50 protein-coding genes, 1 pseudogene and 1 riboswitch are annotated in these 56,752 nt (G+C 62.1%); of the genes and pseudogenes, 32 read left to right on the top strand and 19 right to left on the bottom strand.

Features of this window, described 5'->3' with window-relative positions; translation table 11 throughout:
* The first annotated feature begins 102 nt into the window (after positions 1-102).
* The 7 genes from AC1DUY_RS28085 (at position 103) to AC1DUY_RS28055 (ending at position 7,392) form a co-directional block, all read left to right on the top strand.
* Positions 103-330 carry a putative signal transducing protein gene (locus AC1DUY_RS28085; RefSeq protein WP_068733164.1) on the top strand — a complete coding sequence of 76 codons (228 nt, stop codon included), beginning with the start codon at positions 103-105 and terminating at the stop codon, positions 328-330.
* A gap of 4 nt (positions 331-334) precedes the next feature.
* Entirely contained in the window at positions 335-1,111 is a 777-nt protein-coding gene (locus AC1DUY_RS28080) for a tRNA1(Val) (adenine(37)-N6)-methyltransferase (RefSeq protein WP_478118595.1), read from the top strand.
* A gap of 234 nt (positions 1,112-1,345) precedes the next feature.
* Entirely contained in the window at positions 1,346-2,230 is an 885-nt protein-coding gene (locus AC1DUY_RS28075; protein WP_441280928.1) for a S49 family peptidase, read from the top strand.
* 108 nt (positions 2,231-2,338) lie between these two features.
* Complete coding sequence (locus tag AC1DUY_RS28070; RefSeq protein ID WP_089262464.1) at positions 2,339-2,530, top strand: hypothetical protein; 192 nt, start codon at positions 2,339-2,341, stop codon at positions 2,528-2,530.
* A gap of 406 nt (positions 2,531-2,936) precedes the next feature.
* A complete protein-coding gene (locus AC1DUY_RS28065; protein ID WP_089262462.1) occupies positions 2,937-3,869 on the top strand; it encodes a glycine--tRNA ligase subunit alpha in 933 nt (310 codons plus the stop codon).
* Positions 3,869-5,983, top strand: a complete 2,115-nt coding sequence (gene glyS / locus AC1DUY_RS28060; protein ID WP_478118592.1) for a glycine--tRNA ligase subunit beta — start codon at positions 3,869-3,871, stop codon at positions 5,981-5,983. The genes AC1DUY_RS28065 and glyS overlap by 1 nt, the downstream gene beginning before the upstream one ends.
* A 308-nt stretch (positions 5,984-6,291) precedes the next feature.
* On the top strand, positions 6,292-7,392 hold the full coding sequence (locus tag AC1DUY_RS28055; protein WP_478118590.1) for a hypothetical protein: 1,101 nt from the start codon (positions 6,292-6,294) through the stop codon (positions 7,390-7,392).
* A gap of 266 nt (positions 7,393-7,658) precedes the next feature.
* On the opposite strand, the gene AC1DUY_RS28050 is transcribed toward AC1DUY_RS28055, so the two are convergent.
* The gene (locus AC1DUY_RS28050; RefSeq protein ID WP_231078116.1) at positions 7,659-8,024 is read right to left on the bottom strand and encodes a DUF1236 domain-containing protein; all 366 of its coding nucleotides are present in this window, start codon (positions 8,022-8,024) and stop codon (positions 7,659-7,661) included.
* A 247-nt stretch (positions 8,025-8,271) separates the two neighbouring features.
* Between AC1DUY_RS28050 and AC1DUY_RS28045 the strand changes: the two genes are divergently transcribed.
* The 8 genes from AC1DUY_RS28045 (at position 8,272) to AC1DUY_RS28010 (ending at position 17,525) form a co-directional block, all read left to right on the top strand.
* Positions 8,272-8,430: a DUF3096 domain-containing protein gene (locus tag AC1DUY_RS28045; RefSeq protein ID WP_089262456.1), complete on the top strand. Its 159-nt coding sequence runs from the start codon at positions 8,272-8,274 to the stop codon at positions 8,428-8,430.
* Between the two features lie 118 nt (positions 8,431-8,548).
* Entirely contained in the window at positions 8,549-11,521 is a 2,973-nt protein-coding gene (gene ppdK / locus AC1DUY_RS28040; RefSeq protein ID WP_170849757.1) for a pyruvate, phosphate dikinase, read from the top strand.
* A gap of 28 nt (positions 11,522-11,549) precedes the next feature.
* On the top strand, positions 11,550-11,723 hold the full coding sequence (locus AC1DUY_RS28035; RefSeq protein WP_441228605.1) for a hypothetical protein: 174 nt from the start codon (positions 11,550-11,552) through the stop codon (positions 11,721-11,723).
* Between the two features lie 161 nt (positions 11,724-11,884).
* A complete protein-coding gene (locus AC1DUY_RS28030; protein WP_478118586.1) occupies positions 11,885-13,327 on the top strand; it encodes a cell wall hydrolase in 1,443 nt (480 codons plus the stop codon).
* Between the two features lie 266 nt (positions 13,328-13,593).
* Entirely contained in the window at positions 13,594-14,847 is a 1,254-nt protein-coding gene (locus AC1DUY_RS28025) for an MFS transporter (RefSeq protein WP_089262451.1), read from the top strand.
* Between the two features lie 65 nt (positions 14,848-14,912).
* A riboswitch (FMN riboswitch) is annotated at positions 14,913-15,065 on the top strand.
* An 80-nt stretch (positions 15,066-15,145) separates the two neighbouring features.
* Entirely contained in the window at positions 15,146-15,655 is a 510-nt protein-coding gene (locus AC1DUY_RS28020) for a 6,7-dimethyl-8-ribityllumazine synthase (RefSeq protein WP_478118584.1), read from the top strand.
* 139 nt (positions 15,656-15,794) lie between these two features.
* Entirely contained in the window at positions 15,795-16,781 is a 987-nt protein-coding gene (gene acuI, locus AC1DUY_RS28015; protein WP_478118582.1) for an acrylyl-CoA reductase (NADPH), read from the top strand.
* Positions 16,782-16,892: 111 nt separating this feature from the next.
* Complete coding sequence (locus AC1DUY_RS28010; RefSeq protein ID WP_089262445.1) at positions 16,893-17,525, top strand: hypothetical protein; 633 nt, start codon at positions 16,893-16,895, stop codon at positions 17,523-17,525.
* 5 nt (positions 17,526-17,530) lie between these two features.
* Here the strand turns inward: AC1DUY_RS28010 and AC1DUY_RS28005 are convergent, their stop codons facing one another.
* Positions 17,531-18,694 carry a M48 family metallopeptidase gene (locus tag AC1DUY_RS28005; RefSeq protein WP_478118580.1) on the bottom strand — a complete coding sequence of 388 codons (1,164 nt, stop codon included), beginning with the start codon at positions 18,692-18,694 and terminating at the stop codon, positions 17,531-17,533.
* Between the two features lie 140 nt (positions 18,695-18,834).
* On the bottom strand, positions 18,835-19,395 hold the full coding sequence (locus tag AC1DUY_RS28000) for a LemA family protein (protein ID WP_478118578.1): 561 nt from the start codon (positions 19,393-19,395) through the stop codon (positions 18,835-18,837).
* 318 nt (positions 19,396-19,713) lie between these two features.
* Between AC1DUY_RS28000 and AC1DUY_RS27995 the strand changes: the two genes are divergently transcribed.
* The gene (locus AC1DUY_RS27995) at positions 19,714-22,701 is read left to right on the top strand and encodes an autotransporter family protein (protein ID WP_478118576.1); all 2,988 of its coding nucleotides are present in this window, start codon (positions 19,714-19,716) and stop codon (positions 22,699-22,701) included.
* A gap of 277 nt (positions 22,702-22,978) precedes the next feature.
* On the opposite strand, the gene AC1DUY_RS27990 is transcribed toward AC1DUY_RS27995, so the two are convergent.
* Both AC1DUY_RS27990 and AC1DUY_RS27985 read right to left on the bottom strand, forming a co-directional pair.
* Positions 22,979-23,359, bottom strand: coding sequence for a COG4315 family predicted lipoprotein (locus AC1DUY_RS27990; protein WP_093759564.1), 381 nt, complete (start codon positions 23,357-23,359; stop codon positions 22,979-22,981).
* Positions 23,360-23,426: 67 nt separating this feature from the next.
* Positions 23,427-24,416: a small ribosomal subunit Rsm22 family protein gene (locus AC1DUY_RS27985; RefSeq protein WP_478118573.1), complete on the bottom strand. Its 990-nt coding sequence runs from the start codon at positions 24,414-24,416 to the stop codon at positions 23,427-23,429.
* 123 nt (positions 24,417-24,539) lie between these two features.
* On the opposite strand from AC1DUY_RS27985, the gene AC1DUY_RS27980 reads away from it, so the two are divergent.
* The gene (locus tag AC1DUY_RS27980; protein WP_478118571.1) at positions 24,540-25,556 is read left to right on the top strand and encodes a DUF6892 domain-containing protein; all 1,017 of its coding nucleotides are present in this window, start codon (positions 24,540-24,542) and stop codon (positions 25,554-25,556) included.
* 77 nt (positions 25,557-25,633) lie between these two features.
* Here the strand turns inward: AC1DUY_RS27980 and smc are convergent, their stop codons facing one another.
* On the bottom strand, positions 25,634-29,098 hold the full coding sequence (gene smc, locus AC1DUY_RS27975; protein ID WP_478118569.1) for a chromosome segregation protein SMC: 3,465 nt from the start codon (positions 29,096-29,098) through the stop codon (positions 25,634-25,636).
* A 427-nt stretch (positions 29,099-29,525) separates the two neighbouring features.
* Between smc and AC1DUY_RS27970 the strand changes: the two genes are divergently transcribed.
* Positions 29,526-30,701 (top strand): DUF262 domain-containing protein, encoded by a 1,176-nt coding sequence (locus AC1DUY_RS27970; protein ID WP_478118567.1) that lies wholly within the window; start codon positions 29,526-29,528, stop codon positions 30,699-30,701.
* The gene (locus AC1DUY_RS27965; RefSeq protein ID WP_478118565.1) at positions 30,698-31,435 is read left to right on the top strand and encodes an MAE_28990/MAE_18760 family HEPN-like nuclease; all 738 of its coding nucleotides are present in this window, start codon (positions 30,698-30,700) and stop codon (positions 31,433-31,435) included. Before AC1DUY_RS27970 ends, AC1DUY_RS27965 begins: the two co-directional genes overlap by 4 nt.
* On the opposite strand, the gene AC1DUY_RS27960 is transcribed toward AC1DUY_RS27965, so the two are convergent.
* The 5 genes from AC1DUY_RS27960 to AC1DUY_RS27940 form a co-directional block, all read right to left on the bottom strand.
* Positions 31,358-32,443: a DNA cytosine methyltransferase gene (locus AC1DUY_RS27960; RefSeq protein ID WP_478118563.1), complete on the bottom strand. Its 1,086-nt coding sequence runs from the start codon at positions 32,441-32,443 to the stop codon at positions 31,358-31,360. The two genes, AC1DUY_RS27965 and AC1DUY_RS27960, sit on opposite strands and share 78 nt — an antisense overlap.
* A gap of 362 nt (positions 32,444-32,805) precedes the next feature.
* Positions 32,806-33,069: a hypothetical protein gene (locus tag AC1DUY_RS27955; RefSeq protein WP_478118561.1), complete on the bottom strand. Its 264-nt coding sequence runs from the start codon at positions 33,067-33,069 to the stop codon at positions 32,806-32,808.
* Positions 33,070-33,686: 617 nt separating this feature from the next.
* The gene (locus AC1DUY_RS27950) at positions 33,687-34,031 is read right to left on the bottom strand and encodes a DMT family transporter (RefSeq protein WP_068733204.1); all 345 of its coding nucleotides are present in this window, start codon (positions 34,029-34,031) and stop codon (positions 33,687-33,689) included.
* A gap of 62 nt (positions 34,032-34,093) precedes the next feature.
* Entirely contained in the window at positions 34,094-34,750 is a 657-nt protein-coding gene (locus AC1DUY_RS27945; protein ID WP_089262423.1) for a DsbA family protein, read from the bottom strand.
* Positions 34,751-34,855: 105 nt separating this feature from the next.
* Complete coding sequence (locus tag AC1DUY_RS27940) at positions 34,856-35,335, bottom strand: DUF721 domain-containing protein (protein ID WP_068733742.1); 480 nt, start codon at positions 35,333-35,335, stop codon at positions 34,856-34,858.
* A gap of 28 nt (positions 35,336-35,363) precedes the next feature.
* On the opposite strand from AC1DUY_RS27940, the gene mutY reads away from it, so the two are divergent.
* Positions 35,364-36,476 carry an A/G-specific adenine glycosylase gene (mutY, locus tag AC1DUY_RS27935; protein WP_478118558.1) on the top strand — a complete coding sequence of 371 codons (1,113 nt, stop codon included), beginning with the start codon at positions 35,364-35,366 and terminating at the stop codon, positions 36,474-36,476.
* A 45-nt stretch (positions 36,477-36,521) separates the two neighbouring features.
* On the opposite strand, the gene AC1DUY_RS27930 is transcribed toward mutY, so the two are convergent.
* A complete protein-coding gene (locus tag AC1DUY_RS27930; RefSeq protein WP_478118556.1) occupies positions 36,522-37,811 on the bottom strand; it encodes a flavin-dependent oxidoreductase in 1,290 nt (429 codons plus the stop codon).
* A gap of 206 nt (positions 37,812-38,017) precedes the next feature.
* Here AC1DUY_RS27930 and AC1DUY_RS27925 point away from each other — a divergent pair, with 206 nt between their 5' ends.
* Positions 38,018-38,554: a PAS domain-containing protein gene (locus AC1DUY_RS27925; protein ID WP_231078099.1), complete on the top strand. Its 537-nt coding sequence runs from the start codon at positions 38,018-38,020 to the stop codon at positions 38,552-38,554.
* A complete protein-coding gene (locus tag AC1DUY_RS27920) occupies positions 38,517-39,842 on the top strand; it encodes a methyl-accepting chemotaxis protein (RefSeq protein WP_478118554.1) in 1,326 nt (441 codons plus the stop codon). Before AC1DUY_RS27925 ends, AC1DUY_RS27920 begins: the two co-directional genes overlap by 38 nt.
* 78 nt (positions 39,843-39,920) lie before the next feature.
* On the opposite strand, the gene AC1DUY_RS27915 is transcribed toward AC1DUY_RS27920, so the two are convergent.
* Complete coding sequence (locus tag AC1DUY_RS27915) at positions 39,921-40,256, bottom strand: hypothetical protein (protein WP_089262415.1); 336 nt, start codon at positions 40,254-40,256, stop codon at positions 39,921-39,923.
* Positions 40,257-40,412: 156 nt separating this feature from the next.
* A complete protein-coding gene (locus AC1DUY_RS27910; RefSeq protein ID WP_478118552.1) occupies positions 40,413-41,336 on the bottom strand; it encodes a LysR family transcriptional regulator in 924 nt (307 codons plus the stop codon).
* Between the two features lie 91 nt (positions 41,337-41,427).
* On the opposite strand from AC1DUY_RS27910, the gene AC1DUY_RS27905 reads away from it, so the two are divergent.
* On the top strand, positions 41,428-41,856 hold the full coding sequence (locus AC1DUY_RS27905) for a nuclear transport factor 2 family protein (RefSeq protein WP_478118550.1): 429 nt from the start codon (positions 41,428-41,430) through the stop codon (positions 41,854-41,856).
* A gap of 55 nt (positions 41,857-41,911) precedes the next feature.
* Here the strand turns inward: AC1DUY_RS27905 and AC1DUY_RS27900 are convergent, their stop codons facing one another.
* Positions 41,912-42,598 (bottom strand): glutathione S-transferase family protein, encoded by a 687-nt coding sequence (locus AC1DUY_RS27900; RefSeq protein ID WP_478118548.1) that lies wholly within the window; start codon positions 42,596-42,598, stop codon positions 41,912-41,914.
* Positions 42,599-42,746: 148 nt separating this feature from the next.
* A complete protein-coding gene (locus AC1DUY_RS27895; protein ID WP_093759553.1) occupies positions 42,747-43,880 on the bottom strand; it encodes a site-specific DNA-methyltransferase in 1,134 nt (377 codons plus the stop codon).
* Positions 43,881-44,120: 240 nt separating this feature from the next.
* Here AC1DUY_RS27895 and ypfJ point away from each other — a divergent pair, with 240 nt between their 5' ends.
* Positions 44,121-45,062: a KPN_02809 family neutral zinc metallopeptidase gene (gene ypfJ / locus AC1DUY_RS27890; protein WP_089262405.1), complete on the top strand. Its 942-nt coding sequence runs from the start codon at positions 44,121-44,123 to the stop codon at positions 45,060-45,062.
* 5 nt (positions 45,063-45,067) lie between these two features.
* On the top strand, positions 45,068-45,628 hold the full coding sequence (gene moaB / locus AC1DUY_RS27885) for a molybdenum cofactor biosynthesis protein B (protein WP_441231542.1): 561 nt from the start codon (positions 45,068-45,070) through the stop codon (positions 45,626-45,628).
* Here the strand turns inward: moaB and AC1DUY_RS27880 are convergent.
* Positions 45,625-46,098, bottom strand: a pseudogene (locus AC1DUY_RS27880) (GNAT family N-acetyltransferase); the annotation flags it as partial. The gene moaB and the pseudogene AC1DUY_RS27880 overlap by 4 nt on opposite strands.
* 35 nt (positions 46,099-46,133) lie before the next feature.
* Positions 46,134-46,703 carry a glycosyltransferase gene (locus tag AC1DUY_RS27875; protein WP_478118545.1) on the bottom strand — a complete coding sequence of 190 codons (570 nt, stop codon included), beginning with the start codon at positions 46,701-46,703 and terminating at the stop codon, positions 46,134-46,136.
* Between the two features lie 204 nt (positions 46,704-46,907).
* Here AC1DUY_RS27875 and AC1DUY_RS27870 point away from each other — a divergent pair, with 204 nt between their 5' ends.
* The 4 genes from AC1DUY_RS27870 (at position 46,908) to AC1DUY_RS27855 (ending at position 51,042) form a co-directional block, all read left to right on the top strand.
* A complete protein-coding gene (locus AC1DUY_RS27870) occupies positions 46,908-48,071 on the top strand; it encodes a PA0069 family radical SAM protein (RefSeq protein ID WP_175368747.1) in 1,164 nt (387 codons plus the stop codon).
* 117 nt (positions 48,072-48,188) lie between these two features.
* A complete protein-coding gene (locus AC1DUY_RS27865; RefSeq protein WP_478118623.1) occupies positions 48,189-48,641 on the top strand; it encodes a VOC family protein in 453 nt (150 codons plus the stop codon).
* A 75-nt stretch (positions 48,642-48,716) separates the two neighbouring features.
* Positions 48,717-49,451, top strand: a complete 735-nt coding sequence (locus AC1DUY_RS27860; protein WP_478118543.1) for a ribonuclease HII — start codon at positions 48,717-48,719, stop codon at positions 49,449-49,451.
* A gap of 82 nt (positions 49,452-49,533) precedes the next feature.
* Complete coding sequence (locus AC1DUY_RS27855) at positions 49,534-51,042, top strand: glycosyltransferase family 39 protein (protein WP_478118541.1); 1,509 nt, start codon at positions 49,534-49,536, stop codon at positions 51,040-51,042.
* On the opposite strand, the gene AC1DUY_RS27850 is transcribed toward AC1DUY_RS27855, so the two are convergent.
* A complete protein-coding gene (locus AC1DUY_RS27850) occupies positions 51,039-51,872 on the bottom strand; it encodes a uracil-DNA glycosylase (protein ID WP_478118539.1) in 834 nt (277 codons plus the stop codon). The two genes, AC1DUY_RS27855 and AC1DUY_RS27850, sit on opposite strands and share 4 nt — an antisense overlap.
* A gap of 155 nt (positions 51,873-52,027) precedes the next feature.
* On the opposite strand from AC1DUY_RS27850, the gene AC1DUY_RS27845 reads away from it, so the two are divergent.
* The 3 genes from AC1DUY_RS27845 to AC1DUY_RS27835 all read left to right on the top strand — a co-directional run bounded on the left by AC1DUY_RS27845 (position 52,028) and on the right by AC1DUY_RS27835 (position 56,700).
* A complete protein-coding gene (locus AC1DUY_RS27845) occupies positions 52,028-53,686 on the top strand; it encodes an electron transfer flavoprotein-ubiquinone oxidoreductase (protein WP_478118537.1) in 1,659 nt (552 codons plus the stop codon).
* A gap of 310 nt (positions 53,687-53,996) precedes the next feature.
* Positions 53,997-55,784 (top strand): tetratricopeptide repeat protein, encoded by a 1,788-nt coding sequence (locus tag AC1DUY_RS27840; protein WP_231078089.1) that lies wholly within the window; start codon positions 53,997-53,999, stop codon positions 55,782-55,784.
* Between the two features lie 4 nt (positions 55,785-55,788).
* Positions 55,789-56,700 (top strand): 4-(cytidine 5'-diphospho)-2-C-methyl-D-erythritol kinase, encoded by a 912-nt coding sequence (locus AC1DUY_RS27835; RefSeq protein WP_478118535.1) that lies wholly within the window; start codon positions 55,789-55,791, stop codon positions 56,698-56,700.
* Positions 56,701-56,752 lie beyond the last annotated feature (52 nt).

Below are 56,752 nucleotides of genomic sequence, written 5' to 3'. Positions count from 1 at the left end.
TCGGGCCGCACAATAGAAACTGCGCAGCGGCGCGGCAAGGGTATCGGAACCTTGACTTCCCCATAGATACACACCCGGTTACTGGCAGGGAGCGACCTCCAATTGCGCGAAATCATGCGGACGAACGATGTGGTGCTGGTCTCGGCGGTGGGCGCGCTGCTCGACGGCGCGAATATCCACCATCTGGTGCTGGACCAGAATATGAGCGTGATCGAAGGATCGCTGGGCATCATTCCGCGCCGGATCCTGGTGCATGAAGACGATGATCTGCAGGCGCGCCGCGTGCTGACGGATGCCGGACTGGCCCACGAGCTGCGGCCGCAGGATTGATGTGATGGCTGACGCGATCGTGACCACGGAGGACGGCTTCCTGGGTGGCCAGTTGCGGCTGCGGCAGCCGAAATCCGGTCATCGCGCCGGCCATGACGCGATCCTGCTGGCTGCTGCAACCTCCGCGCAAGCCGGTTACAAGGTCGTCGATTTTGGATCAGGCGTCGGGACGGCAGGTCTGGCGCTGGCGCGGCGTGTCCCCGGCCTGTCCCTGACGCTGGTCGAGATCGACCCGCAACTCGCTGAACTGGCGAGGGAAAACGCGACGGCGAACGGTATCGCAGTGGATGTCGTGACGCTCGATATCGCTGCGAGCGCCGATGTTTTCGCTGCCGCAGGCCTGCCGCAAGACAGCGCCGACGCGGTACTGATGAATCCGCCTTTCAACGATCCCGCGCGCCATCGCGCCTCGCCGAACAAATTGCGCGAGATCGCCCATGTCGCGACGGAAGACACGTTGCAGACATGGATTCACGCGGCGCGGCGGCTGCTCAAATCCGGCGGCGTGCTGACATTGATCTGGCGGGCGGACGGATTGGCCGATGTGTTGACTGCGCTGGACCGCGGCTTCGGCAGCGTCGCGATCATGCCGGTACATGGTGACACGACAGCGCCTGCGATCAGGGTGTTGGTGCGTACTGTGAAGGGTGGCCGCGCGCCTGCGGCAATTGAGCCGGGCATCTCGCTGCGGGATGCGGATGGCGCGCCTGATCTCCATATCCAGCGCGTGCTGGCCGGGCAGGCGGTTCTGCCGTGGTCGTCGCTTCGGGCATCGCTCTAGGCGATGCCGCAGTCAGCGTGTTGTTTATTGAGGAGCTGTTTCGGAACGTTTCTGCGGCGCCGACGTGAAGTGGATCGCCGTGAGCAGCGTACCGATGATCAGCATGAGCAGATAGATTTTCATGTCTTCTCCCGCTGCGGCGTAAAGGCCTGTTATGGTTTTCAAACGCTGAAAGCGTCTCTCGGTTCAATGACAGCAGCGTGATAAGAGTTGGTTAATGTCGAGGAAATTTGAATGAGCGAATCCAATTTAAAAGCGGCGATCACAAGGCTGCTGCCTGCGCGTTTCCGTCGCGCAACTGCAGTCGTGCCGGTGGTGCGTCTGTCCGGCACGATCGGCGCCGTCACGCCGCTGCGGCCGGGATTGTCGCTCGCAGGCGTCGCGAGGCTGCTGGACAAGGCATTTGCGATCAAGAATGCCAAGGCTGTTGCGCTGGTGATCAATTCGCCGGGCGGCTCGCCGGTGCAGTCGCGGCAGATCTATCTGCGCATCCGCCAGCTCGCCGCGGAGAAGAAACTACCGGTGTTCGTGTTCGTCGAGGACGTCGCGGCATCCGGCGGTTACATGATCGCCTGCGCGGGCGACGAAATTTTTGTCGATCCGTCGTCGATCGTCGGCTCCATCGGCGTGGTCGGTGGCACCTTCGGTTTTCAGGAACTGATCAAGAAGATCGGTGTCGAGCGGCGACTCTATACGGCGGGTGAGCACAAGGCGATGCTCGATCCGTTCCTGCCGGAAAATGCCGATGATGTGGCGCGGCTGAAATCGCTTCAGCGCGAAATCCACGCCATCTTCATCAATCTCGTGAAGGAGAGCCGCGGTGCCCGGCTGAAGGGCGCCGAGGATGTGCTGTTCTCCGGAGAATACTGGGCCGGTGAAAAATCCATCGCGCTCGGCCTCAGCGATGCCATTGGCGATCTGCGCTCGGTGCTGCGTGCCCGCTATGGCGACAAGGTGCAGATGCCGGTGATCGCGCAGCCATCCGGCATGTTGTCGGGTCTGCTCGGCCGCAAATCCGGCGCGGGCTCGCAGCTTTCGATGGACGGCCTGTCGGGACTGCCGGATCAACTGATCTCGGCGCTGGAGACTCGCGCGCTGTGGTCCAAATACGGCTTTTAGCAGGACGGTATTGCGCGGCATTTGGTGTCGCAAAAGCCAATTGCGGGAAACCGGCACTTGCGCGAGACTATCGGCAGGGGGCTTGAGATGAACGACAGGAATCGACAAATGCCGCCGCTGGTCGCACTTGCAGGCGCGCTTGGGAGCGCAGCCGTTGTCCGCTGGGCCTATAGAACCGCCAAGCGGATCAATCATGAGTTGGAAGAAGCCCGCCAGGCGCGGGTAGCCGAACGCAGTGGGACCACGGAAGTCCCAACCCTGCGCCGCGATCCCGTCACGGGCGCGTATCGGCCGGGCTAGGAGCCGCAAACAGGCCCCCAAAACATTTGCGCCGGCCTGAGGACGGGGCACGTCCTCGAGACCGGCGACAAAGTTGGGCTTTCAGGCTTGGAGGTCCCTCGGCCCTGGACATTTGGACAACTTAAGACTTGGAGGTCTCCGGTCCGTGCAACCGTCGTTGCCGGACCGTTCAATGGGGCAAGTCCCGACGACCGGGTTCGTTCCCACCGATGCGATTCAGGATAGTGCGCGGGACTTAACGACTAACCCTGCTGATCAGGCGATGTGCCGGCGCGGTTACCCGTCGGTTACCGCCAAATCGGGCCGCATTGCCTTGATTCCGCAAGGCCGCGCCGATACGGTCCGCGCGCTTTGATCCGCCTTGATCCTCTTGGCGAATCCCCGGAAAAACGGCCCAGAAACCACCATGGACTCCCTGCCTCCGCACATGCGCCCGGAACGTTCGTTCCAGGGCTTCATTCTCGCTCTGCAGCGGTTTTGGGCCGAGCAGGGCTGCGTGATCCTGCAGCCCTACGACATGGAAATGGGCGCCGGTACGTTCCATCCCGCGACGACCTTGCGCGCGCTGGGGCCGAAGCCCTGGAAGGCCGCCTATGTGCAGCCGTCGCGCCGGCCGAAGGATGGCCGTTACGGTGAGAACCCGAACCGGCTGCAGCATTATTATCAGTTCCAGGTGATCATGAAGCCGTCGCCGGCGAATCTGCAGGACCTCTATCTGCAGTCGCTGAAAGCCATCGGCATCGACACGGCGCTGCATGACGTGCGCTTCGTCGAGGACGACTGGGAAAGCCCGACGCTGGGCGCCTGGGGCCTTGGCTGGGAATGCTGGTGCGACGGCATGGAAGTCAGCCAGTTCACCTACTTCCAGCAGGTCGCGGGCGTCGAATGCGCCCCGGTGGCCGGCGAACTCACTTACGGCCTCGAACGCCTTGCGATGTATGTGCAGGGCGTCGACCGCGTTTACGATCTCAACTTCAATGGTCGCGACGGCGCCGACAAGGTGACCTATGGCGACGTCTTCCTGCAGGCCGAGCAGGAATATTCCCGGCACAATTTCGAACATGCCGATACCGCGATGCTGTTCGAGCAGTTCAAGATGGCCGAGGCCGCCTGCAAGAAGTATCTCGACGCCGGCTGGAAGAGCGACAAGCGCGAGGAACATCTGATGGCGCTGCCGGCCTATGACCAGTGCATCAAGGCCAGCCATGTCTTCAATCTGCTCGATGCGCGCGGCGTGATCTCGGTCACCGAGCGCCAGAGCTACATCATGCGCGTCCGCGAACTCGCCAAGGCCTGCGGCGAAGCGTGGGTGCATACCGAAGCCGGAAGTGCTGCCTGATGCCTGATCTTCTCCTCGAATTGTTCTCTGAAGAAATCCCCGCCCGCATGCAGGCCAAGGCGGCGGAAGACCTGCGCCGCATGGTGACTGATCGTTTGGTTGCCGAAGGTCTCGTCTATGAAGGCGCCAAGGCCTTCGCGACGCCGCGTCGTCTGACGCTGACGGTGCATGGCATTCCGGCGCGCCAGTCGGACCTCAAGCAGGAGCGCAAGGGACCGCGCGTCGGCGGCGCCGAAGCCGCGATCCAGGGCTTTCTGAAAGCCACCGGTCTTGCGTCGCTCGACGAAGCAAAAATTCAGCGCGATCCCAAGGGCGATTTCTACATCGCGTTGACGGAAAAGCCGGGCAAGCCGACGGTCGACGTGCTGGCCGAGATCCTCCCCATTATCATCCGCATCTTCCCGTGGCCGAAGCAGATGCGCTGGGGTGCGGCTTCCGCGAAATCGAGCGCGCTGACCTGGGTGCGCCCGTTGCATTCCATCGTCGCGACCTTCGGAATCGAGACCGAAGAACCGGAAGTGGTGCAGTTCGACCTGAGCGGCGTGAGTGTCGGTCAGACCACCTACGGTCATCGCTTCCTCGCGCCTGATGCGATCCAGGTGCGCCGCTTCGACGACTACGTGGCGAAGCTGCAGGCCGCCAAGGTCGTGCTCGATCCCGAGCGCCGCAAGGAAATCATCCTCGCCGATGCGCGGCAGCTCACATTCGCGCAGGGCTTTGAGCTGGTCGAAGATCCCGCGCTGCTCGACGAAGTGTCGGGTCTGGTCGAATGGCCTGTGGTGCTGATGGGCTCGTTCGACAAGGACTTCCTGTCGATCCCCGATGAGGTGATCCGCGCCACCATTCGCGCCAACCAGAAATGCTTCGTGGTCCGCGATCCCAAGACCCAGAAGCTGACCAACAAGTTCGTCATAACAGCCAATATTGAAGCGAGTGACGGCGGCACCGCGATCATTGCCGGCAACGAGCGCGTCATCCGCGCGCGCCTGTCGGATGCGAAGTTCTTCTACGAGACGGACCTGAAGACGAAGCTCGAATCGCGGCTGCCGAAATTCGAGCAGATCGTGTTTCACGAGAAGCTGGGCACGCAGGCGGAACGGATCAAGCGTATCGAACGGTTGGCTGGTGAGATCGCGCCGTTAGTCGGCGCCGATCCCGCAAAGACGAAGCGCGGGGCTCAACTCGCCAAAGCTGATCTGCTTACCGAAGTGGTTGGCGAATTCCCTGAGCTGCAGGGCTTGATGGGCAAGTATTACGCGCTGGCGCACGACGAGGATGCGGCTGTTGCTGCGGTGAGTGAAGAGCATTGGAAGCCGCAAGGGCCAACAGATGTTGTGCCTTCCAATCCCGTCAGTGTTGCCGTGGCTTTGGCAGATAAGCTCGACACGCTCGCAAGCTTTTGGGCGATGGATGAAAAGCCGACGGGTTCGAAGGATCCCTTCGCGCTGCGCCGTGCCGCGCTCGGTGTGATCCGACTTGTGCTGGAGAACAATCTTCGTCTTTCGATGACGACGATTGCGAAGTCGGGTGTTGACGGATTGCTGGAGACTGGCACGGCGCAAGCTCTCATCGATTCTGATAAGGTTCCTGCCGATCTCCTCGCCTTCTTCGCCGACCGCCTCAAAGGCCAGCTCCGCGATCAGGGCGCCCGTTACGATCTCGTCGATGCGGTGTTTGCGCTCGGCGGTCAGGACGATCTGTTGATGGTGGTCCGCCGCGTCGAAGCGCTCGGCAAGTTTCTCGACAGCGATGACGGCAAGAATCTGCTGGCCGGCACCAAGCGGGCCAACAACATTCTCGCCATCGAGGAGAAGAAGGACAAGCGCAAGTTCGACGGCGCACCTGATGCGGCGCTGTTCAAGCTCGATGAAGAAAAGGCACTGGCCAAGGCGATTGCCGAGGTCGGTCCGGAAGCGAGCGCGGCTGTCGCCAAGGAAGATTTCGCCGGTGCGATGACCGCCATGGCCAAGCTGCGTCCGGCGGTGGATGCGTTCTTCGACAGAGTGAAGGTCAATGACGACGACGCGGCGGTCCGCGAAAATCGTCTGAAGCTGCTGAACGAGATCCGCGCGGCGACGCGTGCGGTGGCGGATTTCTCGAAGATCCAAGATTGACGAGTGGGGCGCCTGCGGGCGCCCACTCGTCATCCCGGGGCGGGCCGTAGCGGCGAAGCCGCGGAGGTCAGAACCCGGGATCCCGAAGTGTTTTCACCATGTCGAGATTCCGGGTTCGCGTGCGCGATGATGCGCCCGCGCCCCGGAATGACGAACTCGGGGCGGATTGCTTCGCTGAGACGCGCAGTCCGCACGATATTTCCAGCAATCTCCCGAAACATTTACCTTACATTAACCATCCCTTGAAATGGTCCGGTTCCGTAACGGTTTCTTAACCGTCGCATTCCTAGCGCGGACAGGACTGCCCCATGACTTCGGTCAATACCGGCCTCAATCCCTATGCCAATTACGGCTCCGCCTATGCGCGCGCCGCAGCCACGGCCCAGCCGTCGCTGGCCAATGCGCTCAACAGCAATGAGAGCGCTTCGTCGTCCTCGTCCGATGCGGCGACTAATCTGACGCTGTCGGATGCGGCGCGGGCGAAGCTCGCGAGCTCCGGCTCCGACAAGGATATTTCGACCATCATCACCGATCTCAGGGGCAAGCTCGCCGGCCTCTATGTCGCTGCCAAGGCGACAGGTCCGCTGGACAAGGACGGCAAGCTGACGATCGATCTCTCTACACTCGATCGCCGCTCGCTCTACGCCATGGCCACCAATAATGGCGGCACCTTCACCGCCGACGAGCAGACGGTTGCCAAGACCGAGCTGGGCAATCGCTTCAATGCGGCGCTCGCGCCTGCGGCGGGCACAGCCAAGCTCACCGGCGATTTCAGTGGCATCTACAAGGCCGCGCTGGATTATCTCGATAGCGCAGGCAGCGAAGAGAAAGCCTCGGCGACCTGGTCCGCGCAGCGCGAGGCCGTGCTGAAGGGCATTCAGGCGACCGAGCAGACACCGACCAAGGCGCCATCAGGCATCGCCAACGATCCGGTCGCAGCCTATCTCGCGCAGCCCGATACAACGACGCCCGTGCAGGACATCGCCACCGTTGCGAAGAGCGTGCGTGCGGCGCTGGATGCGCAGGCCAAGGCGGCGAAAGAGGCGGGCAAGGGCGAACTCGTTTATGACAGCCGCCGCAAGACCGGCCAGCTCGCGGATTTCTCCGCCGTCGACAACCGTTCGCTGTCAGCGATCTCCCTCAATCAGGATGGTCTGTTCTCGAAGGAAGAGAGTTTCGCCGCCAAGCAGGTGCTCGATTCACGTAATCGCACCAGCATTCTCGAGGCGTTGCAGGCAAGCCAGAAGAGCGGCGATCCCAGCCAGTTCAGCCTCGGCATTCTCAATACCTATTCGGCGATGAGCGATGAGGAGCGGACCGCCTCCAACTGGACGCCGAGTTTCCGCGACAATGCAGTGGCGAGCTACAAGTCGACCAATCACATCCTGTCGCTGCTGAAGAGCGGATAAGCGTCGATACAGGAAGGTGCTGCAACACTCCGTCCTCATCCTGAGGAGCGGCATCTTCGCCGCGTCTCGAAGGATGGCTGCAAACGCCGGCGCTCACCCATTCATGGTTCGAGACGCGCGAAGTCGCGCTCCTCACCATGAGGCGGAGCTTGTGGCGTCATGCGCAAACAAAAAAAGCCCCGCCCGGTGGGGGATGACCGGGGCGGGGCTTCTTCGCCCGGTCGCCATTCGCGGCGCCCGAACGAATCTTCTTTCAACGTGACGTGCTAGTCGACGACCTGCACGATGCGGCGTGAGCGCGGCTCCACCAGCACCGTCTGACCATTCACCACCGTGTAGCGATACGGCGTCGTCGCAACCGTCTGCGGCACGTCGTAATAGGTCACGCCGGCTTCAGGCAGCGTGGTGCCGACGACGATGCGATCGGGCACGGTGAAGGTCGGCACGCGTTCGCGCACTACATATTCACGGAATGCCGGACGCTCCTGCACGGTGATGCCATCGGGATCGTTGTTGTCGACGATGACGCGATCGCCCCCGGATACACCGACGGTGACGCCCTGAGCCTGCACCGCCAGCGGTGCGCCGAGCGCGCCGACAAGGGCCGCTGCTGCAATAAGTTTGTTTCGCATGATCGTCTCCTTCGTGAACGATGTCCGGCTTGCCGCGCCGGTCTGTGCCATCCAGCCTGGTTTGGTTTATTCACCGTCGGCCAATGCATGCCGCCAGCGATCGTTCCGGAATTTTCCACGCGCAATTGCTGGTTTTTGATGCACTGCATGCAGGTATGCGGGAACCCATTGATGGGCAGGGCGTCTTTATGCTGCTAAATCCCCGCGGCGCATCGCACCCGAATCGATTCCCTCACGGAGACACCCCATGGTCATCACGGCAGCTCACATCCAGCCGATCGTCGCGCTTATCGCTGGCGTTCTGATTTTGATCATGCCGCGGTTTCTCAATCTGGTGGTGGCGATCTATCTGATCTTCGTCGGACTGGCCGGACTCGGCGTCTTCAGGATGTTGAAGATCGGCTAAATTTCGACACGGCCGTTACCTACAGCGGTACCTCCGGGCTGCTTGCGCCACGTCCCTGAAACGTGGTGTAACGCGGCACATTTCCCTGTCGTTTCCTCTCGCGGATTGATTGAGAACCATGGCCAAAACCGCCTCGAAGTCCAAGAAAGCCCCTGCGAAGTCAAAGTTGTCCAAGGCTGCGCCCAAAGTAGCTTCGGTGGCCCGCAAGGCGCTTAAGAAGTCAGCTGCAAAACCTGCAGCAAAATCCGCGGCGAAGGCCAAAACGGCTGTGAAAGCAAAGGTTGCTCCGAAGCCTGTTGCAAAGGCTCCCGCATCCAAGAAGGCGGTTGTAGCCAAATCTTCTACAGCCAAGACTTCGGCGACCAAGGCCGTCAAGAAGGCCACCAGCAAGCCGGTGACTGACGTCATCAAGGCTGGCAAGTGGGTTTATTCGTTCGGCGGCGGCAAGGCCGAGGGCAAGGCTGGCCTGCGCGACCTGCTCGGCGGCAAGGGCGCGAACCTCGCCGAAATGGCCAATCTGGGCCTGCCGGTGCCTCCCGGCTTCACCATTCCGACCTCGGTCTGCACCTATTTCTACGCGAACGGCAAATCCTATCCGAAGGAATTGCAGTCGCAGGTGGAGAAGGCGCTCGAGGCCGTCGGCAAGATCACCGGCAAGGGCTTTGGCGACGAGAAAAATCCGCTGCTGGTTTCGGTGCGCTCCGGCGCCCGCGCCTCGATGCCGGGCATGATGGATACGGTCCTCAATCTCGGTCTCAACGACACCACGGTGGAAGCGCTGGCCGAACTGTCGGGCGACAAGCGTTTCGCCTATGACAGCTATCGCCGCTTCATCACCATGTATTCTGACGTGGTGCTTGGCTTCGAGCATCATCACTTCGAGGACATTCTCGACACCTACAAGGACAACAAGGGCTACACACTCGACACCGATCTCGATGGTGACGACTGGGTCAAGCTTGTCGGCCAGTACAAGGAAGCCGTCGCGCGCGAAACGGGGAAGGACTTCCCGCAGGATCCGCATGAGCAGCTCTGGGGCGCCGTCGGCGCCGTGTTCTCATCCTGGATGAATACCCGCGCGGTGACCTATCGCCGCCTGCACGATATCCCGGAGTCGTGGGGCACCGCCGTCAGCGTGCAGGCCATGGTGTTCGGCAATATGGGCGAGACCTCGGCCACCGGCGTTGCGTTCACGCGCAACCCGTCGACCGGCGAGAGCAAGCTGTATGGCGAATTCCTGATCAACGCGCAGGGCGAGGACGTGGTGGCGGGCATCCGCACGCCGCAGGACATCACCGAAGACGCGCGGATCGAGAGCGGTTCGGACAAGGCGTCGATGGAAGCGGCGATGCCGGAGGCGTTCAAGGAATTGACGCGCATCTACACCCAGCTCGAGAAGCATTACCGCGACATGCAGGACATGGAGTTCACGGTCGAGCAGGGCCGGCTCTGGATGCTGCAGACCCGCAATGGCAAGCGTACTGCCAAGGCGTCGATCCGCATCGCGGTCGAACTCGCCAATGAAGGCGTGATTTCGCAGAAGGATGCGGTATCGCGCATCGATCCGGCGTCGCTGGATCAGCTCCTGCATCCGACCATCGATCCATCAGCCAATCGCGACGTCATCGCCACCGGCCTTCCGGCATCGCCGGGCGCCGCATCGGGCGAGATCGTGTTCTCGTCGGACGAAGCCGCCAAGCTGCAGGCCGACGGCAAGAAGGTTATTCTTGTTCGCGTCGAAACCTCGCCGGAAGACATTCACGGCATGCACGCTGCCGAAGGCATTCTTACCACCCGCGGCGGCATGACCTCGCATGCGGCGGTGGTCGCGCGCGGCATGGGCAAGCCCTGCGTCTCCGGCTGCGGCACCGTCCGCGTCGACTACGGCCGCGGCACCATGTCGATCGGCGGTCGTGTGTTCAAGGCTGGCGACGTCATCACCATCGACGGTTCGGTTGGCCATGTGCTGTCCGGCCGCATGCCGATGATCGAGCCGGAATTGTCGGGCGAATTCGCAACGCTGATGGGCTGGGCCGACAAGGTCCGCAAGCTCAAGGTCCGCGTCAATGGCGACACGCCGGAAGATGCGCGCACCGCGATCAAGTATGGCGCGGAAGGCATCGGCCTGTGCCGCACCGAGCACATGTTCTTCGAAGAGACCCGCATCCGCACCGTGCGCGAGATGATCCTCGCCGAAGACGAGCAGGCCCGCCGCGCCGCGCTTGCCAAGCTGTTGCCGATGCAGCGCGCCGACTTCGTCGAACTGTTCGAAATCATGAAGGGCCTGCCGGTTACCATCCGTCTGCTCGATCCGCCGCTGCACGAATTCCTGCCGCACACCCAGGGCGAAGTCGAGGAAGTGGCGCGTGTCATGGGCACCGATCCGCGCAAGCTTGCGGACCGTGCGCGTGATCTCGCCGAGTTCAATCCGATGCTCGGCTTCCGCGGCGTACGCATTGCGATCGCCTATCCGGAAATCGCCGAGATGCAGGCGCGCGCGCTGTTCGAAGCCGCGATCGAAGCGGGCAAGCGCACTGGCGAACAGGTCGGCCTCGAAGTCATGGTGCCGCTGATCGTCACCAAGATGGAGTTCGATCTCATCAAGGCGCGCATCGATGCCACTGCGGTGTCGGTGATGAAGGAGACCGGCGGCAAGCTGAACTATTCGGTCGGTACCATGATCGAACTGCCGCGTGCCTGTCTACTGGCCGGCGAGATTGCCGAGACCGCCGAGTTCTTCTCGTTCGGTACCAACGATCTCACGCAGACGACCTTCGGCATCAGCCGTGACGACGCCGCGAGCTTCCTCGGTACTTATATCGCCAAGGGCATTCTGCCCGTCGATCCGTTCATCACGGTCGACCGCAGCGGCGTCGGCGAGCTGGTGAAGATCGGCGTCGCGCGTGGCCGCAAGACTCGACCTGATATCAAGGTTGGTATCTGCGGCGAGCACGGCGGTGATCCGGCATCGGTAGCCTTCTGCCATGAGATCGGCCTCGACTACGTGTCGTGCTCGCCCTATCGCGTGCCGATCGCGCGTCTCGCTGCCGCACAGGCTGCGCTCGGCAAGGAAATTTCCAGCCAGGCGTAAGTGCTTCGCTGATTTCATGATCTGAAAAATGGCTGGGGAGTTCCCCGGCCATTTTTATTGCGTGCCCCATGCCGTGTTTGTTCGTGCGTCGGAATGGAACTCGCAAACATTTTTACGCATCCGCGAATTTCTCTTCATCATCTTTGTCAACGCGATGTTTACTACTTTTGTGGAGCCGCGGTTTACCAAGGCTTTCGAATGATTTTGCGCTGCGCTCGTACAGCTTGCGTGTGGCGTCGTTGCATCGCCGATTAACTCCGCGGCAACTTTGATTCCGTACTAACGAAATAGATCGAAATGTACGGATGTGCAGATTAGTGCCGTGCAGGGCGATGCTGGTGTAAGCGTTGCGTGAGCGTATCGATGTTAGTACTGCGTAACCGGCCGAAGGGCGCGCGTGGCGCGTTCTTCGGCTTCGGTCTCTGCGTTTTCGCATTGGCCCCGACAGAATCTGGCTATCAGGACATCGCCTCGCTGCTGGCTCGCCAGCCGGGCGTGACCGAACGCTGGCAGAAGCGCGTGTTCGCGCCCGCCGTCTCCTCCATCCAGGTTGCGACATTCTCGTTCGGCCGCCCGATGGGCACGGGTTCGCGCAATCCGACTTTGCAACTCGCCAGCCTCGACAATTCCGGCATCGCCGCCAGCGGAGCGCTGACTGACATCACCGGTGCACTGACCCGCAATCCGCTGGCGCAGCCGCCCCGCCGCTATGAAGCTGCAGATTTTCCAAAAGTGGATCGCTCGCTGAAGGGCGATCGCCTCGCCATCCGCACGCCGGAGACCGTGGTGCCTGATGAGCCAGCCAGACAGGATTCATTCGACGACAACAGATCGGTGATGGGCGCGAAGACCGTCGATGCACTGCCATCCGTGCAGCATGCCCCGCTCGATCCCGAACTCGATGAAGCGCTGCGTGCCCCGCCGCTTGCTCAATACGACGCATCGCAGTCCGTGCAGCCCACCGAGGACGCCAAGACCGATGCAGCGGTAATCCCCGTCGAGCCGGCGCCGGCCAAGGACGGCTTCTCTGTGAAAACCGCGAGCCTGTTTTTCGGTAGCTCGTCGCTTGGCGCATCGGTCGAGACAATGGAACGCTGGCAGCCCGGCGAAGAGCCGACCATCGTAATGCCAGGCACAGCCGTACCAGGCATGGCCATGCCGGGCTCAAGCCTCGATCCGGACATGAAGGCTACGGCGGTGGTGCCGAATGCGGCGATCAACCCGACCGACGGCGGCGAAAGCGTTGCCGGCAAGGGCGAGGTCAACAGCGCCAATCAGCGTGCGAAGACGCCGGCCGAACGTATGGGCCTCACCGAGCAGACCCGCGGCAAGCAGGAAAAATGTCTGACGGAAGCCATCTATTTCGAGGCCCGCGGCGAGGCGGTGCGTGGCCAAATGGCAGTGGCGCAGGTGGTGATGAACCGCGTGTTCTCCGGCTTCTATCCGACAACCGTCTGCGGCGTGGTCTATCAGAACAAGCATCGCCGCCTGGCCTGCCAGTTCACCTTCGCCTGCGACGGCATTCCGGATGTCGTGAAAGAGCCGGATATGTGGGAGCGCGCCCGCAAGATCGCGAAGGCGACGCTGGACGGCCGGATCTGGCTGCCGGAAGTCGCGAAGTCCACACATTACCATGCCTATTGGGTGCACCCGTCCTGGGTCCGCGAGATGAAGAAGATGTACAAGACCGGCGTGCATTCCTTCTATCGCCCACGTAACTGGGGCGACGGCAGCGAAGCACCAAGCTGGGGCACGGCGGCGCAGACGGCGGAAATCTCCGCCAAGCTCTCCGAAATCAAGCCGTAGCAGCCACGACTTTACCTCCGAGCCTGCCAAGAGCGATGCCATGCCCGGCATCGCTCTTTCCATTCCGGATTTCGCAGAATGTTATGCCGACCCTGGGCCGGGACGATGTCTGCGTGGCCCTGCATCCCAGCAATGCATCCTCTGAAATCCCCATCAACGCCATTGGGATTTCCATGCGAATGCATTAATCTCCCGTCTAATCCGGACCGGGCCTGCGCTCTTGGGCCGGCTGAATTTTCAATCCGAATTTGATCCGGGGAAACGACATGGCGGCAATCGACGGCGCGACGCGCCCGGCATCTGGTTTTGGCTGGCGTACGCCGCTGGTGATCATCATCTGCGGATCGCTGATCGGCATGCTCACCTTCGGGCCGCGCTCGAGCGTCGGCTTCTTCATGCAGCCCTTCAGCCAGGAGTTCGGCTGGGGTCGTGACGTTTTCGCGCTCGCCTTCGCCGTGCAAAACCTGCTCTGGGGCATCGGCCAGCCTTTCGCCGGCGCCGTTGCCGACAAGTTCGGCAGCGTGCGCGTGATCTGCGTCGGCGCCTTCCTCTATGCGGCTGGTTTGCTGATGATGCGCTATTCCTCGACACCGCTCGAGCTGAATATCAGCGCTGGACTGCTGATCGGTTTTGGCCTGTCGGGTTGCTCGTTCAATCTGGTGCTGTCCGCTTTCGGCAAACTGGTGCCGCCGGAATGGCGCGGCATCGCGCTCGGCGCCGGCACCGCCGCAGGCTCGTTCGGCCAGTTCATCTTTGCGCCTTTCACAGTGGCGATGATCGACAACACCGGCTGGCAGGCGACGCTCACCGTGTTCGCGGTGCTGATGTTGCTGGTGATCCCGTTGTCGCTCGCGTTGGCGACTCCGACCGCGAGTGCCGCGTCCGCCGACGCGCCGGTGGCGCAGAAGCAGTCGTTCAAGAGCGCACTCACGGAAGCCTTCGGCCATCGCTCCTATGTGCTGCTGGTGCTCGGCTTCTTCACGTGCGGCTTCCAGCTCGCTTTCATCACCATGCATCTGCCGGCTTATCTGGTCGATCGCGGCTTGCCGGCGGCTGTGGGCGGCTGGGTGATTGCCATCATCGGCCTGTTCAACATCATCGGCTCGCTGACGGTCGGCTATGTGCAGGGCAAACTGCCGAAGCGCTATATCCTGTCCTTCATCTATTTCACCCGCGCGCTGGCGACGGTGGCCTTCATCATGCTGCCGCTGACCACCACCTCGGCGCTCGTGTTCGGCGCCATCAGCGGGCTTGCCTGGCTCTCCACCGTGCCACCGACATCGAGCCTGGTGTCGCTGATGTTCGGCACGCGCTGGCTGGCAACGCTGTATGGCTTTGCCTTCTTCAGCCATCAGGTCGGTGGCTTCCTCGGTGCCTGGCTGGGCGGTGTCGTGTTCGACAAGTTCGGTTCCTACACGCCGGTGTGGTGGTTGTCGGTGCTGTTCGGCGTGCTGTCGGCACTGATCAATCTGCCGATCGTGGAAGAGCCGGTGAAGCGTCCGATTGCACAACCGGCATGAGCCTGTTGTTGACTCGCTGATCTCCAGCGATAAAAATTGATCTTGGTCGTCCCAGTCGGGGCGGCCTTCGTTCTCAGGGCGGGGTGAAAATCCCCACCGGCGGTAATCGGGCGCAAGCTCGGGAGCCCGCGAGCGCCTGACGGGTCATACCGTCAGGGTCAGCAGATCCGGTGCGATGCCGGAGCCGACGGTCATAGTCCGGATGAAAGAGAACGGGTATGCGCACGGACTCCGCTTCGGTGGATGCTCGGCGTGTGACCGTACGTCCTGATTCTGGTCTCAAACCGCGAGAGCATCCATGAATCAGCCTGTGATGAACTTCAAAACTTCCACTTCCGTAAATCTTGCACCATCGACCGGGCGGATCGCCTTCATCCAGTCGTGCTGGCACAAGGATATCGTCGATCAATGCCGTGTCGGTTTTGTCGCCGAACTTGCACGGCATGGTGTGCCTGACAGTCAAATCGATGTCTTCGAGGTGCCCGGCGCCTTCGAAATTCCGTTGCAGGCCAAATTGCTGGCGCGCACCGGGCGCTATGTCGCGATCGTCGCCACCGGGCTCATCGTGGACGGTGGCATCTATCGCCATGAATTCGTCTCTGAGGCGGTGATCAACGGGTTGATGCGGGTGCAGCTCGACAGCGATGTGCCGGTGATCTCGGCGGTGCTGACGCCGCAGCATTTCCACGAACATGCCGAACACGTCAGGTTCTTCCGCGAGCATTTCGTCGTGAAGGGCACCGAGGCGGCGACGGCCTGTGCAGCGACCATCGCCAATATCGCGGCGACCCGGCAACTGGCCGCCTGATCACCGCAACACCGCGTTATGCCGTTACGGCCGGGCAGGGCTGCAAGGCTCCTGACCGGCTGGTGCGGGTGGCGTTTCCCGCAACGGCGCGGCATAATTCGGCAACGGAAATCACAAGCAAAAACTCGGGAGACGCGTGTTGGGAACGTTCAAGGCTGTCCGCATCGACAAGGCTGACAAAGGCACCACGGTTGCGTTGACGCAGTTCGACGAAGCCGAATTGATGGACGGCGACGTCACCGTGCGGGTTGAATGGTCCACGGTGAATTACAAGGACGGCCTCGCCGTCACCGGCAAGGCGCCGGTGGTGAGGCGTTTTCCCATGATCGCCGGCATCGATTTCGCCGGCACGGTGGAAGCCTCGTCCAATCCGAACTGGAAGCCCGGCGACAAGGTGATCGGCAATGGCTGGGGCATGGGCGAAACCCATCTCGGCGCCTATGCCGAAAAGACCCGCGTGAAAGGCGACTGGCTGGTGCGGCTGCCGGCCGGCATGACCACCCGCGACGCCATGGCGGTCGGCACCGCCGGCTACACGGCAATGCTCAGCGTGCTGGCGCTGGAGAAACATGGACTGAAGCCGGCCGATGGTCCGATCGTCGTGACGGGGGCTGCCGGCGGCGTCGGTTCGGTGGCAATCGCCGTGCTGTCGAAGCTCGGTTACCAGGTCATCGCCTCGACCGGTCGGACCTCGGAGGAGGGCTATCTCAAGGGCCTCGGCGCCAGCGAGATCATCGACCGCAACGAGCTCTCGGGACCGGCCAAGCCGCTGGCCAAGGAGCGTTGGGCGGGCGGCATCGACAGCGTCGGTTCGACCACCCTCGCGAATCTCCTGTCGATGACCAAGTATCGCGGCGCTATAGCCGCCTGCGGTCTCGCGGCCGGCATGGACCTGCCATCTTCGGTTGCACCGTTCATTTTACGCGGCGTGTGTCTTCTCGGCATCGATTCTGTCATGTGCCCGATCGAGCTGCGGCGGCAGGCCTGGGCACGGCTGGCGGCGGATCTGGATCACACAAAACTCGCTGAAATTACTCAGGAAATTCCGCTGGATCAGGTGATCGACGCCGGCGCCAAGGTGCTGGCCGGGCAGGTCCGCGGGCGAATCGTGGTAAAGATCGGCTAACGACGTTCAGACTTTACCAACCAACCTGCTCCATTGTTGCCACGGTTGGTATGGTAAGCAGCGGGTAAAGACATCAGGCGGTCATCCGCGCTCGGTTGTTCGGAGTATCCTATGGTTGCGCGTTATGTGTTGGGAGCGGTGCTTGCCGCCACGGTGGCGACCCCCGCGCTGGCTGGGTCGATGACGGCCGAAGAGGCCCGCAAGTTTGTCGCCGGCAAGGTCTTTGCCTTTACCTGTTTCGACGGCACCCGCGGCGCAGGCCGCGTGTTCGACGATGGCGGTGCGGCGGGCGCTGTCCAGTTTTCGGGCTCGGGCCCTGCGCGCAATATGCGCCTGCCGGGCAATACGCTGCAGGTCCGCGGCGAAGCCATTTGCGCCTCGATCAAGGGCATCCCGTTCGAGCCGTGCTTCAATCTCAACAAGAATGACGAGCGTAGCTTCCGTGGTTCCGTCTCCGGCATGGGCTTCGCTTATTGCGATTTCCGCCATCAGGGCGGCCGCGGCCAGATGCTGATGGCCCGCTCGCTGTCGGCCCCGCGCTCGCTGCGCGCACCGTCGACAACCCGTTCGGCCGATGCTTCCGCTGGCGCCGACAACACCGTGACCCGCGTCTCGACCCCGCGCGTCGAGAGCAGCAAGATCGACGCCGTCGGATCGATCAAGTCCGAGCCGGCCAAGGAAATTGCCAAGACGCCGGAACCGGAAAAGACCGAAGCGCTCGAACTGCGTAAATCCACCAACTAAGCAAGCTAGGCGTGGCGACCCCAAGGTCCTTTGAGCGGGCCCTGTAGCCGCTCCTGCGCGCTGCCTGTAGTCGATTTGCCGTCGCTCCATGGTCCGGAACGCGGCGGCAGCGGCGGTGTGTCGTCGGCCTCTCCGGGCGCATCCGTATCGGATGGCAGTGCCATCCGGCCGGGATCGTGACCGCCGGCGAATTTCACCAGTGCCGCGACCCGCGAATCCACCGATGGATGTGTCGCGAACAAATCGGCAAAACCCTCGCGGGGATTGTCGATGCACATCTCCATGACGGCCGATGTCGCGCCGGGCAGTTCGCCGCGATTCTCGATCTTGCGCAGCGCCGAGATCATGGCGTCGGGATTCTTGGTCAGCTCCACCGACCCCGCATCGGCCAGCAGTTCGCGCGAGCGCGACAGCGCGAAGCGCACCACCAGCGACAGCGCCCAGGCCAGCGCGATCAGTGCCACGGCGATGATGATCACGAACACCGCACCGCCGCCGGAGCCTTTGCTGTCGCTGTCAGACGAGGAAGACGATCGCGACGATCGGCTGCCGCCGAAGCGGAAACCGGAATTGATGAATATCCGGAAGAACAGTTCAGCCGCAAAGCCCACCACGCCGGCGATGATCACGGCCACCACCATCAGCTGCACGTCGCCGTTGCGGATATGCGTCAGCTCGTGGCCGAGCACCGCTTCCATCTCGTCATCGTTGAGCGCGCGCAGAAGGCCCGTCGTGACCGTGACAGAATATTGCCGCGGGTTCAGGCCGGTGGCGAAGGCGTTCAGCGCATCAGAGTCCATCACCTTCAGCTTCGGCATGGGGATGCCGCGCGAGATGCAGAGGTTTTCAAGGAGGTTATAGAGTCGCGGCTGCTCCTGCCGCGTCACGCTTTCGCTGCCGGTGATGCTGTCGATCATCTTTTGATGACCGAAATAGGCGATGACGATCCACAACACCGCGCCGATGGTGGCGAAGGGAAGCGCCTTGATCAGGTCTCGCGTTGCCGCGTTGATATAATACGCAACCGAGCCGTTGCTGTTAACGGCCACCTCGCCGATCAGGGCGCCGGCGAACACCATGACGTAGATCAGCAGGAATAGCCCTGCGAGCAGCAGCATCGAACGCGTCTTGTTCGAGGCAATATGCGTATAGAGACCATAGGCGGCCATGATGCAGTCCTAGGATTCACTATCAGCCGTCATTGCGAGGAGCTCTTGCGACGAAGCAATCCAGTCTTCGCTTGTGGCTTTCTGGATTGCTTCGCTGCGCTCGCAATGACGTGGAGGGGCATGTGTTCTGGGTCTGAGGATCAGAACTTGACCTGCGGCACGGCTTCGACCTCCCTGCGGGTCTCGCCGAGATCGAAGAACTCCTTCGAATGGAAGCCGAAGGTGCCGGCGAACAGCGCCGCGGGCATCTGCTGAATGCCGGTGTTGTATTCGGACACGGCATTGTTGAAGAAGCGGCGCGAAGCCGCGATCTTGTTTTCGATATCCGAGAGCTCGGTTTGCAACTGCTGGAAATTCGCATTGGCCTTGAGGTCCGGATAGGCCTCGGACAGCGCGATCAGCCGGCCGAGCGCGCCGGAGAGCTGGTTTTCCGCGGCGCCGACCTGCGCCGGGCCCTGTGCATTCATCGCCGAATTGCGCGCCTTGATGACGTCGTCGAGGGTGCCGCGCTCATGCGCCGCATAGCCCTTCACGGTCTCGATCAGGTTCGGGATCAGGTCGTGGCGCTGCTTGAGCTGCACGTCGATATCGGCAAAGGACTGGTTGACCCGCTGGCTCAGCGCCACCAGTCGGTTGTAGGCAGCAAATGCCAGGACAATCAGGACAACGATGACGCCAAGAACGATCCAGCCGGTCGACATGTAAGAACCCCCAAAAGAAACCATCAAACCCAAAGCCTAGCCGATCACGCGGCCACAGAGCAGGGGCCGCAGGCATGTCGCGGCAGGGATTGGTCGCCGCGAGGGTGGAATACGTTCAAGGGCAACGCGAAGAGGTGGCTGCAGAACCTGCATGGCATGCGTGCAAGCCGGAAGTGTTGCAACGTTGCATCATTGCATCGGTCTTCGAGACTTTTGCGCTCAATGCCTGCGGGTTAGCGCGCATGCGCCATTCGTCATCCAACCGTCATGCGCAAAACCTAATGAAATCCTAACCTTTGGGCTGGGGAATGAACTGTGATGTTGGAATGGCGTAACGGCGCGAGCCGGCTTGCGATGGGCGTTGTTGTGGCGGCGCTGTTCGCGCCGATGACGGCGGAGGCGCAGACCTTCACCGTTCCTGCGGGTACGACGGACACGGTGCCGAAGACGCTCAACGGAACGCAGACGGGGACCGTTGAGGCGGGTGGGACCCTGCGGTCGACCACCAGCACCGCAACAGTTGACTGGAATGGCGCATCTACCGGGGTAGTCATCACCAACTCCGGCATCATCGAAAACACCAGCACAGGTCGTACTATTGACATCGTCAATACGTCGGGCACCGCAGTGCTGAGTCCTCGCACGTTCACATTCCTGAACAATGTCGGTGCGATCGTGCGAACGACGCGGAACGACGCGTTTCGTTTCAACCTGGCGATGACGTCAGGCACCATTGTGATCGACAACGCCGGGCTGATCCAGGCCGGCGGTACCGGCTATGCTGCGCTCGGGCAGGCGCTCGATTTCCGCGGCATGACAGGCGCGGCATCGATGACCATCATCAACCGTGCGACCGGCGTGATCGAGGCGATGACCGACGATGCGGTCCGGCCCGGCGCCAACGCGGTGATCAATAATTTCGGTATCATCCGCAGCTTCGGCGCGAACACATCCGGCGGAGCCAACGGCACGTCGGATGGCATCGACACCGGTGGCAATCTCGGTGTTGTCGTCAACAATCAGGCCGGTGGTCTGATTTCCGGCGCGCGCCACGGCATCACTGCGGACAATAACGTCACGGTCAACAACGCGGCCGGTGGCACGATCCTCGGCCGCAACGGCTCGGGCGTCGGTTCCGATGGCGACGGCACCGTCAACAATTACGGCCGCATCACAGGTGCCTATGCTGGCGTCGGGAGCATCTTCAACTCGGACGGTGTGGCGCAGATCAACGGCGATGGTGACGGCGTCGATATCGACAATGAGGGTAAGATCCTTAACTACGGCATCATCGAAGGCACCGGCGCCGGCGGTTTCGATAGTGGCGGCCGCGCCAACGCCAGCGAAGGCATTTCCATCGGCGGCGGTACGATCACCAATTACGGCACCATAAGCGGTGCAAATACCGCGATCGTCGTCAATAAGGACACGAATGTGGATCGCAGCGGCGTCGCAGCGACCACGATTATCAACTACGAGAGCGGCACCATTATTGGCCAGAATGGCTACGCGATCCGTCTCGAAAACAAGAGCACGGCGACTCCCGCCATCAATAACGACGTGATCGTCAATCACGGCACGATCATCGGCAACGGTGCGATCCCCGATCCGAACGCGATCGTGTTGATGAATACGGGCGTGGCAGATCCCAATTCCGTCGGCACCCTCAACGGCGTCACCTATACCGGCACCGGCTCCGCCCGCTTCATCCGTGGCGACGGCTCGGCGATCCAGATGGGCGAAGGCAACGACGTGCTGACCAATTACGGCACCATCATCGGCAACACCGGCCGCGCCGTGAACATGGAAGGCGGCAACGACACCGTCAACATCATGAAGGGCTCGCGCATCGTCGGTCTGGTCGATGGCGGTGTCGGCGCTGATACGCTGAACTACAACAAGGCGGGCCTCACCGACGCCAAGCGTGCTGCGCTGCAGGCAGGTCAGACCGTGAATATCGGCGGTACGCTCTATACGTCGTTCGAGGTGATCACCGGAACGTCGTCTTCGTTCGCGTCCTTTGCCAGCGCGGGCTCGCTCGGCGTCGCCTCGCTGTTCGACAATCTGCCGGCCACCGCCACCAGCAGTGCGGTGGTCAATCTGCTCGACAGCGTTGCCAGCTCGGCAGATGTCGGTGCGGCGCTGGCGCAGCTCACGCCCGCGGCCTATCAGGGCCTCGGCCGCATGACCATGAACGACGCGTTCCAGACGACCTCGCTGGTCGGCCAACACCTGACGCAGAACCGCCTCGGCGGCCTCGGCACCGACATGTCCGGTGTCGGCAATGCGCTGGCGATGTTCGACGGCGGCATGTTCGACGAGAATTTCAGTGCGGATCGTGCGCTGGCCGCGGTGACGGGATTCCCTGGCAGCGCAAGTTCCGCGCTGGCCGATGCCGGCTGGGGCGCTAATGCCGCCGATGCGATGGCCTATGCGCCGGTGACCAAGGCACTGCCCGGTCTGCGTCCGGTGGCTCTCGCCGCAGAAGAGGGCCTGTTCATCACGTCGGGCGCCAGCTTCGCCCGCGAAGGCGCACGAACTGACGCGCCGGGCTTCAAGTCGAACACCGTCAACGTGCTCGCCGGCTACGACCGGCGCATCACCGACAGCCTCGTCGCCGGCGTGTTCGGCGGCTACGCGCTGACCCGCGGCGATATCGATAATGTCGGCAGCCACACCAAGATCTCGACCGGTACCATCGGCGGCTATGGCACCTATCAGGCGCCCGGCTGGTTCGCGACCGCCATGGGTCTCTATGGCTTCAGCGATTACGACACCACGCGCGTGGCAGTCGGCACGACGAACACCGCGGCGTTCAGCGGCGATCACTACGCGATCCGCGGCACGGTCGGCACCGACCTGCGCGTCAGCGGCTGGGTCGTCACGCCGGAGATCGGCCTGCAATATACGCGGGTGATGACCGATGGCTTCGCCGAACGCGGCGGTGCGGCGGCGCTCGTGGTCGGCTCGGACAGTTCGGAATCGCTGCGCTCAAGCGTTGGTGCACGCTTCGCCTATGACTACGCGCTGAATGGCGGCGTGCTGACGCCGGAATTGCGGCTCGCCTGGCTGCATGAATTCAGCGACGGCGTGCGCGGCATCAATGCGAGCTTCACCGATACGACACTGCCGGGCTCGTTCATCACCGCGACCGGCAGCGCGCTGCGCGATCGCGGCGTGATCGGCGCCGGTCTGTCCGGCAAGCTGGCACCGCTCACGGTACTGTCGGTGAACTATGATGCGATCGTCGGCAGCAACGATGCCGTCGCGCATCAGGTGATGGGCCGCATCCGGCATTCGTTCTGAGAGCGGGCTATCCGCAGGAAAACGAGATTCGCAAATACCGAATGTAGGTGAGGGCGGTGCCATGCCCCTCACCCGACATCCGCGCTACGCGCGCATGTCGACCTCTCCCCGCGCAGAGCGGGGAGAGGTAAGCACGGCGCCACCTTCTTTAACCTCGCCCCGCTTTTTGCGGGGAGAGGTCGACCGGCGAAGCGCAGCGAAGCCGGTCGGGTGAGGGGCCTTGCAGTGAGCTAGCCGCAATCTCGCGACTAGCGGGTCGTTCCAGCGCAGAAGCCGCTTACGGCTTCGCCATATGCCACGCACCGTTCAGGAAGCCGTCGCCATTGGTGTCGCCGGCGGCGGTGTCCTTCTTGAAGGTGTAGAGCGGCTTGCCTTTATAGGCCCACATCTTCTTGCCGTCGTCGCGCACGACGATGGTCATGTCGGCGCTCGGCTTGGCATCGTCCACCGCGAACAGCGGCGGCCAGTTTTCGGCGCAGGGGCCGTTGCACATCGACTTGCCACCGGCGTCCTTGTCGAAGGTGTAGAGCGTCATGCCCTTGGCATCGACGAAGGTCTTTCCCTTGGCGGTGTCGGCGGTCTTCAGCATCTGCGCCGAGGCGGCGCTTGAGGCGAGCATGAGAGTCAGAGCCGCGAGGGCGGCGAATGATTTGGTCATTGCAGCGTTACTCCTGATGATTGGGCGACGCAGTCGCGTCAGGAGAACAAACGCCAGCTGTAGAGAATTATTCCATGGATGATGTCGGTGCATCGAAAACCGCATCGCCCCAGTCGAGCTTGCGGAACTTTGCATACTTCGCCTTGTCGCGGCGTGGTGCGCTTGCGGCGATCACGCCTGCATTTGTGCAGAGTTTTGCCGTGATTTCGATCTTTGTCGTCACCGGTTGCGCAAGCACGCGCGACGGCCGCTGCGCAACAGGCGCACGCGACAGCGCGACATAAATAAATTTCTCGTCCTCATAGGGAAGTTCTGCGGATTTGAGTTGTTTATGCACACGGGAGCGCTGCAGCCGCTGGCTGAAGTGGCACCAATCGGGCTTTGTCAGCGGACATGCATCGTCATGCGGGCAGGGCGCGATCACATGCGCGCCGTTCTTGATGAGCTGCGCACGTGCATCGAGGATGCGTTGATATCCCGCCGGCGTGCCAGGCTCGACAATGAGCAATGTATCATTGGTCTTCGCCCACATCGCCGCGACGAGTTTCGTCCGCGCGGCGTCGTTGAGCTCATTGATGACATAGCTCGCGATGACGAGATCGGCGGATGGGGCATTGGCGATTGTCGCGGCAGCGTCGCCGAGCGTGTAGTTCATCGCGGGGATGCGGTGGCTGTCCTGCGCCAGACCGAGCGCAAGAGCGCGCAGAGCGGGATTGGCATCGAGCAGCGTGAACGCAGCGAGCGACGCGAAGGCTTCGGCGCAGGCCCATGTCGCCGTTCCCGGCCCGGCGCCACAATCGAGTAGCGTGGCCGGTGCGAAGTCCGGTCGTGTCTCCTGCAGCGCATTGAGGCTGGCGATGACCGCCGCATAGGTCGCGGGCATGCGGGCGAGCGCATAGGCCAGTGCGTCGCTCTCGTTCCGGATGGTCGTCGAGCCGCCGCCAGAGCGATAGGTCTGCGAGATTGCATCGGAGCGCGCAGCCGCGTCGTTGCGCGAGAAGCCGTGCAGGCGGGCGTTGAGGGCCGCGGTAAGTTCGGCGGGGAGATCGGTCGACATCGGTGATCCGTCATTCCGTCGCGGCGCGCCGCGACATTCGTATTGAACCCGGGGCCGCGGCTGCGACACCAAGAGGCCTTCTCACCAGATGGCGTCGGTGACGCCAAGACAGGAATATCGACGATGGATCACCCGGTCAATTTCACCGCACTTGCGGCGCTTCGGCCCGGTGACGCGCGCGAAGATCTCAGCCGCGCGCTTGGTGCGCGCTGGTGCGAACCTGCGCCGCATCAGCAGGGCCGTGTCACTGCCTTGTCGAAGCAGCACGGCTTTGAAGCGCAGATCGATACAGCGGGACGGATCGGCGCTATTCGTTATCGCGAGCCGTTCCCCGCCGCGCCAGGTGTTCTCGGTCTGCGGATCGGTATGCCGGTCGCGGACGCCCTGGCGGCGCTGCCGCAGCTCGCGCTGTCGCATCGCGCGCCGGCCTACGAGGCCATGTATTTCGTCGCCGACGTCGCGCATGAGACGAAGCTTGCGCTGGAGTTTCGCTGGCAGGAGCTTTACGCGATCTCGTTGCGCAATCCGGCGGCCGTCTATCCGGACAAGCGGCCGATGGCGTATCCGGTGGCTGCCGGTGCGCCCGGCGCTCCCTTCGGCGATCCGAACTTCAAACTCGCCGTGATGTCGTCATTGCTGGAGGGCGGCGCGCTCGATCTGGCCGAGCCCGGGGATCTCGCCGCGTTCGTGCTGAAACGCGCGGTCGATCTCGACGAGGACGGTTACGATCTGATCAGCGAGGCCTACGATTATCTGGTGCGCTATCCCCTGACCGATGCGGACCTGGCGAAGGTCGAGACCATCACCTTCGATGGCGGCAACGAGATCTATCCCTATTGCTATTATTTCTGGGACGGCGAGAGCGAGGAATTCGATATTTCCAGCACGGCCGGCATCAGCCTGTGCCAGAACCTGCGGCAGCTCACCTGCATCGCGATGATCGAGCGGCTGGATGCAGCGGATCTCGTCGGCCTCGGCAAGCTCGAAGCGCTCGATCTGCCGTCCGTGTGCGACAATCCCGGGCGTCTGCTCGAGCTCCCTGCGCTGAAGAAGCTGACATTCCCAGAAACCGCCGTCCGCGATCCGGCTTTGATCGCGGCGTTAAAGGCGCGTGGCGTCGCGGTGCGGATCGACGCGTAGGAGAGGCGAGCTTTGTTCGTCTTGTCCTCCCCCACCTGGCGAAGCTTCGCTTCGCGCGGGGGGAGGGCAAGGAAGAGTTACGCCACTTCCTGATCGAGGATCTTCACTGCGTTTTCGAGATCCACCGACACCAGCTGCGACACGCCGCGTTCCGCCATCGTCACGCCGTACAGGCGGTGCATGCGCGCCATGGTGATCGGGTTGTGCGTGATGGTGATGAAGCGCGTTTCGGTCGAGGCGCACATTTCGTGCAGCAGGCTGCAGAAGCGCTCCACGTTGTGGTCGTCGAGCGGCGCGTCGACTTCGTCCAGCACGCAGATCGGCGACGGGTTGGTCAGGAACACCGCGAAGATCAGCGCCAGCGCGGTCAGCGCCTGCTCGCCGCCGGACAGCAGCGACAGGGTCTGCGGCTTCTTGCCGGGCGGCTTGGCGACGATTTCGAGACCGGCTTCCAAGGGATCGTCGCTCTCGATCAGTTTCAGCTCGGCTTCGCCGCCGCCGAACAGTTCGACGAACATGCGCTTGAAGTGGCCGTTGACGATGTCGAACGAGGTCATCAGCCGTTCGCGGGCTTCCTTGTTGAGGCTCTGGATGCCGGTGCGCAGCTTCTTGATGGCTTCGACGAGGTCGTCGCGCTCGGTGGCGAGGCCGTTATGCGTGCCTTCGACTTCGTTGAGCTCTTCCTCGGCGCGCAGGTTGACGGCACCGAGACGCTCGCGGTCGCGGCGCAGCTTTTCCAGATCGGCTTCGATATCGGCCAGCGGAGGCAACGTATCGTCCTGACGGACTTCGGCCAGCGCCGCGACGCCTTCCGGCTCGACTTCCAGCATGTCGCGGATTTCGCGCTCGATGTCCTCTAGGCGGCGCTTGCCGCTTTCCATGCGCTCTTCGGTGCGGGCGCAGGCTTCGCGCGCGGCCGACAGAGCCTCCAGCGAGCCGCGGGCATCGCGGTCGGTCTCGCGCATGGCGTTTTCGGCCGAGGCGAGGGCGTTGGCGGCGAGCTGGCGCGCCTGTTCGGCGCTCTCGACTTCCGAGATCAGCGCGCGGCGCTTCTGCAGATAGAGCGCCGGGGCGTCTTCGAGTTCGGCGCGTTCGCGGGTCACTTCGGCGACGCGGGCGGCGACGGTCTCGATCTGCGAGGCGGCGGAGGTCTTGCGGTTCGCCCAGTCCGTACGCTCGGCGATGATCGCCTGCAGGCGGCGGTCGGCCAGTTCGGCCTCGCGGGCCAGCGCCTGCGCTTCTGCGCGGACTTGAGCTGCGCCGCGACGATGACCTTCGATCTCGCCGCGCACGCTGGCGAGCTGGGCTTCGGCGTCGGAGCTTTCCGGCAGATATTCCAGCGCGGCATGCGCGCTCTCATGCGCCGCTTCCGCCTCCATGCGATCGTTGGAGAGGCGCGACTGCGCTTCGGTCAGCGTCGCGCGACGGGCCGCATGGCGGTTGATCTCGCGCTCGGCATTGGCATGGCGCTCGCGGGCCTGGTCGACGTCGCGGCGGGCATTGCGCAGGGCGTCGCGCGATGCGCCTTCGGCCGAGGCCGCAGCCTTCAGCGCCTGCTCGGCGCTTTCCAAAGCTTCGCGCTTGGCAATGGCGTCGATCTTGGCGTTTTCCAGATCGGCTTCGATATCGGTCAGGCGGGCGCGCTCGGCGAGGCGACGGGCGGCGCCGGTCGGCGCATGCGCACCGGCGACGAAACCGTCCCAGCGCCAGACGTCGCCTTCCAGCGACACCAGCCGCTGGCCGGTCTGCAACTGCGACACCAGGGCCGCGCCCTGATCCTTGGAGACGACACCGATCTGCTTGAGGCGACGCGCGAGTTCGGCCGGCGCATTGACATGCGAGGCAAGGGACTCGACGCCCGCAGGCAGCGCCGGATCGTTGGCGTGATCGCCGGCATTGGTCCACCGCATCGGCGCCGACGGATCGACCGGCGCGTCGAGATCGTCGCCCAGCACGGCGCCGAGCGCCTTTTCATAGCCCTTGGTGACGCTGACGCCATCGATGATCGGCGGCCACAGGTTCTTGGTTTCGCCGTTCAGGATCTTCGAAATCGTGCGGGCTTCGGTCTCGAGCCGCTGCACCTTCCGGTCGGCGTCGTTGAGCGGCGCGCGCGAGGCTTCCAGCGTCTGCCGGGCCGCGATATGGGCGGCCTCGTTGTCGGCCACGTTGCCTTCGGCCTGCAGCAGGATTTCCTGCGACGTCTCCATCAGCGCTGCAAGCTCATCCAGGTCGCCGAAGCCTGACGTTTGCGCCGTCAGTGCCTCGATCTCAGCCTCGACACTGGCGATTTCCTGGCCGAGACGCGCGAGGCGATCGGCCTGGCTGCGCACGTTGGACTGCAGCTGGTTGCGCTTGGCGGTCATGTCCGCATGCGCGGTCGTGAGTTCGGTGAAGGTGCGCTCGGCCGCGGCCAGCACGGCTTCGGCTTCGGAGACGCGGTCATCGACGCCGCCACGCAGCTCGACGCGCTGCATGATCTCTTCCTTGAGCATCGCGTCTTCTTCGTCGAGACGGAGCAGCGCGAATTCAGCGTCTTCCGACTGCTTCATCTCGCGCGCGACGTCGCTCTCGAACTGCGTCAGGCGGCGGTCGAGCTCGGCGGCGCGCTCCTTGGCGCGCTCTTCCTCGCGGTCGAGCATGTCGCGGGCATTGGTCAGGCGCTGCAGCCCGGCCGCGGCGGCAGCTTCCGCCTCGCGCAGCGCAGGCAATTCGCTGGCGCGGATCGCCTGGATGCGCGCGGCTTCGCCCTGTTCGCGGGTACGTTCGGCGAGATCGCGGACATACTGGTCGTGCAGCGTTGCCGCTTCGGCATTGTCCTGATGCGCTTGCAGCCAGCGCAGGTGGAACAGCATGGCCTCGGCCTTGCGCACCTTGCCGGCGACTTCGCGGTAGCGGATCGCCTGGCGGGCCTGCTTCTTCAGGCCTTCCATCTGGCCGGAGAGCTGGCCGATCACGTCCTCGACGCGCGTCAAATTGGTTTCGGCGGCCTTCAGACGCAGCTCGGCCTCGTGGCGGCGCGCATGCAGACCGGCGACGCCGGCGGCGTCTTCCAGCACGCGGCGGCGCTGCTCGGGCTTCGCCTGGATGATTTCGCCGATCTTGCCCTGGTGGACGAGGGCGGGCGAGCGCGCGCCGGTGGCGGCGTCGGCAAACAGGATCTGCACGTCGCGGGCGCGCACGTCGCGGCCGTTGATGCGGTATTGCGACCCGGCTTCGCGCTCGATGCGGCGAGAGATTTCGAGAATTTCGGCGTCATTGACCATGGCCGGCGCGGTGCGATCGGTATTGTCGATCGTCATCACCACTTCGGCGTGGTTGCGCGAGGCGCGGTTGCCGGAGCCGGCGAAGATCACCGCGTCCATGTCGGCGGCGCGCAGCGACTTGTGCGAGGTCTCGCCCATCGCCCAGCGCAGCGCTTCCACCAGATTGGACTTGCCGCAGCCGTTCGGGCCGACGACGCCGGTCAGACCGGGCTCGATCATGAAGTCGGTCGGTTCGACGAACGACTTGAATCCGTGCAGGCGCAGGCGCGTGAGTTTCATGGATACGGTACTCTAGGTTAGCCGAACAGCCCCGAGAATCGCGAATCCCCCAGCACGAACAATAGCATAAATGCAGCTGCCGCGCGGACGGAGACTCGCTGGTCGCGGCTCTCATTGGCCCGGACAATGGCGAGACGAGGGCAGCGGCGCAACCGCGGAACCCCGCTTTTCCCAAGGGTTTTGCGGGGGATAGGTCGAGGAGGGCGTGAAAAAGGGCTTGTTTTAAGGGGGATATAGGGGCGGTGGCGCGGACTTGGCGGGCATGTCCAGATACATCACACGCTGTCGAGGTCAGGTTTAGCTTGGATCGTCTATTTCCAGAATGCACGTCAATTCTACACAGGGTTGCATTGCGGCTGATAGGGCGAGTATTGCGCTTGCGTATTTGCTACGCTTATCTCGTCGACTGGCGCGCAGGATTTAATCAATGAATAATGACGAAGAAAATGATGATGAAAACCTGCAATTGTTCCCAACTAACAAGCCGACTCGCACATCCACTGAAATAGATGCAGCTGAAAAGCAGATAGTCGGGCAACTCAAAGACGTTCGATATATTGTCCGCGAGTATCCGGTCGAAGTGGTTGTCCAAAATTACTTGAAGGGCCGAAGTACCGATCAAAATGAGCTCTATGTTCCTGATTACCAACGTGAATTGATTTGGCCTGAGCGTCACAAGTCTCGCTTCATTGAATCACTTCTCATTGGGTTGCCAATCCCATTTCTTTTCGTTGCGGACGTTGGAAACGAAGAAGATCCCGACAAGGCAGGTCGGCTCGAGATTGTTGACGGAGTTCAACGGATCCGAACGCTGGCTGATTTCATGACTGGCAATCTAGTGTTGGGTAATCTTGATCGTCTCAGCAAGCTCAACGGTTTTCGGTTCTATGATCTTCATCCCTCTAGGCAGCGACGTTTCCGACGTGCCACGTTGAGGTTGATCGAGTTGACTGAAGCGGTGACGGAAGATGTCCGTCGCGAGATGTTCGATCGTATCAATAGCGGCTCTGTTAAATTGGAAGCTGTGGAAGTTCGTCGTGGAATGGAGCCCGGTCCGTTCCTTGAGCTAGTCACAAAGCTTGCCGCTGATCCCGTGCTGCATCAACTTGCACCCATTTCGGATGGTTTGAGGAAGCGCTTCGAGTATGAAGAACTGGTCACGCGGTTCTTTGCATTCTTGAACGATTATGAAGATTACGGAGTAGGTGGCAAGATTGTAGCAAACTTTCTACTTGGCTATGTGAAGCGGACAAATGCCCTATTGCAAGGGCCGGACCGAGAAGCCGTTATGCAGAGCATGACTAGTGAATGGACGGATATGCTCGGCGTCGTGCGTGATTATTTCCCAGAGGGTTTCAAGAAGAAGGGTCCCGGACGTAAGGTTCCGCGCGTACGGTTTGAGGCTATTTCAGTTGGTGTCGGTCTTGCTATTCGCGACCTTAAACACGACGGCCTTGATATTCTTGATTTAGAGACAGACGATATCGCTGAGTGGTTGGAAAGTGCAGAATTCAAAGAATGGACAACAAGCGATGCGTCGAACAATCGTGCAAACCTGATCGGTCGCTTGGAGTTCGTACGAAATAAGATGCTCGGTGTATGACCCAAGCGCTACTGAATGATTTTGAAGATCGAAAACGGCAGGTTCGCCATTACGTTGCCGTTGTCAGTGAAGCTGAACGTGAAGCTAAAGGGCGCATCACGCGTGTTCAGGAGGGGCGCCTTCTTACGTTGAGAGCTGGTACTTTTCTAATCTTATACAATCTCATCGAGGCGTCAGCGCGAGGCGCAATAGAGGCGATACACGACAAAATCACAACGAGTGAAGCGCCTTTTTTCTTGCTGACTTTGACATTGAGAAAAGAAATTGTTCGCCTTTTCAAGAAGGGGACTGATCCCGCCGGTCTCCACACCATGGAGGATTTTCCTTCAGCCTTCGTAGCAACCGCGCTGGCTCAGGATATTAAGCTATCTGGAAATGTGGATGCCAAAGCCATCCGCGAATTGGCAGACTGCTACGGGTTTTCCCATCGAACAAAGACCCGATTTACTAGGGATGGTAGCGATTTGCTCGTGATCAAACGCAATCGTAATGATCTAGCTCACGGACGAAAAACTTTTGAAGAGATAGGAAGAGATCATACCGCATCCGAGCTTAGGCTCTTGACGCGCCGAGCTATGTTCTACATGGACGGTATTTTGAATAATGTCGCTGAGTACCTGGATGAAGAGCGCTACTTGGAAGTTCCTCCATCGACACTACACTTCCAGCCGCTTTCTGTTCGTTTTGGTAGCTCTAATATGGTCGATAATGGCTCCGCCAATAGCTCGCCCTAGCTCGGGTGGCACAGCATTTCCAATAAGCTTTCCAATTCCCCTAAAGTTGACTCGGTCGCCGCTAGGAGCAAACTGAAAATCAATCGGGAATGATTGGAGAATGGCTCCTTCCCTGAGCGTGATTGCACGATCTTGATCTGGGTGACCGAAGCGTCCGTTTCCGAAGCCGTAGAACTGCGTCGTGATAGTCGGAGACGGCTTTTCCCAAGACATGCGCCCATAAACGGAAGGATATGTTTTTCCGCTATCGGCCTTGTGACACGCGGCCTGCATTTTTTTGGGCCATTCGCGCCAAGTGCCAGCGGGTCTCGACTGTCTAATGCGGGCAAGATTCGGCTTGGTCAGAGCGCGTGCCGAATGCAGTGGATCGGTCTGATTCTTTACTCCGGCTGCAATAGGCGGCAACTTTCCTATGGCCTTTTCAACGGTAGGCACTTTTCCTTTTAAAGCCGTAGGAAGACGAATTGGGCCAAGCTTTGAGGCAAGAAGTACAAGGCGCCGTCTGTTCTGTGGTACTCCAAAATTTGATACGTCAAGCACATCCCACGTAACGCAATAGCCGCGTGCTTCAAGGCTGGTGACGAACTTCTTCCATAAAGGAAGGTGAGCAAGTCTAGGAACGTTCTCCAAGGTTATTATTTCGGGGCTGGTCTCTTCTGCGATTCGCAGGAATTGAAGCAGTAGTTCCCATCGGGTATCGATGGCGCGTCGTTTCGTGGTGTATCCAGAGAACGGCTGGCAAGGCGCGCATCCAGCCAGCACACGGATCTTCACCTTACCGAAAAGAGCGATCACGGTTTCAGCAGACAGGCCCGTGATGTCCTGTTCAAGAAATTTTGCGCCAATATTTGTTTCGAAAGGATACCGGCACGCTGGATCGACGTCGACGCCAGCGATGATCGGGATGCCGCTTTTTTTTAAGCCAAGCGACAAGCCTGCCGCTCCGCAAAATAGGTCTATTGCTGCAATCGCTGGCAACTCGGCGCGCTTTTTTAACTGATTCCCCATTTGGACAAATTAGCGCAATGCGAACAGATTTTGCTCTCCTTTTTTGGAGGGTTAGGGGAGCATCGCATCGAAGATTCGATGACTAGGACGCGTCGCCTTCAAAGTTGGCGCTTTCGGAGCTTACACGTCCCGCGCATACCCATTAGGTCGCCGCTGCTGCGGTGCGCCGAGCACGGCGATGCAGAGGCCGAGAAATGCCAGGCCGATGATCTCGCAGATGAAATTTTCAAACATGATACGCCCTCACGCTAATGGGATGAGAATGCGGAGATGGCGCTTAAGCGTTCCTTAATGCGCGTTTACGCTTCGATAATGTGTGGAAACACAGTTAATCCGCGAGGGCACCACCCGTTAACATCCGGCTATCGCAGGGTGTCAGCGGGCGGAGTCTGTGCGCTGTGCGGCATCGGGATTTTGGCCTTCAGCGCGGCTTCGCCTTCGGGCGTGATGCAATAACGCACCAGCGAGCCGGCCTGGAGCGCGATCCAGGTCTTGGCGACCATCTTGGACAGGGTCTTCGGCCCGGCAGGCATCAAATGCGGCGCAAGGAGGCCCGGCGTATCGCGCAATTTCTGAAGCGCGGTGCGCTCGACATAATGCGGCAGGTGGCTGGCGCGTGTCGGCATGGGGCAAGTCTCATCGGGTTGGACGAGGGGGACTGAACTATTCTTTTGGGTGAACTACGTGAACGCATGAGCGCGGCTTCAGTTGCATCCGGCATCGAAAAAATGCGCGGCGGGCACTTGACAGTTTTCCTATAAGATTATAATCAAATCTTATCCGGTTCGCGAGGGGCGCTTCATGAGGCGTCTTGAGGTGGGACAGGATGCGGCGCCTGCGGGTGTGGGGTGACGTACCCCGCACACTCGGGAGGCTTGGGGTCACCGTCCGGGCCCACTACGGGGCTCTGCCACTCATGCTGGCTGGACGTGGTATTGGTGAACGGCGCGAAATCGTCGGGATAAGCGGAGTGCGGAGCTCTGCCCTTTACCCGGAAGAACGGTCCCTCAGCTAAAAAGACGTCGCGGTGGCGCGCCCTCAAGGCGTTGCGCGGTTGCAGCTTGCCGGCGTTCCGGTGGAGCGGATCGCGACACACACCACCCTTTGCGCCTGATGGCGCGCCGCCGCCCCTCCTGTTTCAGGAGGGGGGACTGCTCACACCTCGGACGCGCAAGCGCCGCGAGAATGCGAGAGCTCGGCTGTTTGAAGCGAAGAATCAGAGAAGACGATGCGCGGCAGCGCGCTAATGCGACGCGCTGGCGGAGAACGCGTTGACGATGACCACGCCGGTCAGGATGAAGCCGATGCCGATGATGGCGGCGAGATCGAGCGCCTGCCGGAATGCAAAATAGCTCACCGCCGAAATCAGCACGATGCCGAGCCCGCTCCAGATCGCATAGGCGATCCCGACCGGCATCACCTTCAGCGCGTGCGACAGGAAATAGAGCGACAGGATGTAGCAGACGGCCATGCCGAACGTCGGCCAGAGCTTCGTGAACTGCTGCGACTGCGCCAGCAGCGCCGTGCCGATGGTTTCGAGCACGATGGCGCAGCCGAGGGCGGCGTAGTTGAGGAAGGTCGGGGTCATGAAAGGGCTCGGGCGTTCAGGAATCCCTCCCCGCGCAAAAACGGGGGAGGGACAAGAAGACCTCAGCTCTTCAGCAGCGGGGTGATCTTCTTGGAGAATTCCTCGAACGACTGCTCGCCCTTCAGCATTTCGCCATTGATGAAGAAGGTCGGTGTCGAGTTCACCTTCAGCACTTCATTGGCGTATTTCTGGTCGGCGGCGATCTTGTCGAGCAGTGCCTGGTCCTTCAGGCATTCTTCCACGGCCTGCTGGCTGAGGCCGGCCTGCTTGCCGATGCGGGTCAGGGTCGCGGCGGTGTCCTTCATCACCCAGTCGTTCTGCTGCTTGAACAGCATGTCGATGACGGCGAAGTACTTGCCCGAGTCTTCCTTGGCGATGCAGCGCGCCAGCATCGAGCCGGCGGCGGCCTTGATGTCGAGCGGGAATTCGCGAAACACGAAGCGGATCTTGTTGGTGTCGATGAAGGCTTCCTTGATCTTCGGGAACACCTGTTCGGTGAAGGCCGCGCAATGCGGGCAGGTCATCGAGGCATATTCGGTGACGGTGACGGCGGCATCCTTCGGGCCGAGCGCCATGTCGGGCAGCGACACCGGCTTGGCGACGTCGACGGCGTTCTGCGCGAATGCCTCGGAGATCAGCTGCAGCGGCGACAGGCCGATGGCTGCTGCAGCGCCGGTGAGGGCAAGGGCGGCGGTGAAGTCACGGCGCGTGATGATCAAAGGAATGCTCCAAAGCGGCGGCGGACGCCGGGAAAAGGTTCGCTTCGCTAACTTGAAACCACAAATGTGGCAAGCACGCGCCGGTTCCGGGCGAGCTGGAAAGCCTCAACTTCGCTTGATCGAGGCGCCGAGCCGCGCCAGCGCCTCGCGCAAGGCGTCGTCCTCGACCTCGGGCAGCGTTTCCGCGACCTGGGCGATGGCCTTGGCATCCGGCGGCTTCACGGTGCGGCGAGGCTGCGGCCGCGACAGCGGCGCCTGGCGCAGCGCGATCTTGCCAACCGCGTTCCAGCCAAAAAAGCGATTCACCCGCTGCAGGATCGCATCCGACGAATGCTGGATCTCCAGCGCCATCGGCCCCTCGACGCGCAGGATCAGTGTCGCCGGCTCCTGCGGCTGGCCTTCCACAGGGCGCGGCCACTGGATCTTCAAGGGCTCCGAGAAATTCGCCACCTGCTGGCCGGCGATTTCGGCCCAGCGTGTCACCAGCTCGCGCGAGGCAAAGCCCTGTTTGGCATAAGCATCGGCAAACACCCCGCCGAGCAGGACGGAGAGCGGTTTTGCCGAGATATAGCCGGGCTTGTTCATGGTCGGGCGTTTTGGATACATGGTCGGCATGAGTCTATCAGCCGCCGCCACCCGACGAAAGAAACCTTCCGCACGGGATAGCGGGGAAAGCGCCGCCGCCAAGCGTCCGGCCCAACTGCTCGCCTGGTATGACAAACATCGCCGCCGCTTGCCGTGGCGACCGTTGCCGGGCGAGGGCATCGATCCCTATCGGGTCTGGCTGTCGGAAATCATGCTGCAGCAGACCACCGTGCAGGCGGTCGGGCCGTATTTCGCCAAGTTCCTGGCACGCTGGCCCACGGTGAGCGATCTCGGCAGCGCCTCGCAGGACGACGTGCTGCGGATGTGGGCTGGGCTCGGCTATTACTCCCGCGCGCGCAATCTCCACGCCTGCGCCGTCACCGTGCTCCGCGATCATGGCGGCGCCTTTCCGGATACCGAGGACGGCCTGCGCGCGTTGCCCGGCATCGGGCCCTATACGGCATCGGCCATCGCCGCGATCGCCTTCGGTCGCCAATGCATGCCGGTGGACGGCAATATCGAGCGCGTGACGTCGCGGCTCTATGCGGTGGAAGAACCGCTGCCGAAATCCAAGCCCGTCATCGTGGGGCTCGCCGCCACGCTGCTCGGTCCCTCGCGGGCGGGCGACAGCGCCCAGGCGCTGATGGATCTCGGCTCCACCATCTGCACGCCCAAGAAGCCGGCCTGCGCGCTGTGCCCCATCAACGACGATTGCGCCGCCAGGACTCGCGGCGATCAGGAGACGTTTCCGCGCAAACTGCCGAAGAAGGCCGGCACCTTGCGCAAGGGAGCAGCCTTCGTGGTCACGCGCGGCAACGAACTCCTGGTGCGCACCCGCCCGGAAAAGGGCTTGCTGGGGAATATGACCGAAGTGCCGTCATCGGAGTGGCTCGCCGGTCACGACGACAAGGACGCCTTGAAGCAGGCGCCGACCTTAAAAAATCTGACAGCGTGGCATCGCAAAGTCGGTGCGGTCACCCATATCTTCACGCACTTCCCGCTGGAGCTCGCCGTCTATACGGCGCATGTGCCGCCCCGCACCCGCCCCCCGGAGGGCATGCGCTGGGTCCCGATCGCAACATTGGACGACGAAGCCTTGCCGAATGTCATGCGCAAAGTCATTGCGCATGGACTGGATTGACGTTTGAATCCAGACGCTTGAATGCAAGTCGGCGCGCGAGCTGCATCAACTCGCGCTGGAAAGTTGTGATGATTGCGGCATCGTCACGATCGGCGGCTTCGCGTTGAGCCCTTCAACCTGAAATCCGGCGACGCGCTTGTAGTTGGCGGCGATGTCTTCGAGTTCCTGCTGCGACAGCACGTCGGTGACGACGTTGAAGCCCTCAGGCGCGCGCTCCTCGACGATCTGCATGACCTGTTCCGGTCCATTGCGGCGGTTCAGCATCACAAGGTCGGTGGTTGCGGGGCGTCGCTCGGCTTCATAGGCTTCGAGCGCGGCCGGCACTTCGCCTTTGGCGAGAATTTCACGCGTCAGCACGCGGGCGTCGAGAATGGCCTGCGACGCGCCGTTGGAGCCAATCGGATACATCGGATGCGCGGCGTCGCCCATCAGCGTGACGCGACCGAAGGTCCAGCGATCGACCGGGTCGCGGTCGACCAGCGGATATTCGTACGCGTGCGGGCAATTGCTGATCAGACCGGGTACGTCGAGCCAGTCGAATCTCCAGTCCTTGAACCAGGGCAGGAATTCCTCGAGCCGTGCCGCGCGGTTGTAGTCCTCACGGCGCCACTCATAGGTCGGCGGCATGTGCCGTTCGGCCACCCAGTTGATGTCGTATTTGCCATCGGCGTCCGGCTCCTGCGAGATCGGGTAGCAGACGAATTTCAGGATCTCGTGGCCAGCCATGATCATGGTCCGGCCGGTCAGGAACGCATCGCTCCTGGTGATGCCGCGCCAGAGAATGCGGCCGTTCCACAGCGGCGCGCCTTCCTCCGGATAGAGCTTCTGGCGGATCGCCGAATGGATGCCATCGGCTGCGATCAACAGCGTGCCGTCATAGCTGCCAGCGGATTTGCCGGTGGCCTTGTCGATGAAGTCGGCGCGAATGCCCTCCGGCGTTTCCGTCCAGCCGGTCAAATGATGGCTGGTGAGGATGTTCTCGGCGCCGAGGCGTTCGATGGCGGTGTCGAGCAGTATCTGCTGCAGCGTGCCGCGGTGGATCGAGAACTGCGGCCATTTGTATCCGGCCTCGATGCCGCGCGGTTCGCTCCAGATAGGCTTACCGTATTTTGAGAAGAAGGCGAGTTCGCGGGTGCGCACGCCGGATGCGTCGAGGTCGTCGTGCAGGCCAAGTTCGATCAGCTCGCGCACCGCATGCGGCAGCACATTGATGCCGACGCCGAGCGGCTTGAGCGCGGGCACGCTTTCAAACACGCGGCATGGCACGCCGATCTGGTGCAGGCTGAGCGCGAGCGTCAGTCCGCCAATTCCGCCGCCTGCAATGAGAACGGTCATTTCTGTTGCCTCCCCCTCGATTTGATCGAGGTCATGGCATGGGAGAGGCGATGACGGCAACTGGGACGATCGCGGCGGAAAAACGCGTCCGGGTCGTCCGCCAGCAGCGAATTCATGGTGCACGGAACCTTAACGCAAAATTCAGCCGCGTTCCCTAATACCGGTGGCACTAGTTTTTGGGTGAATCGGTCACCGACAGGTCAATGATGTCCAACCAGATTAAGCCGAGCGGCCGCGAGACTTTCTTTCCGGCATCGGAGCTCATCGTATCCAAGACGGATCTCAAGGGTCGCATGACCTATGTGAACCGTCTGTTCTGCAAGATGGCCGGCTACACCGAAGAGCAGTTGCTCGGCCAGCCGCACAGCCTGATCCGTCATCCCGATATGCCGCGCAGCGTCTTCAAGCTGCTCTGGGACACCGTCGAGGAGCGCCGCGAGATTTTCGCCTTTGTGAAGAACATGGCGAGCAATGGCGATCACTACTGGGTCTTCGCCCATGTCACGCCGTCCTACGGCCTCGATGGCAAGATCGCCGGCTATCATTCCAATCGCCGTGTCCCGCCGCCGGATCTCATCAAGAAGACGATCGCGCCTGTATATGCCGACGTGCTGGCAATCGAGAAGCGACACGTGAACGGCAAGGAATCCCTCGCCGCCGGCTACAAGGCCCTTACCGATTTCGTTGCATCCCAGAAAGTCAGCTATGACGAACTTATGTTTTCTCTCAAGAGCGCAGCTTAGCACGCTCGTCGTCATTGCCGGCTCTGCGCTTGCTCTGGTGCTTCAGTTCTTCGGTCTTCCGCTCGCGGCCATGGTCTGTCAGGCTGTTGCGATCGCTGCCGCCGTTGTCGCGCTTGTCCTGATGGGCAAGACGGCGCGCCTGATCGAGAAGGCGCGCATCGCCTGCCAGCGCATCGCGCAGGGGGACTTCGAGGCCCGTATCCTTGGAATCCCGGTACGCGGCGTGACCGGCGAGTTGCTGCACAGCGTCAATGATATGATCGACGGCTGCGATGCCTTCGTGCGCGAATCCACCGCGGCGATGGCAGCGCTCAACGACAACAAATATTACCGGCGCATCCTGCCGGGCGGATTGCATGGCGGCCTGCTGCACGGCGCGAAGGCGATGAACGCGGCGACCGACAGTATCGCCGACCGCATCCGGAATTTCGAGCGCCAGACCAGCGAGCTCGAATCTACAGTGGGTGGCATCGTATCCGCACTCGACAGCGGCGCGGTCGAGATGAGCAGCACCGCAGGCAATCTGCGGACTGGCGCATCCTCGACATTGACCCGCGTCACGTCGGTGGCAGCGGCATCCGAACAGGCGTCCGCCAACATGCAGTCGGTGGCTTCGGCCACGGCGCGACTGTCGTCCAGCGCCAGCGAAGTGGGCGCCGACGTCAATCGCTCGGCGGCGATTGCCGGCCGTGCCGTCGAACGCGTCGCCGATGCAGCCAGCAATGTCGACGTGCTTCGCGCTGTCGCCGTACGCATCAGTGAAGTCGTGACCTCGATCAACGTGATCGCCAGCCAGACCAATCTGCTGGCGCTGAACGCGACGATCGAGGCGGCCCGCGCAGGCGATGCTGGCCGCGGTTTCGCTGTGGTGGCGCATGAAGTGAAGGCACTGGCGACCCAGACCGCCAACTTCACCGCCGAGATCGAAAAGGAAATCGGCCAGGTTCAGTCGGCGACCGACAAGGTCAGCTCGTCGATCACCGAGATTGGCACCGTGATTGCGGAAGTGAACGAGATCACCGGCAAGGTCGCGAGCGCCTCCGAAGCGCAGTCGGCGGCAACGGCCGATATCGCGCGCAACATCGACGAGGCCTTCGCCGTGGTGCGCGAGATTTCAACCAACATCCAGTCGCTGGCAACCACCGCCAAAGACACCGAACAACTCGCCACATCGACCATGGTGGCATCGGGCGATCTGTCGTCGCAGTCGGGATTGCTGACCAAGGAAATCCGCGGCTATCTCGGCGAGGCCCGGCAAAATCTGGTACGCCAAGCTGCCGCGCGCTGATCGCGTCGGCTCATTTCGAATGATCTGGAATTGGCGCCGTTGCGGCGCCAATTCCGTTTGTGGTGAAAGGCGCGCCTGTTAGGCGCTGATATCCGTGAAGAAGCCGCTGGCGCTGCCGCCATTCTCCGTCTTCTTGTTCACGGCCTCCTTGATCTTGTCGGCAATCTTCTGCTCGACCTCCCGGCGTTGCTCCGGCGACATGTTGTTCAATTCTTCTTCCGTTACGCCGATGCTCGACAGCAGCGCATCGCGCATTTTTTCTGCTGGCGTCTTTTTCGCGTAGTCGAGGAATTTCTCTTCCGGCGATTTTGCTATCGCTGTTGCATTGCCGAGGCCGCTCTCGGCCTTGTCGGATGGCTGCAGTCTGGTCGGAAGCTTGAAGGACTGCATGCTGGAGATAATGGAGTTCGACATCTGAATTTCTCTTGCTGTGAGATGTTCGCGACCCACTACGCAAAAATCAGGCCATCAGAAATATTCAGAAATCATAAGCGGTTAGGTATTTCTAGTTGCTATCAGGCGTTGCCTGCCGGCAAGCTTTGCCGGCAAAATTGACCGAGGCGCGCTGCGTCAGGCCGTGCGGCGCTTCGGCGGGTCGAGTTCGCGGCCGGTCTCCAGCATGATCTTGCGGAGCCAGATCGATCCGGAATCGAATTGCGCGCGTGTCGGCGTGAACATGAATTGTTCGTCGATGCCGGGATCGAGCGGTGGGGCAATGATTGTGAGCGATAGCGGCTGAGCCAATGCGGCGATCAGGCGTCGCGGCACAAAGGCCACGAGATCGGTGCGCGCCGCAACATGCAGCGCCTCGATATAGCTCGGGACGACGAGGGCAATCTGCCGCTCCAGTTTCTTGCTGAGCAGCCAGTCGTCGATGAGGTCTTCGCTTTGGCCTCGGAGCACCACGGCGATATGACGGGCTTTGAGAAACCCGTCGGTCGTTTTCAGGCGCGATGTCGCCGGATGGCCCCTGCGGACGGCGAGGGCATCGGAATCGACATAGAGCAACTGACGATGGAAGCCGTTGAAGGCGTTGCCGATGCTGATCACCATGTCGAGGCTGCGGGCGAATTCCGCCGTCATGATCGCCGGGCCGCGCCATGGCACGACGTTGATCTGGACGCCCGGCGCGACGCTGTCGAGCTTCTTCATCAATGGCGGCATCAGCAGTTCGACGGCCAGATCCGGCATCATCAGCCGAAAGTGCCGGTCGCTTTGGCGGGCGTCGAAGACATCCGGGATGAACAGTCCGCGGACTTGCTCCAGTGTCTGGGCAAGTGGACCGCGCAGGGCCTGTGCGCGCGGCGTCAGCTCCATGCGGGCGCCGACACGGACCAGCAGGGGATCGCCGAGAACGTCGCGCAGCCGGCGCAATGCGTGACTCGCAGCCGGTTGCGACAGGCCGATCCGCATCGCGGCGCGGCCGACATTGCTCTCGCGCAGCAATGCATCGAGCGCGACCAGCAGATTGAGATCGAGCGCGGCCAAATTCATGGACCGAATATATATCATACGGACTATCGATTGGAAGAATGGGGATTGTCCAACCCATACTGCGTCATCGTTCAAGCGATGGAGCAGAACAATGAGCACGGCAGACAACAAGAAGCTTATTCAGCAGGTCTATAGCGATTCAGCCAACCGCAGCGGCACGACCTTCGCCGATCATCTCGCCGATGATGCATGCTGGATCGTGGTCGGTCAGTATTCCTGGGGACGCACCTTCAAGGGGAAGGATGCGATCCTCAACGGCCTCATGGGGCATTTCAGGTCGCTATTTGACATCCGGCCGCGCACGGTCGCGTCCAATTTCATTGCGGAAGGCAATCTGGTGGTGGTCGAGGCCAAGGGCGACAATGTCACCAAGACCGGCGATCGTTACGACAACGATTATTGCATGGTGTGGCGTGTCGAGAACGGCAAGATCACCATGATCAAGGAATATTGCGACACTGCGCTTGTGGAGCGGGTGTTGGGGCCGTTTCCGGAAGAGATGGCGCGCGCGCCTGCCTGACACAAAAAAATGCCGGGCGCAGTGCTGCGCCCGGCATTCGTCGGATGGTTCGTGATCAGGCTGCGCTGGTGGCGAGATGTTTGAACATGGCGGCGCGGGCTTCGTCGTCCATCTCGGCCTTGAACTTGAACGTGTCCTTCAGGGCGACAGCCTTCGCTGCGGCCGGACGCGCCGAGATCTCATCATGCAGGCGCTTTACGTTGGGGAATTGGGCGAAGCCCTCGTCGCCCAGGATGAAGTTGGTCATCCTCACCCAGCCCCAGACATCCATGTCGACGATCGTGTAGCTGTCTCCGACCATATATTGCCGTCCCGCCAGGCGGTCATTGAGCACGCCGAGATGGCGCTTGGCCTCGAACTGATAGCGGTTATGCGCGTAGTCGATCTTCTCCGGCGCGAAATGCTTGAAGTGCACGGCCTGGCCGAAAAACGGACCGACGCCGGTGGCGACGAACATCAGCCAGGACAGCATCTCGCCGCGATTGGCCGGGGTGTTGGCGGGCAGGAATTTGCCGGTCTTCTCGGCGAGGTAGAGCAGGATGGCGTTGCTGTCGAACACCTTGACGCCATCGTCGTCGATTGTAGGCACCTTGCCGTTCGGATTGACCTTCAGGAAGTCCTGGTTGAATTGCGCACCGGTGCGGGTGTCGATGGCGATCGGCTCATAGGCCAGGCCGGCTTCTTCCAGAAACAGCGCGACCTTGGTCGGGTTTGGCGACCCGTTGAAGTAAAACTTCAGCATCTCAAATCTCCCAGGATTTTGTACGTCAAAGCACGAGGCGGGCCGCTGATGCGGACCGTTGTCTCGTGCTTGGAATTCAGGGGGAGTGCAAGCGATGTTTTGACGAAGGTCGGGCGCATGCGTCCGGCCGGTGGCATGGGCGGGGACTTTAGACCGCGCCCATCTCGCTGCGGATTTCAGCGCGGAGTTCGTCGATCAAGCGCAGGCCCTTCTTGGTCTCGACGTGCCAGAACGTCCAGCCGTTGCAGGAGGCGGAGCCCTGGGCCATCGCGCCCATGCGATGGATCGAGCCGACCTTGTCGCCGAACATGATGGCGCCGTCGGCGCGCACCAATGCACCATGACGCTTCTTGAGATCGACCAGCTTGGTACCGGGCGAGATCATGCCGCGCTCGACCAGTTCCGAGAACGCCACGCGGGGCGCGCTGCGGGCGGTCATGAACGGTGCCAGCGTTGCTTCCGGCAGCGGCTCGATTGCAGCGATGCGTGCTTCGGCAGCGGCGGCGTAATCGCGGTCGCGTTCGAAGCCGATGTAATTGCGGCCAAGGCGCTTGGCGACAGCCCCAGTGGTGCCGGTGCCGTTGAACGGATCGATTACGAGGTCGCCGGGCTTCGACGACGACAGCAGCACGCGGGCCAGCAGGCCTTCCGGCTTCTGCGTGGGGTGAACCTTCTTGCCGTCCGAGCCCTTCAGGCGTTCGTCGCCGGTGCAGAGCGGGATCAGCCAGTCGGAACGCGCCTGCACGTCCTCATTCGCGGCCTTGAGGGCTTCGTAATTGAACGTATAGCCCTTGGCGTTCTCATCGCGCGCGGCCCAGATCATAGTCTCATGCGCATTGGTGAAGCGACGGCCGCGGAAATTCGGCATCGGATTCGATTTGCGCCACACGATATCGTTGAGGACCCAGAAGCCGAGGTCCTGCATGATCGCGCCGACGCGGAAAATATTGTGGTAGGAGCCGATCACCCACAAGGTCGCCGACGGCTTCATGATACGGCGTGCGGCCAGGAGCCACGCGCGCGTGAAGTCGTCATATGCGGCGAATGACGAGAACTTGTCCCAGTCATTATTCACCGCATCGACATGGGATTCGTCGGGGCGCTTGAGATCGCCCTTCAGCTGCAGATTGTACGGCGGATCTGCGAACACCAGATCGACCGACCCTGCCGGGAGTTTTGACATCTCTGCGACGCAATCACCAATGACGATGCTGCTGCTCGGAGAGGTTTCGAAGTGAGAGCGGGGCGCCCTTGCAGACGCCCCGCGACGCGAAACAACCATGACTCAATTACTCTGACTCAGGCGACGCTGTCGGCGACGCGGGACTAAACAACCGACAGGCAGACATTGACCGGGCAAAGTAAAAATCGACTTAATTGGTAACGAGTTCGAACTAGGCAAGTTTTGCCGGGCAGGTTAATGCTTAATGGAATGGAAATTTTGCGCTGCAATTGCGTTATGGTGTTCGGATCGCGTCAAACCGGTCTAAAATGCTGCGACTTGAAATGAAGGAATTACCTCATGCGTTACGATGACTTCCGTCGCAGCGACAATATCGACGACCGTCGTGACGATAGCGGCGGCGGATATGGCGGCGGAGGTGGCGGTGGTTTCGGAATTCCGGGCGGTGGCGGTGGTCTCGGCATCGGCACGGTGATTGTGCTTGGCCTCGTTGGCTGGGCGTTCGGCATCGATCCGCGCATCTTGATCGGCGGTGCAGAAATTCTCACCGGCGGCCAGCAGGCGCCGACCTATCAGACCGATCGGCGCTCGACGCCGACGAAATCAGGCGCACCCACCGACGAGATGGGCAGCATGATCTCCGGCGTGCTCGGCGAGATCGACGATCGCTGGGACGAAATCTTCAAGGAGAGCGGGCAGAAATATACCGGGCCGCAGATCGTGCTGTTTCGTAATGCCACCAATGGCGGGCGCTGCGGCAATGCGCAGTCGGCGATGGGGCCGTTCTACTGTCCGCCCGACAAGAAGATCTATCTCGACACCGGCTTCTTCCGTCAGGTCGAAACCAAATTCCGCGGTTGCTCGGGCAATGCCTGTAAATTTACCGCGGCCTATATCATTGCGCATGAAGCCGGCCATCACATTCAGAACCTGCTCGGGATCATTCCGCGCGTGACACGGCTGCAGCAGCAGGCGGGCAGCAAGGCTGAGGCCAATCTGCTGCAGGTTCGCGTTGAACTGCAGGCCGATTGCCTCTCCGGCGTCTGGGTCAATCGCGAATCGAAGAAGCGGCCCGGTTTCCTCGAAGCCGGTGACATCGATGCCGCGTTGCAGACCGCGTCCGCCATCGGCGACGATACGCTGCAACGTCAGGCACAGGGTCGCGTCGTGCCGGATTCCTTCACGCACGGTTCTGCCGAACAGCGCAAGCGCTGGTTCATGACCGGCTATCAGCAAGGCACCGTGCAGGCCTGCAATACATTCGCGACGGATCGACTGTAACGACGATGGAGCCCGACACGACCAAAGCCTTCGTACCGCTCAACATTGCGGTACTGACGATTTCCGACACGCGGTCGCTCGATGACGACAAGTCCGGCGCGACGCTGGCCGATCGGCTGACATCGGCTGGTCACGTGTTGGCGAAGCGCGAGATCGTCACGGACGATGTCGAAGCGATCCGCAAGATCGTGCGCGCATGGATTGCCGATCCCGGCGTGGACGCGATCATCACGACCGGCGGCACGGGGTTCACCGGCCGCGATGTCACGCCGGAAGCCATCGAGCCTCTGTTCGAGAAGCGGATGGATGGTTTCTCGATTGCGTTTCACATGCTGAGCCACGCCAAGATCGGTACCTCGACGATCCAGAGCCGCGCGACTGCTGGCACCGCCGGCGCGACATTTATCTTCTGCCTGCCGGGTTCGCCCGGCGCCTGCCGCGATGGCTGGGACGGCATCCTTGCCGCGCAACTAGATTACCGCACAAAGCCCTGCAATTTCGTGGAGATCATGCCGCGGCTGGATGAGCATCTGCGACGTCCCAAAGCGAAGGGCGCGTCGGTCTAGAGCACGAGCTCCCAGGTCTCACCGATCAAATCCTGCCCGAAATTGCGATGCGGCTCGGTGGCGACCAGCGCGAAGCCTGAATCCTGATAGATTTTTCGCGCTGCGCCAAGATTGCTCTGGGTCCAGAGCGTGATCCTGCGATAGCCGCATTGCCGCGCAAAGGTGATGGATTCCGTCACCATGCGCTGGCCGAGCTTTTGTCCGCGCGCCTTGGGATCGATCAGCAAGAGCCGAAACTTGGCGACGTCGTCGGATGCCTTCACGAGAAACAGCGAGCCGACGGGCGCGCCGTCCATCTCGGCGATCCAGCAGCGTTCGCGCGTGGCATCGCATGATGCGACGAATTCTGCAGCGATGTCGGCTACCAGCGCCTTAAAGGATGCATCGAACCCGTATTCGGCCGCATAGAGCTCGCCGTGACTGCGGATGACCCAGTCGATATCGCCAGGCTGGAGATCGCGTAGCACTGCAAGCTGAACGGCATCGGGGGCTTGGGCGGCCATGATCAGGCAACGATGATCCGGCTGCGCAGCAATGTGCGTGAGGAGCGGCCGAGCTGGCGCAGCAACCGCGCTTCCGAGCGCCGGGCATCGGGCGCGTAGCCGCCGAGACGATCATAGTGTTCGCGGCCGATCAGCAGGCCCTGATCGGCCTTGGGTCCCGTGATCATCCGGACCAGGTGCTTCAGGCCATCGCGAAAATTGGTCTCGTCATAGGGCGAGCGCGCATAGCGGAAAATGCCCGCGCGGGGGCGGTTGCTGGTCGATACGCGCTGGATGAATTGCTGGGTCTCCTCGATCCAGCCGGCATCGAGCACGGCGCCGGCATGGAGAAACATTAGCCAGGGCGAGCGCGCCTGCTTGGCGCCGGCGGCCATCGCCGCGGCGCGCGATCCCTGCGAGGTCAGGAAGCCGCAGCCCGCGACATCGGCGACACGTTCGATGACATCGGTGCCAGCGCGATCGACCAGCAGCACTTCGCGGATCACACCGGCAGCAGCGCCCGGCACCAGCGCTGCCAGTGTGGCAACAGCGGGCTGTTCGACGCCTTCGGTGGGGATGATCACGCTCAGCATGGGTGTCGGATGATACCTCTCAACAACGGGGTGGCCGCGTTATCGTTTCGTCATAGTCTATGCGGCACCGGCGGCTGCTGCAATTTCGGGGCGGTTCGACTTTCGGCCGCCCCTGCAAGGCGGCGGGAGAATGCACAGTGCCCCGATCGTGTGCCACCGTATTTATGTTCTTGCTTTGTTCCGTTTGTGCGCTATCGTGGCTTCATGAGTCGCCAGATCGCTGCCCTCAAGCACCCGCCGGTCCCGGCGCCCTCCGATAAGCCGGCGGGTGCGCTTTCCCCTTTTCCCGAGATCGCGGTGGCGATCGACAAGCAGCGGCGACGCGGCCGCGGTGCCCAGTCCAACGACAGCGGACGCTACGAGGCCGAGGCCCGGGTCGCCTTTGATGACGGCTGGCAGAGCCTCGATGAATTGCCGCCGTTCAAGACGACCGTTGCGACGGACACCGCGCGCAAGGTCATCACGCGCAACGAGTCGCCGGATATCGGCTTCGACCGTTCGATCAATCCCTATCGTGGCTGCGAGCATGGCTGCGTCTATTGTTTCGCGCGGCCGACCCACGCCTATCTCGGTCTCTCGCCCGGGCTCGATTTCGAAGCCAAACTGTTCGTGAAGCCCGATGCGCCGGCGCTGCTCGAGAAGGAGCTGGCCGCCGCCGAATACGAGCCGAAGATGATCGCGATCGGTACCAATACCGATCCGTATCAGCCGATCGAGCGCGAGCGGCAGGTGATGCGCGGCATTCTCGAAGTGCTGGAGAAGACCGGTCATCCCGTCGGCATCGTCACGAAGTCGGCTTTGGTGACGCGCGATATCGATATCCTGGCGAGGATGGCGAAGCGCAATCTGGTCAAAGTGGCGTTGTCGGTGACGTCGCTCGATCCGAAGCTAGCGCGCACCATGGAGCCGCGCGCGTCGACACCGTCGAAGCGACTGGAAGCTTTGCGGCAGCTATCTGAGGCTGGCATTCCGACCACGGTGATGGTGGCGCCGGTGATCCCCGCGCTGAATGACAGCGAGATCGAGCGCATTCTCGATGCCGCCGCTCATGCCGGCGTCAAGGAAGCCAGCTACGTTTTGCTGCGGCTGCCGATGGAAGTGCGCGATCTGTTTCGCGAATGGCTGATCGCGAATTATCCGGATCGCTATCGCCATGTCTTCACGCTGATCCGCGAAATGCGCGGCGGCCGCGATTACGACTCGCAATGGGGCACGCGCATGAAGGGCACGGGGCCTATGGCCTGGATGATCGGTCGCCGCTTCGAGATCGCCTGCACGAAGCTTGGCCTCAACAAGCGTCGTTCGAAGCTCACCCTCGATCATTTCGAGAAGCCGGCCGGTGCCGGTCAGCAATTGAATCTGTTCTAACTCCGCAGGTCTCGCAGCGTACGGAGTGGTGGAGAGGGGACGTTGGCAGGAAACCAGAGCCTGCCAACGTCCCTCTTTTCGATCTATAGAGTGAGTACAGGAGTGACGCGCATGACGATGAAGAAACCACCCGCGCCAATCGCGCGCATGACGGTGATCACGCTGGGCGTCGCGGATATGCGCAGGAGCATTGCGTTCTACGAAGCGCTGGGCTTTACGCGAAAGGCCCGTGGCTCGGGCGATGCCATCGCCTTTTTCGACACCGGCGCCAGCGTCCTCGCGCTGTTTCCGTGGGATCAACTGGCGCAGGACGCGACATTGCCTGACCATCCAAGGCCGCAGGCGTTTCGCGGCAGCACGCTGGCGTGGAATTGCCGCTCCGAAGGCGAGGTCGATGCGGTCCTCGCTTTCGCTGTCGATTGTGGTGGATCGCTTTTGAAGCCAGCGCGAAAGACCGATTACGGTGGCTATTCCGGCTACTTTGCGGACCCGGACGGGCACGCCTGGGACGTGGTGACGGCACCGGGGATCGAGGTCGGTGACGACCGGCGAGTGCATCTGGACGATTAAAGCGGCAATCTGAATAGCGGGCACGATCCCGAGTTCCCGGTTGCGCGTGTTGGTCTGCTTCAGCAGGATCGCCGGATGATTCGAGATGCGAAAAAGAAGCCCCCCGCCAAGCCGCGCAAGAGCAAGATCGTTGTCGCGCCATGCTTTACGCGCGAATTCGCGCTGCTGGAGAGAGGCATCTGGCCGGTGGCTGGTTGCGACGAGGCCGGGCGTGGTCCGCTCGCAGGACCGGTGGTTGCCGCCGCGGTTGTGTTGGACCCGAACAACATTCCAAAAGGCCTCGACGATTCCAAGAAGCTGACAGAGAGCAAGCGCGAGGCGCTGTTCGAGGAAATCTGCGCTACGTCGTCCTTTGCCGTCGCCTACGCATCACCCACCCGGATCGACCGCGACAATATCCTGCGGGCCTCGCTCTGGGCGCTGGCGCGTGCGGTCGCGTCGCTCCCGGACGCGCCGAAACATGTGTTTGTCGACGGCCGCGACAAGATCGATACGACGGCCGATTGCGAGGCCGTCATTGGCGGCGACGCGTTGGTGCTCTCCATCGCAGCAGCCTCGATCATCGCCAAGGTGTCGCGCGACCGGCTGATGTGCCGGCTGGCCGAGGATTGCCCGGGCTACGGCTTCGAGGTGCACAAGGGTTACGGCGTGCCGCAGCATATGGCCGCGCTGAATGAACTGGGGCCCAGCATTCATCATCGCAGCCTGTTCGCGCCGGTTGCTGCGGCGCGTGCGCGTCATCAGGCTGGCGTTCGTGCGGCGGGTCTGATCGAAGTCCACACCGCCATCGATATCGAGATAACCGCCTGAGCGCCCAGGCGGTTGCCTCTCCCGGCTCCGCGCCGTATCACCTGAGCACGCTTCATTCCCTGCTGGCCGGTTCAGACGTTCAATGCGTTTCACCTCCCTGATCGTCGAACTGATCCGCGCCCGGCCGCGGCTGGTGTTCTGGATCGTCGTGCTGTGTCAGGCGGCGATCTGGCTGGTGGTGCCTCTTCTGCTCTATCGCGGGCCACCTGGGGATCTCGCCACCGTGCTGGCCTATGGCCGGGAATATCAGGTCGGCACCCATATGGGTCCGCCGCTGGCGTTCTGGTTGGCCGATATCGCCTTCCGGGCCGCCGGCAATCATGTCTTCGGCGTGTATCTGCTGGCGCAGATCTGCGCCGTCCTCACCTTCCGTGCGGTCTATCAGCTCGGCAGTGCCATCGTTGGCGGCCCGCAGGCGGTGATCGCCGTGCTGCTGACGATGACGGTTACGACCTTTAGCACGCCCGGCATCGAATTCGGCCCGCTGATCCTGGCGCGTCCGCTCTGGGCGATGTTCCTGCTGCATGCCTGGCTCGCGATCGGGCAGGGCCGTCGCAATGCCTGGTTCGCGCTGTCCATCGAGGCCGGCCTGCTGCTGCTGACCACGCCTCATGCGATGTGGCTACTGCCGCTGCCACTCGTCTTCGGTCTCGCGACCTCGCGTGGCCGCCGTAACCTGACGTCGTTCGACCCGCTTTATGCCTTGCTGGTCATCGCGGTGCTGACATTGCCATGGGCCATGTGGGTGATCCGGGCCGGTGCACCGATTGTGCCTGTACCGCCGCAACTGACCGATATCGCAGGCCAGGCGCGGCAGTGGGGCGTGCTGATGGCCTGGCTGCTTGCGTCAATTACCGGCGTGATCGTGCTGACGGTGATGAACTGGGGCCGCATCGTTCCGAAGACCGAGGAAGCTCCGATTATCTTCCGCCCGCCGGTCGATCCGCTGGCGCGGGGCTATGTGTTTTTCTTTGCACTCGCGCCGGGATTGCTCGGCAGCTTGTTCGCCGCGCTTTACGGCCTCGATCGCGTTGTCGGCGGCGCCGGCGTTGCGCTGGTCATGTCGGGTCTCGCCGTGGTCGTGGCGTCGGGCGATCTGATCGCGCTGCGGCGCCAGCGCGTGCTGCGCAAGGTCTGGGCCTTCGCCATCATCGCGCCTGCACTCGCAGCCTTCGCCAGCCTTGTGATTCTGCCTTGGGTTGACGGCCCCGAAGATGTGACGGCGCTGCCCGCGCGCGAGATCGGGCGCTTCTTCGGCGAGAGTTTCGAGCGTCGCACCAATCGTCCACTGTCGGCGGTCGCAGGCGATGCGCAACTCGCAGCATTGATCGGGATGAGCGCGGCACGGCCGCATCTGCTGAACGATGCAGTGCCTTCCCGTACGCCGTGGATCACGCCAGCGAAGTTCGCCGAGACCGGCGGCGTCGTGGTGTGGCGCGCAGCAGATACGATCGGCACGCCGCCCGCGGAGATCGCGCAGCGCTTCCCTAATCTCGTACCGGAAGTCCCGCGCGCCTTCGAGCGTCTGGTGAATGGCCGGCAACCCTTGCTGCGGATCGGCTGGGCGATCGTGCGGCCGAAGGCGCCCTAGCTGGTCCTGCCCGACGGCGCTTCCAGCGCCTTCGCGATCGCGCGCAGATCCATCCAGGTCATCCGCTTATAAGACGGCGAGCGCAGCAGATAGGCGGGGTGGAACGTCGCGAGCGCTTTGATCTTGCGGGTGCCGGTGTCGTAGTCGACCCAGCGTCCCCTGGACTTCATGATGCCGTCGCGGGTCTGCAGCAGCGTCTGTGTCGAGGGATTGCCCAGCGTCACGAGGATGTCCGGATTCACCAGCTCGATCTGGCGCTGGATGAACGGCAGGCAGATCTGCGTCTCCTGCGGCGTCGGCGTGCGGTTGCCCGGCGGCCGCCATGGAATGACGTTGGCGATATAGACGTCGGTGCGCTTCAGGCCGATGGCGCCCATCATCAGGTCGAGCAATTTGCCGGAGCGGCCGACAAAGGGCAGGCCCTCGATGTCCTCGTCGCGGCCGGGTGCCTCGCCGACGAACATGATCCGCGCCTGTGGATTGCCGTCGGCAAACACCAGTTGGGTCGCGGTCGATTTCAGGGCGCAGCCGTCGAATGTATCCAGCATGCCACGCAGCACCTCAAGCGAGGGCGCGGTACGCGCGGCGTCGCGGGCGGCGGCAATCGCCACGTCCGGGGCGACCTCGACGCGGGTGGGTGGGCGTGCGGGGGGCGGCGGCATGCCATTGAGCGGTGGCCGCTTCGGCGCGCTGTCGGACAGCTCCCGGGCAGGCGGCGGGAGGTCGTCCGACAGCCGGTTCACCGGCTCATCCATCAATGCGCAATCGACCCCGGCCTCCAGATAAAAGGCGAGCAGTTGCGCAACGCTGGGGTGGGGTTCAGGCGTCATGAGAGGGGGTCACAGGCATGCCAGCAATCTAGGCCGGATCGCCGCCCAGTGAAACGCCCCCTGTGCATTTAGGTGGTTGTTCTTCCGTCAAAAATCGGAAACAACAGCCCTTAGAAGCGTTCTGAACGGGTTGGAAACGGGTCTGAGACGAGATTATGAGCACTGAAGAACTTCCGCCGCGCGAGTCTATGGAATTCGACGTCGTCATCGTCGGTGCCGGCCCCTCCGGTCTGTCGGCTGCGATCCGGCTGAAGCAGCTCAATGCGGACCTGTCCATCGTCGTGGTGGAGAAGGGTTCCGAGGTCGGTGCGCACATCCTGTCCGGCGCGGTGATCGATCCCGTCAATCTCGACAAGCTGATCCCGGATTGGCGCGAGGATGCGGACTGCCCGCTCAAGACCCAGGTCAAGGACGACCAGTTCTATTTCATGACCAAGACCGGCGGCTTCAAGCTACCGAACTTCTTGATGCCGCCGCTGATGAACAATCATCACTGCTACATCACCTCGCTTGGCATGGTGTGCCGTTGGCTGGGTGCGAAGGCGGAAGCGCTTGGCGTCGAAATCTATCCCGGCTTCGCGGCTGCCGAGACGCTGTATGACGACAATGGCGCGGTGCGCGGCATCGCCACTGGCGACATGGGCATCGGCCGCGACGGCAAGCCGAAGGACTCCTTCACCCGCGGCATGGAACTGCTCGGCAAATACACGCTGTTCGCCGAAGGGGCACGTGGCTCGCTGACCAAGCAGATCATCGCCAAATTCGCCCTCGACAAGGATTGCGAGCCCGGCAAGTTCGGTATCGGCATCAAGGAAGTCTGGCAGATCGATCCGGCCAAGCACCAAAAGGGCACGGTGAAGCACTCGTTCGGCTGGCCGCTCGACAATGACGTGGGCGGCGGCACGTTCCTGTACCACTACGACGATAACCTCGTGGCCGTCGGCTTCGTACTGCATCTGAACTACGAAAACCCCTATCTCTATCCGTTCGAGGAATTCCAGCGCTTCAAGACCCATCCGCTGATCCGCGACACGTTCGAAGGCGGCAAGCGCCTAGCCTACGGTTCCCGTGCGATCACCGAGGGCGGCTATCAGTCGGTGCCGAAGCTGGTCTTCCCGGGCGGGGCGCTGATCGGCTGCGCCGCAGGCTTCGTCAACGTGCCGCGCATCAAGGGTGTTCACAACGCCATGGCGTCAGGCATGCAGGCTGCCGAGCACGTCTCCGCTGCGCTGGCTGCAGGTCGCGCCAATGACGAGTTGATGGAATACGAGGCCGGCTGGCGGTCGTCCTCGATCGGCAAGGATCTCTATCCGGTCCGCAACGCCAAGCCGCTGTGGTCCAAGTTCGGGACCCTCCTCGGCAACGCGCTCGGCGGCTTCGACATGTGGTGCAACACGTTCGGCTTCTCGCTGTTCGGGACCCAGAAGCATGAGAAGCCGGATCGCAAGGCGCTCAAGCCCGCCAAGCAGTATCAGCCGATCGTCTATCCGAAGCCGGACGGTAAGATCACCTTCGATCGCCTGTCCTCGGTGTTTCTGTCGAACACCAATCACGAGGAGGACCAGCCGATCCATCTCAAGGTTGCCGACATGGCACTGCAGAAGTCGTCGGAGCACGACGTCTTTGCCGGCCCGTCAAATCGCTATTGCCCGGCAGGCGTCTATGAGTGGGTTGAAGAGTCGAGCGGTGCGCGATTCCAGATCAATGCGCAGAATTGCGTCCACTGCAAAACCTGCGACGTGAAGGATCCCAACGGGAACATCACCTGGGTTCCGCCGGAAGGTGGCGGCGGCCCGAACTACGAGGCGATGTAACCGGTTCGCTGATTACGATTGTGTGAGCGGCGGCGCCCGTAGGCGGGCCGCTACACCGGCCGGATGTCACGATAACGCCACAGTGCGAGCGTTCTCAGGGGCAGTGGCGCAATCCGGCGGCCCAATTGCTGACAGGCTTCAAGGTGCCATTGGTGCGATCGCGCCCCCGATCCTTGCGATTGACCGCCAAACGCGGCATTGTTGGCATGCGCACTATTGCCGGGTCGGCTGCGCATCCGAGCCTGTCTTGCAGTCCTGCTCGCATTTTGCTCGATATCCTGCCCGTAAATCCTGGAGCTAGGCGAACCCTATGTTGTCCATCCGTTTCAATCGTTTGACGCTCGCTGCCGCCACGGTCGCCGTTCTCGCGATGCCCGGTCAGCTGCTGGCGCAAACCCCGGATCATACCGGCGATAGCTCGGCTGCCCAGTTTCCCACCTCCCGTGACCTGAAGTCGCTCACCACCGCCGGCAGCTATCTGGCCGCCCGCCACGCCAGCGTCGAGCGCGATGCGACCTCGGCTGCGGCGTTTTACCGCTCCGCGCTGCGCACTGATCCGAAGAACAATGAACTGCTCGATCGCGCTTTCATCTCCTCGCTCGCTGACGGCGATATCGAAGAGGCCGTGAAGCTCGCCGATCGCATCCTCACCATCGACAAGTCGAACCGCGTCGCCCGTCTCGTTGTGGGTGTGCGCGATCTCAAGCTGAAGAAATACGCTGCCGCGCAGACCAATATCAACCAGTCGGTCCGCGGCCCGATCACCGACCTCGTTGCGACGCTGCTGTCGGCCTGGGCCGGCTACGGCGCCGGTGAGAGCAAGACAGCGATTGCCAATATCGACAAGCTGGCCGGTCCGGAATGGTATCCGATCTTCAAGGATCTGCATGCTGGCCTGATCCTTGATCTTGCCAACAAGCAGAAGGATGCGGGCGCCCGTTTCGAGCGCGCCTACAAGCTCGACGATTCCGCGCTGCGCGTGGTCGACGCCTATGGCCGCTGGACCTCGCGCAACAAGGACGATGCCGCAGCGCTCGGCATCTATGAGACCTTCAACAAGAAGCTCGCCCGTCACCCGCTGGTGCTGGAAGGTATCCGCGAGACCAAGGCCGGCAAGAAGCTGGCGCCGCTGGTCGACAGCCCGCAGGCTGGCGCTGCTGAAGCGCTCTATGGCATCGGCGCGTCGCTGACACGCCGCGGCGGTGAGGATCTCGCGCTGGTCTATCTGCAGCTCTCGCTTTACCTCAAGCCGGATCACTCGCTGGCGCTGCTGTCGCTCGCCGACCTCTATGAGTCGGTGAAGAAGCCGCAGATGGCCATCAAGGTCTATGAGCGCGTGCCCGCCAATTCGGCGCTGAAGCGCAACGCGCAGATCCAACAGGCCACCGATCTCGATGCGGCCGATCGCAGCGATGAAGGCATCAAGATTCTCAAGGGCGTTGTCGCCGACGATCCCCGGGATCTCGAAGCCATCATGGCGCTCGGCAATATTGAACGCGGTCGCAAGAAATTCGCGGATTGTTCCGAAACCTATACCAAGGGCATCGACGTCATTGCCGCCAACCAGGACAAGCCGAACTGGGTGTATTTCTACTTCCGCGGCATCTGCCTGGAGCGTTCCAAGCAGTGGGCCAAGGCTGAAGTCGACATGCGCAAGGCGCTCGAATTGCAGCCCGAGCAACCGCATGTGCTGAACTATCTCGGCTATTCCTGGATCGATCAGGGCATCAATCTCGATGACGCCATGAAGATGATCAAACGCGCCGTCGATCAGCGTCCGGACGATGGCTACATCGTCGACTCGCTCGGCTGGGCCTATTACCGCATCGGCAATTTCGACGATGCCGTGAAGCAGCTCGAACGCGCCATCGACCTGAAGCCGGAAGATCCGACCATCAACGACCATCTCGGCGATGCCTACTGGCGCGTCGGTCGCAAGCTGGAAGCCAAGTTCCAGTGGCAGCACGCCAAGGATCTGAAGCCGGAAGCCGAAGAGATTCCGAAGATCGAAGCCAAGATGGAAAACGGTCTGTCGGACGAACCTTCGTCCTCGGCCGCATCCAACGACAAGAAAAAAGAAGACGGCAAAGGCGGCTAATTCCATGGTTGGGGGCACGACCGGTTCAACGAGCCCGGTTCTCGAAGAAGATGCGCGCGCCAAGGTCAATCTGACCCTGCGCGTCATCGGTCGTCGAGTTGACGGCTATCATGATCTCGAAAGCGTCGTGGCCTTTGCAGATTGCGCCGACAGATTGACGCTCGATGCGGGTGCCGACCTGTCGCTGACCGCAACCGGTCCGCGCGCGCAGGAATGCGGCGACACCGCCGACAATCTCGTCATCAAGGCCGCGCGCTTGCTCGGCGAGCGGGTTAAGGGCCTGACCTTCGGGCGCTTTGCACTCGACAAGCATTTGCCGGTTGCCGCCGGCATTGGCGGCGGGTCGGCGGATGCTGCTGCGGCGCTGCGTCTTCTGGTGCGCGCCAACAATCTTGAAATGGACGATCCCCGCGTGCTCGAAGTGGCGCGCCTGACCGGCGCCGATGTGCCGGTTTGCGTGCCGTCGCACGCCTGCGTGATGACCGGTGTGGGCGAAAACCTGCTGCCGCTCAGCATTCCGCGTTTGCCCTGCGTGATGGTCAATCCGCGCGTGCCGGTAGCGACCAAGGATGTGTTCAAGGAGCTCGGCCTGAAGAATGGCGAGCTGCGTGTCGGCGTCAAAGACGTCCTGAAACGGGCTACCTGGCCGAATGAAGGCGGCTCACTCGATGCCTGGATCGACGCGCTCAATGCCGGAACCAATGATCTTGAAGCGCCCGCATTGAAGGTCGAGCCCGTGATTGACACCGTGCTGTCGGCCTTGCGCGGTGCCGAAGGCGTTCGCTTGGCTCGCATGTCGGGTTCGGGCGCGACCTGTTTTGCGCTGTTCGGCAATGACACCGACGCGCAGCGCGCGGCCGGCGCCATCCAGCTCGCTCATCCGCTGTGGTGGGTGCATTCCGGCGCACTGAGCTAGCGCGCTTTTTCCCTCGCCCCGCCTGCGGGGAGAGGGTGGCGCGGACGAAGTC

It is taken from the genome of Tardiphaga sp. P4_G1 (genome assembly GCF_056401215.1).
The sequence above is the reverse complement of the archived record's forward strand: the minus strand, read 5'-3'. Positions and strand labels throughout refer to the sequence as shown.

Bases quoted from the DNA above. Each gene is read 5' to 3' on its own strand.
- AC1DUY_RS27910 (WP_478118552.1), bottom strand. From the start codon at position 41,336: ATGAATTTGGCCGCGCTCGATCTCAATCTGCTGGTCGCGCTCGATGCA.
- AC1DUY_RS27955 (WP_478118561.1), bottom strand. From the start codon at position 33,069: ATGCCGACACGCGCCAGCCACCTGCCGCATTATGTCGAGCGCACCGCG.
- AC1DUY_RS27930 (WP_478118556.1), bottom strand. From the start codon at position 37,811: ATGACCGTTCTCATTGCAGGCGGCGGAATTGGCGGACTGACGCTCGCG.
- AC1DUY_RS27990 (WP_093759564.1), bottom strand. From the start codon at position 23,359: ATGACCAAATCATTCGCCGCCCTCGCGGCTCTGACTCTCATGCTCGCC.
- AC1DUY_RS28025 (WP_089262451.1), top strand. From the start codon at position 13,594: ATGGCGGCAATCGACGGCGCGACGCGCCCGGCATCTGGTTTTGGCTGG.
- AC1DUY_RS27995 (WP_478118576.1), top strand. From the start codon at position 19,714: ATGTTGGAATGGCGTAACGGCGCGAGCCGGCTTGCGATGGGCGTTGTT.
- AC1DUY_RS28055 (WP_478118590.1), top strand. From the start codon at position 6,292: ATGACTTCGGTCAATACCGGCCTCAATCCCTATGCCAATTACGGCTCC.
- AC1DUY_RS27980 (WP_478118571.1), top strand. From the start codon at position 24,540: ATGGATCACCCGGTCAATTTCACCGCACTTGCGGCGCTTCGGCCCGGT.
- mutY (WP_478118558.1), top strand. From the start codon at position 35,364: ATGAGTCTATCAGCCGCCGCCACCCGACGAAAGAAACCTTCCGCACGG.
- AC1DUY_RS27960 (WP_478118563.1), bottom strand. From the start codon at position 32,443: ATGGGGAATCAGTTAAAAAAGCGCGCCGAGTTGCCAGCGATTGCAGCA.
- AC1DUY_RS27970 (WP_478118567.1), top strand. From the start codon at position 29,526: ATGAATAATGACGAAGAAAATGATGATGAAAACCTGCAATTGTTCCCA.
- AC1DUY_RS27840 (WP_231078089.1), top strand. From the start codon at position 53,997: ATGTTGTCCATCCGTTTCAATCGTTTGACGCTCGCTGCCGCCACGGTC.
- AC1DUY_RS27905 (WP_478118550.1), top strand. From the start codon at position 41,428: ATGAGCACGGCAGACAACAAGAAGCTTATTCAGCAGGTCTATAGCGAT.
- AC1DUY_RS27915 (WP_089262415.1), bottom strand. From the start codon at position 40,256: ATGTCGAACTCCATTATCTCCAGCATGCAGTCCTTCAAGCTTCCGACC.
- AC1DUY_RS27875 (WP_478118545.1), bottom strand. From the start codon at position 46,703: ATGCTGAGCGTGATCATCCCCACCGAAGGCGTCGAACAGCCCGCTGTT.
- smc (WP_478118569.1), bottom strand. From the start codon at position 29,098: ATGAAACTCACGCGCCTGCGCCTGCACGGATTCAAGTCGTTCGTCGAA.
- AC1DUY_RS28005 (WP_478118580.1), bottom strand. From the start codon at position 18,694: ATGGCCGCCTATGGTCTCTATACGCATATTGCCTCGAACAAGACGCGT.
- AC1DUY_RS27900 (WP_478118548.1), bottom strand. From the start codon at position 42,598: ATGCTGAAGTTTTACTTCAACGGGTCGCCAAACCCGACCAAGGTCGCG.
- AC1DUY_RS28050 (WP_231078116.1), bottom strand. From the start codon at position 8,024: ATGCGAAACAAACTTATTGCAGCAGCGGCCCTTGTCGGCGCGCTCGGC.
- AC1DUY_RS28070 (WP_089262464.1), top strand. From the start codon at position 2,339: ATGCCGCCGCTGGTCGCACTTGCAGGCGCGCTTGGGAGCGCAGCCGTT.
- AC1DUY_RS27860 (WP_478118543.1), top strand. From the start codon at position 48,717: ATGATTCGAGATGCGAAAAAGAAGCCCCCCGCCAAGCCGCGCAAGAGC.
- AC1DUY_RS28045 (WP_089262456.1), top strand. From the start codon at position 8,272: ATGGTCATCACGGCAGCTCACATCCAGCCGATCGTCGCGCTTATCGCT.
- AC1DUY_RS27920 (WP_478118554.1), top strand. From the start codon at position 38,517: ATGACGAACTTATGTTTTCTCTCAAGAGCGCAGCTTAGCACGCTCGTC.
- AC1DUY_RS27865 (WP_478118623.1), top strand. From the start codon at position 48,189: ATGAAGAAACCACCCGCGCCAATCGCGCGCATGACGGTGATCACGCTG.
- AC1DUY_RS28020 (WP_478118584.1), top strand. From the start codon at position 15,146: ATGAATCAGCCTGTGATGAACTTCAAAACTTCCACTTCCGTAAATCTT.
- AC1DUY_RS27855 (WP_478118541.1), top strand. From the start codon at position 49,534: ATGCGTTTCACCTCCCTGATCGTCGAACTGATCCGCGCCCGGCCGCGG.
- AC1DUY_RS28030 (WP_478118586.1), top strand. From the start codon at position 11,885: ATGTTAGTACTGCGTAACCGGCCGAAGGGCGCGCGTGGCGCGTTCTTC.
- AC1DUY_RS27870 (WP_175368747.1), top strand. From the start codon at position 46,908: ATGAGTCGCCAGATCGCTGCCCTCAAGCACCCGCCGGTCCCGGCGCCC.
- AC1DUY_RS27850 (WP_478118539.1), bottom strand. From the start codon at position 51,872: ATGACGCCTGAACCCCACCCCAGCGTTGCGCAACTGCTCGCCTTTTAT.
- AC1DUY_RS28035 (WP_441228605.1), top strand. From the start codon at position 11,550: ATGGCTGGGGAGTTCCCCGGCCATTTTTATTGCGTGCCCCATGCCGTG.
- AC1DUY_RS28000 (WP_478118578.1), bottom strand. From the start codon at position 19,395: ATGTCGACCGGCTGGATCGTTCTTGGCGTCATCGTTGTCCTGATTGTC.
- AC1DUY_RS27845 (WP_478118537.1), top strand. From the start codon at position 52,028: ATGAGCACTGAAGAACTTCCGCCGCGCGAGTCTATGGAATTCGACGTC.
- AC1DUY_RS28080 (WP_478118595.1), top strand. From the start codon at position 335: ATGGCTGACGCGATCGTGACCACGGAGGACGGCTTCCTGGGTGGCCAG.
- AC1DUY_RS27835 (WP_478118535.1), top strand. From the start codon at position 55,789: ATGGTTGGGGGCACGACCGGTTCAACGAGCCCGGTTCTCGAAGAAGAT.
- AC1DUY_RS28010 (WP_089262445.1), top strand. From the start codon at position 16,893: ATGGTTGCGCGTTATGTGTTGGGAGCGGTGCTTGCCGCCACGGTGGCG.
- AC1DUY_RS27940 (WP_068733742.1), bottom strand. From the start codon at position 35,335: ATGAACAAGCCCGGCTATATCTCGGCAAAACCGCTCTCCGTCCTGCTC.
- AC1DUY_RS27985 (WP_478118573.1), bottom strand. From the start codon at position 24,416: ATGTCGACCGATCTCCCCGCCGAACTTACCGCGGCCCTCAACGCCCGC.
- AC1DUY_RS28075 (WP_441280928.1), top strand. From the start codon at position 1,346: ATGAGCGAATCCAATTTAAAAGCGGCGATCACAAGGCTGCTGCCTGCG.
- ypfJ (WP_089262405.1), top strand. From the start codon at position 44,121: ATGCGTTACGATGACTTCCGTCGCAGCGACAATATCGACGACCGTCGT.
- AC1DUY_RS27965 (WP_478118565.1), top strand. From the start codon at position 30,698: ATGACCCAAGCGCTACTGAATGATTTTGAAGATCGAAAACGGCAGGTT.
- AC1DUY_RS27925 (WP_231078099.1), top strand. From the start codon at position 38,018: ATGTCCAACCAGATTAAGCCGAGCGGCCGCGAGACTTTCTTTCCGGCA.
- ppdK (WP_170849757.1), top strand. From the start codon at position 8,549: ATGGCCAAAACCGCCTCGAAGTCCAAGAAAGCCCCTGCGAAGTCAAAG.
- moaB (WP_441231542.1), top strand. From the start codon at position 45,068: ATGGAGCCCGACACGACCAAAGCCTTCGTACCGCTCAACATTGCGGTA.
- AC1DUY_RS28065 (WP_089262462.1), top strand. From the start codon at position 2,937: ATGGACTCCCTGCCTCCGCACATGCGCCCGGAACGTTCGTTCCAGGGC.
- glyS (WP_478118592.1), top strand. From the start codon at position 3,869: ATGCCTGATCTTCTCCTCGAATTGTTCTCTGAAGAAATCCCCGCCCGC.
- AC1DUY_RS27895 (WP_093759553.1), bottom strand. From the start codon at position 43,880: ATGGTTGTTTCGCGTCGCGGGGCGTCTGCAAGGGCGCCCCGCTCTCAC.
- AC1DUY_RS27950 (WP_068733204.1), bottom strand. From the start codon at position 34,031: ATGACCCCGACCTTCCTCAACTACGCCGCCCTCGGCTGCGCCATCGTG.